Raw genomic sequence first — 57,671 nt, 5'->3', positions numbered from 1 at the left:
GCGACTTCGGCCACAGCGCCTCGATCAGAAGCGTGTACCAGACCTCCAGGCCCTTTCGGACCCAACTGCGGCCCTGCCACAGGAACAGGTTCTTGGCCACCTGTTGGCTGATGGTGCTGGCCCCGCGCAGGCGGCCACCCTTGGCATTGTGGTCGCGCGCCTTCTCGATGGCCTGCAGGTCGAACCCGTTGTGCACGGGGAAACGCTGATCCTCGGCGGCCACCAGCGAAATGGGCAGACTGGGTGCCATCTGGTCCAGGTCGCGCCACTGGTAGTGCAGCCGGTAGTCCCACTCGCCCTGGCCCAGCGCCTCGCCGTACCGCCACAGCATCACCGTGGACACCGGCGGGTCGATGAAACGCAGCACCAGTACCTGCAGCACGCTGAACGCGGCAAACAGCACCGGCAGCCACAGCAGACGTTTCCAGTGCCAGCGTCGCGGGCGCGGTGGTTCCAGGCCCGGTTCGGCCTTGAGGTTGCTGCGCTCTGCCCCCATTAGTGGTGCATCCTTTGCTTGCACGGTTGTCGGCGCATTATCCGGCAACTGCATCCCACTTCGCGCGCCCATAGAACCGATGACCGCCCAATCCGACACCCTTGTCCGTTTCCTGCTCCCCGATGCCGGCGTCCGCGGCGTGCATGTCCACCTCGATGCGACCTGGGCTGAAATCCTGTCGCACGCGGTCTATCCGCCGGCCGCCGCCGAGCTGCTGGGCGAAGCCGCCGTCGCCTCGGCCCTGTTCACCGGCCACACCAAGGTCGATGGCCGCCTGTCGATCCAGCTGCGCAGCAATACCTCCATGCGCACGCTGTTCGCCGAATGCACGGCCGCCGGCACCCTGCGCGGCATCGTGCAGCTGGCCGACGGCGGCGACGCCCCGCGTGACCTCACCACCCTTGGCGATGACGCGCTGCTGGCCATCACCATCGAAAACCCGGGCCTGGACCCGCGCGAACCGCAGCGCTACCAGAGCCTGGTCGGGCTGACCGCCGCCGGCCTGGACGAAGCGTTCGAGGACTACTTCCGGCAGTCCGAGCAGTTGCCCACGCGCCTGCTGCTGGCCGCCGACGGCACCCGGGCCGCCGGCCTGCTGCTGCAGAAGCTGCCCGGCGACGAAGGCGACAACGACGGCTGGTCACGCGCCAGCGCCTTGTTCGAAACCCTGGGCAAGCAGGAACTGCTGGACGTGGCGGGCAATGACCTGCTGCACCGCCTGTTCCATGAAGAGAAGCCGGAACTGCTCGGCGAGCGGGGCCTGCGCTTCGCATGTTCGTGCTCGCGCGAGCGGGTGGAAGGCATGCTGCAGTCGCTGGGCGAGGAGGAAGCCCGCGCGGCCGCCGAACCGACCGGTGCGGTGGAAGTGCGTTGCGAATTCTGCGGACAGGAGTATCACTTTCCGTTGACGGAGTTCGCCATACTGTTCAGCGACACCGGTGTTTCCTCACCGGCACCTGAACGGCTTCAGTAATTGCCGCACGAGTTTTGTTCTGGGGAGAACCAAGACTTGTTAAGAATTCATAAACGCCCTAGGATCAGTGTCCCGCTTCGGCGGGAACTTGTGCTCACCGCTGCTGTCTGAGAGTTCCCATGCGCTCCCTTCTGCGTCTACCGCTGGCCCTTGTGATCGCCCTCGCCGCGATGACGGGCGCGCATGCGCAGAACAAGCCGCGCCAGGACAGCACGGTCATTCCGGTGTGGAACAAGGGCAGCGGCAAGGTCGAGGCCCTGTTGTACCTGGAACCCACCGGCGAACAGGCCGTGGGCGCCCGCTGGCACTTCGGCCGCAGTTCGCTCGATGCCGCTTTCGGGTTGTCCTCGGGCGACTCGCTGGGCCTGCTCTGCAACAGCAGCCGCGGCACCAGCATCAGCGGGCTGGCCAGTCATTGCATGCTCGCCAGCCTGGGCGATGACGACGAGAACACCTCGTTGAGTCGCCGGGTCAGCGGTACCGCTGCGTTCAACCGTCCCGGCGGTCGCCTGGGCATCACCGCCGGCACCGGCCGTGACACCCTGCCGGCGTGGTTGGCCGGCCCGAACAAGTCACCGGCGTTGCGCGCCGAGCAGAACGACCTGACCGTGTTCGGCCAGAAGAACATCGGTCGCGAAGGCTTCGTCTCGATCGGTGGCACCTACGCCAAGGCACGCCTGGTGCCGCTGTCCGACGCCTCCCCGGCCATCGTGGACCGCTGGGACAGCAAGAGCCTCACCATCGGCGCCGGCTACGGCAACTTCAGCGGCAACATCATCGGCCGCGTGGTCGATGTGCCCGGCCAGCCCGGCAAGTGGGAAGGCCTCGGAGTCGGCCTGACCTGGCGCACGCCCTGGAGCGGCCAGCTCACCGTGGGTGCCGAGAACGTGATCACCCGTGGCAAGAATCCGTTCGCTCCGCGCAACGAGAGCACCGACGAAGGCACCGTGCCGTACGTCCGTTACGAACAGGATCTGTAATCGACGGGCGCCGAACGGCGCGGTCGATCTAGCCAGAAACGCGCCTGAAGGCGCGTTTTTTTATGCCCGCACTCCCTGCCTCCAAAGGATCCCGTCCGCGTGAGCCGGTGACGCGCCGCGCGTTGTATCGCCACTGCTGCACTTGTGTGCGGAAGCGATGTGCCGATACCTATGGATACATAACGTTACAAATCAAGTGCAACTATTTTCATCACAAATAATTAACCAATGAGACCAAAAGGCCGCAAGGGGGCGGAAAATCATTGATCCACAACGACTTTGCCGAATTTAACCCAGTTCACACCTTCTATTAACGTGACTTTAATTCTCTCCACTCGGCAGTTACTATCGAGTCAGCCTAGTGGTGCTTGGCGCTGATTTGGTGCCGCCGCAGGCAAACACCCCAGTGAATACCCAAGATTCCCTTGGAGAGAGAGAGCAATGAACTTCAAATCCAACAAACTGCGTGATGCCGTGGTCGTTGCGCTTGTCGCAACCGCCGCCACCGGCACCGCACAAGCCCAGGAATCGGCCAGCCCGACCAACCTGGACCGCATCGAAGTCACCGGTTCGCGCATCCGCCAGGTCGATACTGAAACGGCACAGCCGGTCCAGGTCATCAGCCGCGACCAGATCGAAAAGCAGGGCTTCAAGTCGGTTGCCGACATCCTGCAGAACATCCCGACCGCCGGTTCGCCGGCCATCAGCCGCACCTCGCCGCTGAGTTCCGGTGAAGCCGTGGGCGGCTACTACATCGACCTGCGCAACCTCGGTGCCAATCGCACCCTGGTGCTGGTCGACGGTCGTCGCCTGGGCATCACCAATGACGGCCTGCAGGACGTTGCCTCGATCCCGACCGCCATGGTCGAACGTATCGAAGTGCTGAAGGATGGCGCCTCCACCATCTATGGTTCGGACGCCATCGCCGGCGTGATCAACATCATCACCCGCAAGAACTTCGAAGGCGCCGAAGCCAACGTTTACCTGGGTCAGTACGACCAGGGCGATGGCCAGCGCGAGAGCTATGACTTCATCATGGGCTTCCGTGGTGAACGCGGCTCGCTGACCGCAGGCGTCGAGTATTCCAACGAAGACCCGGTGTGGGCCAAGGACCGCTGGTTCTCCAAGAACCGCTTCCCGACCGGTGAGAAGAGCGCGCCGCGTCCGGGCGGCCTGTCCGGCACCTCGCAGTGGGGCCGCTTCATCTACAACGGCACCGCCTACACCCTGCGCCGCGACGTACCCGGGCTGGACCCGAGCGACTTCGCCAGCTACCGCCCGACCAACAGCACCGACGTGTCCAACCCGGCGCTGGCGTCGACCGTCTATAGCGGCGTCAAGCGCAAGTCGGCGTTCTTGAACGGCACGTTCGACTTCACCGACAACGTGCGCTTCGACACCAGCGTCATGTACACCGACCGTGATTCGTTCGCGCAGAACGCGGGCTATCCGTTCTTCAGCGAGGACTATCCGCTCGCCGGCCCGCTGTCGGCCGACAGCATCTACAACCCGGTTGGCGAAGACGTCGATTACGTCCGCCGTGGCTGGGAAGTGCCGCGCGAAGTGCACAACAGCCTGACCACCACCCGCTTCACCGGTGTGTTCAGCGGCTCCTTCCAGACCGGTGAAAAGTACTGGGATTGGGATGCCGGCTACCTGTACAACCAGAACAAGGGTGTCCAGCTCAGCACGGGCAACCTGAACACCTACGCCGTCGGCCAGGCTACGGGTCCGTCGTTCATCAATGCCAGCGGCCAGGCGCAGTGCGGCACCCCTGACGCGGCCATCCCGCTGGGCTTCGGTCCGGGTTCGTGCACCCCCTGGAACCCGCTGATCCCGCAGGGCTACGACTCGCCCAACAGCCTGGGTGATCCGGACGTGCAGGCCTACCTGTACCAGCCGGGCCAGGCGATTTCGCGCACCACCACCAAGAATTACTTCGCCAACATCTCCGGCTCGATCTTGACCCTGCCTGCCGGTGACCTGGGCGTGGCATTGGGCGTGGAGCGTCGCGAGGAAAGTGGCTCGTTCTCGCCGGATGCGCTGGCCCAGACCGGCATTTCGACCGATCTGGCCGCCGGTCCGACCTCGGGCGGCTACAACCTCAATGAAATCTACGCCGAGTTGCAGATCCCGGTCCTGGCCGACCTGCCGTTCGCCAAGGAACTGACCCTCACCGCGGCCACCCGCTACTCCGACTACGACACCTTCGGTGACACCCTCAACAGCAAGTTCGGCCTGAAGTGGAAGCCGATCGACCAGCTGCTGGTCCGCGGCACCTGGTCCGAAGGTTTCCGTGCCCCGACCGTGGCCGATCTGTATGGCGGTATCTCGCAGACGTTCCCGACCTATACCGACCCGTGCGATACCAGCTTCGGTACGGCCGCCGGCAATGCCCGCTGCCTGCAGGACGTGCCGGCGGGCTTCCGCCAGCCCAACACCTCCAGCAGCGGTCCGGCCCAGGGCCCGGGTGAAGCCAGCGACACGCCGTTCGTCACCGGTTCGACCCCGACGCTGACCCCGGAAACCTCGACCTCCAAGACCTTGGGCGTGGTCTGGAGCCCCGAGTTCGTCAGCGGCCTGAACATGTCGCTGGACTGGTGGAACATCCGCATCGAGAACACCATCGTTGCCGACAGCCCGACCGACCTGCTGGACGACTGCTACCTGCGTGGCATCGAATCGCGCTGCACCGGGTTCACCCGCAACGCGAACGGCAACATCACCGACCTGTCCTTCGCACTGCGCAACGCGGGTTATGTTGAAACCGAAGGCTTCGATTTCGACGTGAACTATCGCTTCGAAACCGGCTTCGGCAACTTCACCACCTCGCTGCAGAACAGCTACGTGGTCAAGAACGAGATCAAGCAGGACAACACGGACAACCCGCCGAGCCAGAACAATGGGTTCGCTGGCAACTTCCGCCTGCGCTCGAACGCGACCATCAACTGGCAGCTGGAAAACCTGTCGGTCAGCTGGACGGCACGCTACTACTCCGGCACCAAGGAAGCCTGCTTCTTCGACGAGCGCTGCACGCTGCCGAACTACAGCGCGCCGGACACGGGTGGCCAGATCTCGCCGCAGAACGAACTGGGCTCCAACACCTTCCACGACCTGCAGGTGGCCTACAGCCTGCCGTGGAATGCAACGGTAGCCGTCGGTGCCAACAACGTGTTCGATCACCAGGCCGCACCTGCGTACTCCAATCCGAACTCGGGCTATGCGTACTATGGCGGCTTCGACATCGGTCGTTTCATGTACATGAAGTACCAGCAGAAGTTCTGATCGATCCATCGATCAGCACCTGATGCAGCAACGGCCCCGAAAGGGGCCGTTGTTTTTTGTGCGTCATCGGTGCTCTGGTACCGCACTCACGAAAAAGGCCGCGTCTCCGCGGCCTCTGCATCGTGATGTTGGCGATCTCAGCCGATCGGGATCAACGTCTCGATCACATGCTCCACGTAAGCCTCGAAATCCTCGCGGGCCTGCTTGGGCTGCTGCAGCTGCAGCGACAGCTGCAGGAAGCCCACGTACGCCGCATACGCCAGGCGCGCGCGGTGCTGCGCGTCGGTACGGCTCAGCCCGGCTTGGCGGAACGAGGCCACCAGATATTCCAGGCGGCGGTGCGAGACGCGGTCGATGACCGGGCGCACCATCGGGTGATCCAACGCCTTGAGCAGCTCGCTGTAGATGATGTGCGGCTGCACTTCATGGGCGACCACCTGGAACAGCTGGCGCAGGCGCGCACGCGGATCCGGCACGTCTTCGAGGCTGCCGAACACCTGCTCCTGCTCGAACAGTTCCCAGCGCTCCAGCGCGGCCTGCAGCAGTGCGTCACGCGACGGGAAATGCCAGTAGAAACTGCCCTTGGTGACCCCCAGGCGACGCGCCAGCGGCTCCACCGCCACGGCACCGACACCCTGTTCTGCAATCAGGTCCAGGGCGGCCTGGGCCCAGTCTTCCGCGCTCAGGCGGCTGTTGCGGCCGGCACGTGGCTCGCCGGCGGAAGCTTCAGGTTCATTCATGGCGTTGATTTAACCATACGCCGGGGTCCGTGTCCGCCAAAATGGCACGCTGTGACCCGCGCCAACGCCCGCACCGTGGCGGACTCGGCGCCCTTCCGACGCGCGGTGATGGGCTTCCATACCCCCAAGTATTGACATGCCCACGGGCAGGTCCATACTAGCGAGTATGGTCATTCCTTCTTCTACCCTGCCCCGCGTTGACGATGAGCGACTGACCGGCGCGCACGATGCCGTGCTGGCCGCCACCCGCTCCTCGCCCGGGCGCCGCGGCACCGTGCTGTTCGCCCATGGCTTCGGCCAGACCCGGCATGCCTGGACGTCCACCGCGCACTCCCTGGCGGCTGCCGGCTACCAGACCCTGGCCTACGATGCGCGCGGCCATGGCGACTCGGACTGGAACCCGGCCGACCTGCCCTACCACGGCGAACAGTTCGCCGATGACCTGATCGTCCTGGCCGGCGAACAGCCGCAGCCGCCGATCCTGGTTGCCGCCTCGATGGGCGGGCTGTTCGGGCTGCTCGCCGAATCGCGCTGGCCGGGCCTGTTCTCGGCCATGGTGCTGGTGGACATCACCCCGCGCTGGGACACCGCCGGGGTCGAAAAGATCCTGATGTTCATGACCGCCCATCCGGACGGCTTCGCCTCGCTGGCGCAGGCCGCCGATGTGATCTCGGCGTACATGCCGCATCGGCCACGCAAATCCGACGATTCGCTGCGCGCCCTGCTGCGCGACGATGGCCATGGTCGCTGGCGCTGGCACTGGGACCCGCGCCTGGTGGCCGAACTGGCGCGCGACAGCGAACAGCACCAGGACGCGCTCGCCGAGGCGGCGCGCCAGGTCAAATGCCCGTTGCTGCTGGTCAGCGGCGGGCGCAGCACGCTGGTCACCCCGCAGACGGTGGCCGAATTCCTCGCGTTGGTGCCGCATGCGCGCCATGTGCAGTTGCCGGAGGCCACCCATATGGTCGCCGGTGATGACAACAACGCCTTTACCGCTACTGTGTTGGACTATCTGGACGTGTTGCCCTCGGCCTCCGCCGTTGCACAGTCCGCCACTACCGAGCACGTCACCGGAGCACGCTCATGAGCATTGTCGTTCCCTTCCTGGCCATCCTGCTGGCGGGCGCCATCGTCGCCTACCACCGGATGCGGCTGATCACCTGGACGATCGTCAGCCTGGTGCTGCTGGCCGCCTGCTGGTTCATCCCGTACATCAACCAGACTGCCACCATCGTCGCTGCGGCCATCGTGGCGGTCATCGCCGTGCCGCTGCTGCTGCCCTTCATCCGCAAGCCGCTGCTGACCGCGCCGATGATGAAGGTGTTCCGCAAGGTGCTGCCGCCGCTGTCGCAGACCGAGCGCATCGCGCTGGAAACCGGCTCGGTCGGCTTTGAAGGCGAGCTGTTCACCGGCGACCCGGACTGGAACATCCTGCTGAACTATCCCAAGCCGCAGCTCACCGCCGAGGAACAGGCCTTCCTGGATGGCCCGGTCGAAGAGCTGTGCAAAATGGTCAACGACTGGGAAATCACCCACGTCTACGCCGACCTGCCGCCGGAACTGTGGAGCTTCATCAAGAAGAACAAGTTCTTCGGCATGATCATTCCGAAGGAATACGGCGGTCTGGGCTTCAGCGCGCTGGCCCACCACAAGGTGATCCAGAAGCTGGCCTCGGTGTCGAGCGTGGTCAGCTCCACCGTCGGCGTGCCCAACTCGCTCGGCCCGGGCGAACTGCTCAACCACTACGGCACCCAGGCGCAGAAGGACCAGTACCTGCCGCGCCTGGCCGATGGCCGCGAAGTGCCCTGCTTCGGCCTGACCGGTCCGTTTGCTGGTTCGGACGCCACCTCGATTCCCGATTACGGCATCGTCTGCAAGGGCGAGTGGAACGGCGAGCAGGTGCTTGGCGTCAAGCTCACCTTCGACAAGCGCTACATCACCCTGGCCCCGGTGGCCACGCTGATCGGCCTGGCCTTCCGCATGTACGATCCGGACGGCCTGATCGGCACCACCCGCGACATCGGCATCACCCTGGCGCTGCTGCCGCGTGACACCGCCGGCGTGGAAATCGGCCGCCGCCACTTCCCGCTCAACTCGACCTTCCAGAACGGCCCGATCCGCGGCAAGGATGTCTTCATCCCGCTGACCCAGCTGATCGGCGGCGCCGAGAAGGCCGGCAAGGGCTGGAACATGCTCAACGAGTGTCTGGCCGTGGGCCGCTCGATCACCCTGCCGTCCACCGCCAGTGGCGGTGCCAAGGCCGGTGCGGTGGTGACCGGTGCCTACGCGCGCATCCGCAAGCAGTTCGGCCTGTCGGTCGGCCGCTTCGAGGGCGTGGAAGAAGCGCTGGCGCGCATCGGCGGCAAGGCCTATGCGATCAGCGCGCTGTGCCAGGCCACGGCGGCTGCGGTGGATCGCGGCGACGTGCCGTCGGTGCCGTCGGCGATTGCCAAGTACCACTGCACCACCATGAGCCGTGAAGTGATCTCGGACATGATGGATGTGATCGGCGGCAAGGGCATCATCCTGGGGCCGCGCAACTTCGCCGGCCGCAGCTGGCAGGCCGCGCCGATCGCCATCACGGTGGAAGGTGCCAACATCATGACCCGCAGCCTGCTGATCTTCGGCCAGGGTGCGATCCTCTGCCACCCGTGGGTGCTGAAGGAAATGAAGGCCGCGCAGGATCCGGACACCCGTGCCGGCCTGCAGGAGTTCGACCGCAGCCTGTTCGGCCACATCCGCTTCGGCATCTCCAACGCCGTGCGTTCGTTCTGGTTCGGCCTGACCGGCGCGCGCTTCGGTGCCGCCCCGGGCGATGCCTACACCCGCCGCTACTTCCGCAAGCTGGACCGCTATTCGGCCAACCTGGCGCTGATGGCCGACATCTCGATGATGACCCTCGGCGGCAAGCTGAAGTTCAAGGAATCGCTGTCCGGCCGCCTGGGCGATGTGCTGAGCCACATCTACATGACCAGCGCCATGCTCAAGCGTTACCACGACGAAGGCGCGCCGGTGGCCGACCAGCCGCTGCTGGCCTGGGCCTTCCATGACAGCGTGCACACGATCGAAACGTCGCTGTCGGCGGCGTTGCGCAACTTCCCGATCCGTCCGATCGGCTGGCTGATGTGGCTGCTGATCTTCCCGTTCGGCCGCCGTGCCGAGGCCCCCGGCGACCGCCTGGGCCACCGCGTGGCCGCGCTGCTGATGGCCCCCAACGAAGCCCGCGACCGTCTGGCCAGCGGCGTGTTCCTGACCCCGTGCGAGAACAACCCGGGTGGCCGCATCAACAGCTACCTGTCCAAGGCGATCATGGCCGAGCCGGTCGAGCGCAAGTTCATCAAGGCGGTCAAGACCAAGGGCATCGAAGCCCTGGACTTCACCACCCAGCTGGATGAAGCGGTTGCCGAAGGCGTGATCACCCAGGACGAACGCACCCTGCTCGAAGAGCTGCGCGCGCTCACCCTGGAAACCATCACCGTGGACGATTTCGATCCGCGCGAACTGCGCTCGGCCGGTTACTACGACCGCGAGCGCAAGGACGCACAGGCCCAGGAAGCGGCGTGATCGACGCAGCAACGTAACCCACAACGGCGGACTTCGGTCCGCCGTTTTTTTGAGAGGCCTCCATGTCCGCTCCCCTGTTGAACCTGTATCGCCGCATGCAGCGCTGGCCTGCCGGCAACTGGCTGTTTTCGCGCGCGGTGTGTTTCAAGGCGCCCTACTTCGCCAGCATCGCCCCGCGCATCACCCTGCTCGAGCCCGGCCGTTGCGAAGGGCGCATCGCGCACCGGCGCAAGGTCACCAACCATATCGGCACCGTGCACGCGATCGCGCTGTGCAACCTCGCCGAGCTCACCGCCGGGCTCATGGTGGATGCCTCGCTGCCCAAAGGCATGCGCTGGATCCCCAAGGGCATGGAGGTGCAGTACCTGGCCAAGGCCACGGGCACGCAGCATGCCGTGGCCACGCCGGAGCAGCCGATCGTGGCCGCCGAGGCCGGCTACGCGCTGCCGGTGAATGTGCAGGTGTGCGACGACGCCGGCACGGCCGTGTTCGAGGCGCGCATCCAGATGTGGGTGTCACCGGTCAAGCGCTGATTGGTGCCGCGCAGCCACCCATGGGGTGGCTCTACCCCCCCGGGGTCAGGCGGGGACCATCCACCACGCGGCCACGGCCAGGATCGCCGGCACGGCCTGGATGAAGAAGATGCGCTTGTTGACGCTGTAGGCGCCGTAGCAGCCGGCCACGATCACGCAGCCCAGCATGAAGTTCACCAGCATCGGCAGGTGGTCGAACAGCCCCCAGAACAGCCCGGCGGCGAGGAAGCCGTTGTAGAGCCCCTGGTTGGCGGCCAGCACGCGGGTGGTTTCGGCCTTTTCCGGCGTATTGCGGAAGGTCTTCAACCCCAACGGCTTGGTCCACAGGAACATTTCCAGCACGAGGAAGTACACGTGCAGCAGGGCGACCAGCAGGGTCAGGGTCAGTGCGGTCCAGTACATGGGGAGGCCTTGAAGAGGGTCGATGAAGCTTACTCCGGGCGCTCGCCCGGCAGCTTCTTTTCTTCGTGCAGCAGGCCGATGGCCGCGGCCGTCATGCAGCCAGCGACCACCACGCCCCCGGCGAACACCGCGTGCGACCCGAACACCGACAGCCCCTTGTGCACCCAGGCGAAGGTCAGGTCGGCGCCGCGGTAGACCACCGTGTCGATCGCCGCGCCGGCCTTGTAGCGCCACTGGCGGTCCACCCGGGTGTAGATCGTTTCGCGCGCGGGCTTGGCCAGCGAGAACTCGCTGGCGCGGGTCATCACCTGCACGATCGCCACCATCAGCGCCAACGGCCAGGCCGCCAGCAGCAGGAAGCCGAAGATGATCGCCACGCCGGGAATCAACAGGGCCGGCGCGATGCCGTGGCGCGACAGCAGCCACCGGGTCAGGCCCAACTGCAGCACCAGCGTCAGCGCGTTCACCGCCAGGTCGATCTGCGAGTAGAACGCGGTCCGCGCCGCCTCGTCCGGATAGAACTGGCGGGCGATCGCGGCCTGCTCGTTGTACAGCAGCGTGCCCACCCCCACCCCGAACAGCACCAGCACGGCCAGCCAGCGCAGCAGCGGCTCACGCGCGATCAGCTTCAGGCCATCGAGTACGCTGCCGCCCATCGGGGTTTCACCGGAGGCCAGCTGCTGCTCCTGCTCGCGCGCCACCGCCCACAACCGCAGCCGCCAGATGCACACCAGGCAGGCCGTCAGGAAGCCGGCCGAAACCAGCATCAGATTGGCGATCCCGACCCGCTTGACCAGCGCCGCGGTGATGATCGGCCCCAGGAACGCGCCGAGGGTGCCGGCCGCGCCGATGTAGCCGTACACCTCGCGGGCCTGGGCGTTGGAGAACACGTCGGCCATGAAGCTCCAGAACACCGCCACCGCAAACAGGTTGAACACCGCGGCCCAGAAGAAGAACGCCATGCCGCGCCCCGGCACGCCGCTGTCGAACAGCACGTAGAAGCCCAGCAGGCAGACGATGAAGAAGCCATACACCGCCGGCAGGAATACCCGCCGCGCGTAGCGACTCACCACCGCGCCGTAGAGCGGCTGCAGCACCAGCATGATGAAGAACACGCCGGTGAACAGGAACTGCAGCACGAAGTCCTGCATCGCGATGCCGTGTGCGCTGAACCAGTCGATCAACACGGGCGGGAACACCGCCTGCGCGTCGGCCGAGGCGGCCATCGCCTCGCGCACCGGCCGCAGCACGTAGTAGCCGCTGAGCAGGCAGAAGAAGTACACGCACGCCCAGATCAGCGGCGGCGACTGCCGCAGCGCCCCGCGCAGGCCCGGCCGCACCGGGGCCGTTGCTGCAGCACTCATCGCACCCACTCCCGGTTCGGGCGGCGTGACAACGGCGGCATCGTGAAACTCCGGGCAGGAAAGCGCGCAAGGTAAACGATGCACCGCAACATCGCCAGTAGCAGCGCCCCTCATCCGCGCAACGCTGCGTAGCCGTGATCGCGTTGCCCCGCCGCGGGCCGCGCTGCCCTATGCTCGGGGCTACCTACCGAAGGGGCCGCCAGCCGTGGGGACGGACACGTACGACTACATCATCGTCGGTGCCGGGTCGGCCGGCTGCGTGCTGGCCAACCGGCTCAGCGCCGACCCGCGCTGCCGCGTGCTGCTGCTGGAAGCCGGTCCGCGCGACCGCAACCCGTTCATCCACATGCCGGCCGGCTTGGCGCGGCTGGTCAACAACCGCCGCATCAACTGGAACCTGGACACCGACGCCGAGCCGGCCCTGGCAGGCCGCCGGCTGTGGTGGCCGCGTGGCAAGGTGCTGGGCGGCTCCAGTGCGATCAATGCGATGTGCTACGTGCGCGGCGTGCCGGCCGACTACGACCGCTGGGCCGCCGACGGCGCCGACGGCTGGGGATGGGCGCAGGTGCTGCCGTGGTTCCTGCACAGCGAAGCCAACAGCCGCGGCGGCAGCGCCCTGCACGGCGACGCCGGCCCGTTGTCGGTCGCCGACCTGCGTCACCACAACCCGCTCTCCGACGCCTTCCTCGACGCTGCCGCGCAGGCTGGGCATGCGCGCAACGACGACTTCAACGGCGCCGAGCAGCTCGGGGTGGGTCTGTACCAGGTCACCCAGCGCGATGGCGCGCGGTGCTCCAGCGCGACCGCCTACCTGCACCCGGCCGGTGACCGGCGCAACCTCACCGTGCTCACCGGCGCACATGCCACCGCGCTGGGCTTCGATGGCGACACCGCCACAGGCGTGTACTTCCGCCACGGTGGCCGGCATCGGCATGCCGCGGCCAGCGCCGAGGTGATCCTCAGCGCCGGTGCGGTGCACTCGCCGCAGTTGCTGATGCTGTCGGGCATCGGTGCGGCCACCCCGCTGCGCGCGCACGGCATCGAGGTACGTGCCGACCTGCCGGGGGTCGGTGCCAACCTGCAGGACCACCTGGACATCTGCACGCTGGTGCATACCCATCCGGGCGTGAGCTACGACCGCAGCAACCAGGCGCGGATCGCCTTCGACTACTTCCTGCGCGGCCGCCGCGGCGCCGGCACCAGCAACATCGCCGAGGCCGGTGGCTTTGCCCGCTCACCGCTGGCCGGCGACGCACGCGCCGACGTGCAGTTCCACTTCGTGCCGGCGATGCTGGACAACCACGGCCGCCACCGCCTGCCGGGCGACGGCTACACGCTGCATGCGTGTGCCCTGCACCCGCGCAGCCGGGGCCGGATCAGCCTGCGCGATGCCAACCCCGCCTCGCCCCCACGGATCCAGGCCAATTACCTCAGTGATGCCGAGGGGGCGGATCTGGCGATGATGAAAGCGTGCGTGCGGATGTCGGCCGAGATCCTGCGCCAACCGGCGTTCGACCGCTGGCGCGGGGCGCCGATCTTCCCGCCGCGGCAGGACCTGGACGAGGCGGCACTGGAAACCTTCATCCGCGCCAAGGCCGAGACCATCTACCACCCGGTGGGCACCTGCGCGATGGGCACCCATGCCGACGCCGTGGTCGACCCGCAGCTGCGCGTACGCGGGGTGCGCCGCCTTCGCGTGGTGGATGCGTCGGTGATGCCCCGCCTGGTCAGTGGCAATACCAACGCGCCCACCATCATGCTGGCCGAACGCGCCGCGCAGTGGATCATCGAGGCGGCCGGGGCAAGCTGAACAGGGGTGCGCCGCCGGCGCTGGCACGGCGCACGCCACGGATGCAAAAACCGGGCCTTTTCAACCAGATACGCATTCATCTTCGCTTGGTTTGTGCAATCAGGAAAAGCAGCGCTAGAATCACCCACAGCAGTTGCGCACGGGTCCAGAACGATGAATCAGAACAGCAGGCGTCGCCCGATCCGTTCGGCGGCCACCGGGTTGCTGGGCATGTTGATGCCCATCGCCATGTCGTCTACTGCACAGACGCCCAGTGCTGCGCCGGGCGCCTTCCCGGTCAACATCGAAAACACCGCAACGATCGCGCACACCCAGCCGGCCGCCTATCGCACCACGCCGGCGAATGTGCAGGTGCTGCCGCCGGCACAGGGCTTCAACGTAGCCGCGATCGAAGCCATGGCCCAGCAGCTGACCTACGGCGAGCGTGTGCCTGGCATGGCCGTGGCCATCGTCCAGGGCGGCCGCGTGCTCAGCGCGCGTGGCTACGGCGTCACCGACGTCAACAACCCGCAGATGGTCGATGCGCATACCGTGTTCCGCCTGGCATCGCTGTCCAAGGCCTTCGCCGGCACCATGGCCGGCCTGCTGGTCAACGACGGCACGCTGCGCTGGGACAGCAAGGTCACCGACTACGTGCCCGGCTTCCAGCTGAGCTCGCCGGAGGCCACCGAACGCCTCACCGTGGCCGACCTGCTCAGCCACCGCGTCGGCCTGCCCTACAACGCGTACGACCGCGACGTGGAAGCCAACGCCGAGTACTACACGCTCACCCACAAGCTGGCCTCGACCTCACTCAAGTGCCTGCCGGGCGATTGCTATGCCTACCAGAACGTGGCCTTCAGCCTGATCGGTGACGTGGTCTACGCCGCCTCCGGCAGCTTCTACGAGCAGTCGGTGGAACGCCGCCTGTTCAAGCCACTGGGCATGGACGACGCGAGCCTCGGCCTGGCCGGCATCCAGGCCAGTTCGCGCTGGGCGCGACCGCACGTGCGCAGCCGCAACGGCTGGGTGTCGCTGAACCCCAAGCCCACCTACTACCGCCTGGCGCCTGCAGCCGGCGTCAACGCCAGCGCCAGCGACATGGCGCAGTGGCTGCTCGCCCACACCGGCCACCGCCCCGACGTGCTGCCTGCGCCGCTGCTGGCCACGCTGCACTCGACCCTGATCAACACCCCCGGCGAGATGCGCTCGGGCTGGCGCCGCGAGCGCCTGCACTCGGCCGGGTATGCACTGGGCTGGCGCAACTTCGACTACGCCGGGCATGAAGTGATTTTCCATGCCGGTGCCGTGCAGGGCTATCGCGGCCTGGTCGCGCTGGTGCCCGAACGCGACCTGGGCATCGCCATCATGTGGAACGGCGAAAGCAGCCTGCCCAGCGGCCTGCTGCCCACCGTACTGGACCAGGCCATGGGCCTGCCCACCCAACGCTGGCTGGACGTGGACACCGACTTCGGCAGCGACAACCTGATGGTGGAAGACGGCGCCCCGGCAACCAAGCGCAAGGGCGTGTCGTCCAACCGCGCGGTGGCGTCGCCGCGCTGATCGCAGCGCGGGATGGATCGAAAAGGCGGCCGGTTGGCCGCCTTTTTTTTTGGTTTGGGGTGCGGTGGGGAGCGTACCGACCAACGGTCGGTACCTACCGGGATGCGGGCGTACCGCCCAACGTCGGGCCGACGGAAAAGATGCGGTAGAGCCGACCGTTGGTCGGCTGCCGTGCAATCGCCGAAGGGCAGCCGACCAACGGTCGGCTCTACCGGGACATCGTGCGCCGCGATCCGCATACCGAATGCCCATAAAAAAACCCCCTCCCCGCTGGGCTGCCAGGGAAGGGGTTTCAGTTACGGCATCGGGAACTGCGTTAGATCAGCGGTGCCGGGGTTGCCGGCAGGGCGACCGGAGCGGCCTTCTTCTTGCGAACGGCCGGCTTGCGCTTTGCAACCTTCTTCACCGCTTTCTTGGCGGACGCCTTCTTGGCCGGAGCCTTGCGCGCGGTCGCCTTCTTCGCGGTGGCCTTCTTGGCTACCTTGCGTACGGCCTTCTTTGCGGTCTTCTTTGCAGCCTTCTTGGTCGCCTTCTTGGCCGTGGCCTTCTTGGCTACCTTGCGAACGGCTTTCTTGGCGGTCTTCTTGGCGGCGGCCTTCTTGGCGACCTTGCGGACTGCCTTCTTCGCCGTCTTCTTCACTGCCTTCTTCGCGGTCTTCTTGGCGGCGGCCTTCTTGGCAACCTTGCGGACTGCCTTCTTTGCCGTCTTCTTCACTGCCTTGCGGGCGGTCGCCTTCTTCGCTGCCTTCTTCACCGTCTTCTTGGCAGCCGCCTTCTTGGCTACCTTCTTCACGGCCTTCTTGGCGGCGGCTTTCTTGGCTACCTTCTTGACGGCCTTTTTGGCGGCCGGCTTTTTCTTCGCAGCTTTCTTGGTTGCCATGGGATGGCTCCTCGTCAGTGATCTATGGAGTGGAAACGCCCAGGTAAAGCAAACCCGCAGTGCGACATCGCGGGGACCGCCGTCGCGTCAAGCGCGTCGTGACGGATACGGGGATACCCACCGCAGGTGGCCAGGCGGGTATCGAATGGGAAGGGGCCTTGCGGTTCGCTGAGGGAAGCGAAGCCATCTCCACCGTCTTATGACGCGAGGTGGATGTCCAGGTTGTGCTTCGCGACTGGATGTCGATTCTGCTCACTCTGTTCGCAGCAAGGTCTGCTGTGGCGAAACCTAATCACGCTTTTTTTCACTGTCAACAACCGGGGCGAAAAATTTTCACACCGAACGCCCCCGCGACCCGACGTCGGCGCCCTCGGCGAACACCCTCAACGGCGTGCAATGCTGCCGCGCACGCAGCGACCAGACACGCAACGCATGCGGCAGGCGAAAAGAAAACCGCTTAAAAGAAGCACTTTCGTATTTTCAGTGCGCGCGCACCGCGCGTCTCCGGGCAACCGTGCACGCGCACCCGGCGGCGCCCCGGACGCTACCCACACCGCACCCAAACAGAGTCGAAAACTTTTCACATCTTCGATCGCGTTTTGCCACCGGATTTACGCAAATGCGCAAACTTTCAGGCGGTCGCCGCCTCCCCGATCGCACCGGTTCGACGTGCCACGACCGCCGCGCGCGACCCGGATGTGCACCGCGCACGCGCTCGGCGAGGACACCCGGCGCGCACGCCGACACCCCGACGCGCGCTCATGACCGGACACCGATGCGTACCCCACCGATGCGCATAAGCCACCGACGGCATCGCGATGGCGGACCGCAACGCGGGCGTTTTCGTCACGTACGGATAACGCCGACGCCGGCGGCCACCGCGCAGGMAAAAAAAACGGCCGCACCGGGCGGCCGTTCTTCGCGATCAGGCGACGATCAGTGCTCGTCGTCTTCCAGCAGCTCGGCGTACTCGTCCGGGCCCAGCAGATCGTTCAACTCGTCGTTGGCCGAGAACTCGACCACGTAGATCCAGCCTTCGCCGTAAGCATCTTCGTTGATGGTTTCCGGCTTGTCCGACAGCGCTTCGTTGACTTCGACAACGGTGCCGGTGACCGGGCTGTACACGTCCGAGGCGGCCTTGACCGACTCGACCACGGCGGCCTGCTGGCCCGCCTTCACTTCGTCGCCCACCGCCGGCAGTTCGACGTACACCAGGTCGCCAAGCAGGCCCTGGGCGTGGTCGGAAATACCGACGGTGACGCGGCCATTGCCTTCGACGCGTGCCCACTCATGGGACTTGAGGAATTTGAGGTCGCCGGGGATCTCGCTCATGGGACTGCTCCGAGGAATTTCAGGGGTCAAGAAACGGGGGTAGTGTAACCACCGGCGCCGACCACTGACAGGTCGGCGCCGGGAAAAAATCAGGCGTCGGCGAGCACGCCCGGCTGGGCCTGGCCCTCGCGCACGAACGGGAACTTCACCACGCGCACCGGCACCTGCTTGCCACGGATGTCCACGTGCACCTGGCCCAGTTCGCCGGCCGGCACCCGCGCGAACGCGATGCCCTTGCCCAGGGTCGGGGAGAACGTGCCGGACAGGATCTCGCCCTGGCCGCTGGCGGTGAGCACCGGCTGGCCGTGACGCAACACGCCCTTCTCGTCCATCACCAGGCCGATCAGCTGGCGCGCGTCGCCTGCCGCCTTCTGCGCTTCCAGCACGTCACGGCCGATGAACGGGCGGCCCTCGTCCAGCGCCACGGTCCAGGCCAGCGCGGCTTCGTAGGGGGTGATGTCTTCGTCCATGTCCTGGCCGTACAGGTTCATGCCGGCTTCTAGGCGCAGCGTATCGCGCGCGCCCAGCCCGGCCGGACGCACGCCCGCGGCGGCCAGCGCGTTCCAGAACGCCACCACGTCGGCCTGCGGCAGCAGGATCTCGAAACCGTCTTCACCGGTGTAGCCGGTACGCGCCACGAACAGCGGCGTGCCACTGGCAGCGGTGGCCTCCAGCGCGGCGAAGCGGCCCAGCTTCTCCAGCGCGGCACGGTCGCCGTCTGCGGCCAGGCCGATCACCCGCTCACGCGCGGTCGGGCCCTGCACGGCGATGATCGCCAGGTCGTCGCGCTCGGTGACGTCCACGTTGAACGCGGCAGCCTGCTCGCGGATCCAGGCCAGGTCCTTTTCGCGGGTGGAGGCGTTGACCACCATGCGGAAGAAGTCGTCGGCCAGGTAGTACACGATCAGGTCGTCGATGACCCCACCGCGCGGGTTGAGCATGCACGAATACAGTGCCTTGCCGGTGGCCTTCAGCTTGTCCACCGAGTTGGCCAGCAGCGTGCGCAGGAACGGCTTGACCTGCTCACCGCGCAGGTCGACCACGGTCATGTGGCTGACGTCGAACATGCCGGCATCGGCGCGCACCAGGTGGTGCTCGTCCAGCTGCGAACCGTAATGGATGGGCATGTCCCAGCCACCGAAATCGACCATCTTTGCGCCGAGCGCGCGGTGGGTGTCGTTGAGAAGCGTCTTCTGGGTCATGACCGTTTTTCCGGGGGAATGAAGGCAAGACCGGCATTATCCCAGAACCGTCTTCACAACGCCTGCGGCGTTGCGTCAGACCGGCTGCACCTGCAGTGTCATGCCCTCCACCGCCACCACGCGCACGCGGGTGCCGGCCGGCAGATCGGGCCCGGCCACCACCCAGAACGCGTCGTCGATCTTGGCCCGGCCCTTGCCCGCCACGATGTCCTGGTCGATCACCACCACCCGCCCCACCAGCTGCTCGGCGCGGCGGTTCAACAGCGGCGTATCGCTCTGCCGGTCGCGGCCCCGTCCCCAGTGCCGGTAGCACTGGATGGACACCACCGACAGCAGCACGAAGGCCACCACCTGCCACAGCAGGGGAATGTCGCTGAACACGGCCACCAGCACGAAGACCGCCGCCGCACCGATGCCGATCCACAGCATGAAGGCACCCGGCGCCAGCGCCTCGGCAGCGAACAGCACCAGCGCCAGCGCGCCCCACCCGACAACTTCCCAGCGCATCTCAGCCTCCTGCCCGCGGCGGAACGGCGCGCGGGGTTCGCTTGTCTTCCTGTTTGGCAAAGGCCTCGCGCGCCAGTTCGGCAACGCCGGCAATCGAGCCGATGACCCCGCTGGCCTCCATCGGCATCAACACCAGCTTCTGGTTGGGCGAGGTGGCCAGCTCCTTGAACGCCTCCACATACTTCTGCGCGATGAAGTAATTGATCGCCTGCACATCGCCCTGCGCAATGGCCTCGGACACCATCCGCGTCGCGTTGGCCTCGGCTTCGGCCGACCGCTCGCGTGCTTCGGCATCGCGGAACGCGGCCTCCTTGCGTCCTTCGGCCTCCAGCACGGCGGCCTGCTTCTCGCCTTCGGCGCGCAGGATCTCCGACTGCCGCGACCCTTCGGCCTCCAGGATCTGCGCACGCTTCTCGCGCTCGGCCTTCATCTGCCGCGCCATGGCGTCGAGCAGGTCGCGCGGCGGCTGGATGTCGCGGATCTCGATCCGGTTGACCTTCACTCCCCACGGGTTGGTCGCGTGATCGACCACGTTCAGCAGCTTGGCGTTGATCACCTCGCGCTGGCTGAGCGATTCATCCAGGTCCATCGAGCCGATCACGGTGCGGATGTTGGTCTGCACCAGCGCGATCATCGCCACTTCCAGCACCGACACCTCGTAGGCCGCCTTGGAGGCGTCCAGCACCTGGAAGAACACCACCCCGTCCACGCGCACCGCCGCGTTGTCCTTGGTGATCACCTCCTGGCCGGGGACGTCCAGCACCTGCTCCATCATGTTCACCTTGCGCCCTACCCCGTACACGATGGGGATCAGGAAGTGCAGGCCGGGCGACATGGTGTGGGTGTAGCGCCCGAAGCGCTCCACCGTCCATTCATACCCCTGCGGCACCATCCGCACCGCCTTGAACAGGATGACCACGGCCACGAAAGCCAGGACCAGCGAAAACAGGACGGTTGGAAACATCGAAGTACTCCTGTACCCCGGGGCGTGGCCCGGGCATGGCGACGCTGACGCTACAGCCGGATCCGGCCCCGGAGGATGTCCCAGAACATCACCCAGTCGCCGGCGAAGGAATAGAACGGATGCTGGAAGGTGGCGGGCCGGTTCTTCTCGAAGAAAAAATGGCCGACCCAGGCGAACCCATAGCCACAGCCGAGCGCGGCCAACAGCCAGCCCGGTTGGCCGCGCACGATCGCAACGGCCACCAGCAGCAGCACGCCGCAGCTGCCGATGAAATGCAGACGGCGCGACACCGGATGGCGGTGTTCGTCCAGATAGAACGGATAAAAGGCACGGAAGCTGGCGGGCCGGCTCTGCACAGACGCCGGGGAGCCGGCCAGCGGCCGGCACTACCGTGTGGGTGGATGGTTTCCGTGGTGGCCGCCGGCGATCGGCGGCGCCGGTTTACGCGGTGCGCGGGGCGAACATGATGACCATCATGCCGGCCAGGCACAGCCCGACCCCGAGCAGGTCCCAGCGGCTGGGACGGATGCCGTCCACCAGCCACAGCCACATCAACGCGGTGCCGATGTAGACCCCGCCATAGGCCGCATACACCCGCCCGCTGGCGGCCGGATGCAGGGTCAGCAGCCACGCGAACAGGGCCAGGCTGGCCGCCGCCGGCAGCAGCAGCCAGGCGCTGCCGTCCTTACGCAGCCACAGCCACGGCAGGTAGCAGCCGACGATTTCAGCCACGGCGGTGAGGATGAACAGCAGCAGCGTTTTCACGGGGTGGCTTCGTCGGCCTTGGCCTGCTGCCACAGCTGTTCCTGCGCCTCCAGGTCCAGCGCGGCCATCGACTGGCCGGCGGCCGCGGCCTGCGCTTCCATCGCCCGGAAGCGGCGTTCGAACTTGTGGTTGGCCTGGCGCAGCGCCGCGCCCACGTCCACCTTGGCGTGGCGGGCCAGGTTGGCGCAGACGAACAGCAGGTCGCCCAGTTCTTCCTGCAGGCGGGCGTGGTTGTCCTCCACCGCGCCCTGCGCGAACTCGGCGGCCACTTCGTCCAGTTCCTCGCGCACCTTGTCGATCACCGGTGCCGGGCCGGGCCAGTCGAACCCGACCCGCGCCGCGCGCGCCTGCAGCTTCATCGCCCGCTGCCACTCCGGCAGGCCGCGCGAAATGCCGGCCAGTGCGGAGGTGTCGGCATGGCCCTTGGCGGCACGCTCGGCACGCTTGATCGCGTCCCAGTTGGCGTTCACGTCCTCGGCGCCGTCGACCTGCACCTGGGCGAACACGTGCGGGTGGCGGCGCTGCATCTTGTCGCTGATCGAGCGGGCCACGTCGGCAAAGCCGAACGCGCCCTGCTCGCTGGCCATCTGCGCATGGAACACCACCTGCAGCAGCAGATCGCCCAGCTCGTCCTGCAGGTCGACCAGGTCACCGCGGTCGATTGCATCGGCCACTTCGTAGGCCTCTTCGATGGTGTAGGGGGCGATGCTGGAAAAGTCCTGCTGCAGGTCCCAGGGGCAGCCGTCCTGCGGGTCGCGCAGCCGCGCCATGATGCCCAGCAGGCGGTCCAGTTCAGCGGTGGCGGTCATGCAGTCCTCCTTCGACAGCGGGTCAGTCCGGCAGCCACGCGTGCCACGGCAGGCGGGTGTCGCCGAGGGCGATGAAATCGCCGTTCAACAGGCTTTCGCGGCGGTTGTAGCGGAACGGTTTGCCGGTGGCCGCCGACAGCACCGCGCCCCCGGCGGCGTGCAGCACGCACTGGCCAGCGGCGGTGTCCCATTCGGAGGTGGGGCCCAGCCGCGGGTACACGTCCAGCGTGCCTTCGGCAATGCGGCAGAATTTGAGCGAGGAGCCCTGTGCAACCACCTCGATCTCCCCCATGCGCGCCAGCAGGGCCTCGGTCTGCGCGCTGCGGTGCGAGCGGCTGGCCGCTACTTTCAGCGGCGGCGTGGCCGGTGCGCGCGCGCGCAGCACGGTGTCGTGCATGCCCAGGCGGCGGTAGGCCAGCTCCCCGCGCATGGCGTGCCAGGCGATCCCGCTGACCGGGGCCAGCACCACGCCGAAGGCCGGCGCGCCTTGGTAGATCAGGGCGATGTTGACGCTGAATTCGTCGTTGCGTTTGACGAACTCGCGGGTGCCATCGAGCGGGTCCACCAGCCAGTAGGCGCCCCAGTGCTGGCGCACCTCCCACGGCACCTGGGCCGACTCTTCGGACAGGATCGGCAGGTCCGGGGTGAGCTGCTGCAGACCGCGTTCGATCACCGCGTTGGCGGCCAGGTCGGCGGCGGTGACCGGGCTGTGGTCGGATTTGATCGTCACATCGAACGGCGTGGCATACACCGCCATGATGGCGGCGGCGGCGTCCTGGGCGATGGCGATGACGGTTTCGCGCAAATCGGTGGTGAGCTTGATCATTCCCCGCGTTCCAGCCACTGCCGGGCGATGAACAACGCCGCCAGTGATCGGCCCTCGGAAAAATCCTCACGCAGCATCAGCTGGTCCAGATCGGCCAGCTTCCAGGGCACTACTTCCAGTTCCTCGGGCTCGTCGCCGACCAGGCGTTCGGGATACAGGTCGCGTGCCACCACCAGCCACGACTGGTGGCTCATGTAGGTGGGGGCCAGGGTCATCGCCCGCAGCACGTCCAGGCGCCGGGCGCCGTAACCAGCCTCTTCCTTCAATTCACGGTCGGCGGCCTGCTCGGGGCTTTCGCCGGCATCGATGCGGCCCTTGACCAGGCCAAGCTCGTAGCGGTGCATGCCGGCGGCGTATTCACGCACCAGCAGCACCGTCTCGTCGTCCAGCATCGGCACCACCACCACCGCGCCGTGGCCATGGCTGACCAGCCGCTCGAAGCGGCGGCGCTCGCCATTGGAGAATTCCAGGTCAAGGTGCTGGCGCTGGAACGGCCCGCTCTGCTCGTCCGTGATCTTGTGGATGATGGGCAGGCGACGGCTCATGCGAGCATCTCTAGAATGGGAGCTGGTGAAAACGTCTTCATGAGCCTGAAATGCTAGCAGACCCAGCCCCCTTAACGCTGGCCGATCGGTGGCGGCAACGCGACCTGGCCGTGCTGTGGCATCCGTGCACGCAGATGCGCGAGCACCCCGACACCCTGCCGCTGGTGCCGATCGCGCGGGGCGAAGGCCCGTGGCTGATCGATCACGACGGCAAACGCTACCTGGACGCGGTCAGCAGCTGGTGGACCAATCTGTTCGGCCATGCGCACCCGCGGATCGGTGCGGCCATCGCGCAGCAGGCCACCCAGCTGGAACAGGTGATGCTGGCCGGCTTCAGCCATGAACCGGCGGTGGCGCTGGCCGAGCGCCTGCTGGCGATCGCCCCGCGCCAGGCTGGGCGCGACACGCTGGCAAAGGTGTTCTATGCCGACAACGGCTCGGCCGGGGTCGAGGTGGCCCTGAAGATGGCCTTCCACTACTTCCGCAACCGGGGCGAGCACCACCGCACCCGCTTCGTGGCGCTGGAGAACGGCTACCACGGCGAGACCCTGGGCGCGCTGTCGGTGGGCGACATCCCGCTGTACCGGCGAGTGTATGCGCCGCTGCTGACCGAGGCGCTGTTTGCCCCCTCGCCGGACGCCTACCTGGCCGAAGACGGGCAGACCGCCGCGCAGCGCGCGCACCAGGCGGCCGATGCGCTGGCCACGCTGTTCGACCAGCACCCCGGCGAGATCTGCGCGGTGATCCTGGAGCCGCGCCTGCAGTGCGCCGGCGGCATGCGCATGCACGACCCGGTGTACCTGCAGCGTGCGCGCGAACTGTGCGACGCCAACGGCGCGTTCCTGATCGCTGACGAGATCGCCACCGGCTTCGGGCGCACCGGCACGATGTTCGCCTGCGAACAGGCCGGGGTGATGCCCGACCTGCTGTGCCTGTCCAAGGGCCTGACCGGCGGCTTCCTGCCGCTGTCGGCGGTGCTGGCCACCCAGGCGTTGTATGACGCGTTCCTGGACGATTCGCGCGAGCGCGCGTTCCTGCACTCGCACAGCTATACCGGCAATCCGCTGGCCTGCGCCGCGGCCTTGGCCACGCTGGACATCTTCGCCGGCGAGGACGTGATCGTGCGCAACCGCAGCACCGCCGAGGTGATGCGCACGCTGGCCGCCCCGTTCACCGACCACCCGCACGTGGCCGACGTACGCCAGGCCGGGATGGTGGTGGCCTTCGAACTGACCCGCAACGGCGACAAGCGCACCCCGTTCCCGGCCGAGGCGCGGGTGGGTCTGCACGCCTACACCGCCGCGCTCAAGCGTGGCGTGGTGCTGCGCCCGCTGGGCAACGTGCTGTACTGGATGCCGCCGTACTGCGTGGACGACGACCACCTGGACCTGTTGGCCCAGACCACCCTGGCCGCGATCGAGGAGGCTGTTGCATGCGCTTGACCCGGTGCCATGTCGAGACTCCGCTGGCGGTGGGCCAGACCCTGTCGCTGCCCGAGGAAGCGGCCAATCACCTGGTCCGGGTGATGCGCCTGCGCGAGGGCGACGGCTGCGTGCTGTTCAACGGCGACGGCCACGATTACCGCGCCACCCTGGTGGTGGTGGGCAAGCGGGATGCGCAGGTGCGCATCGACGCCGCGCTGGCGGTGGCCAACGAATCGCCGCTGCACATCACCCTGCTGCAGGGCATCGCCCGCGGCGAGAAGATGGACCTGATCCTGCAGAAGGCCACCGAACTGGGGGTCAACGCGATCGTGCCGGTCAACGCCGAACGTACCGAAGTGAAACTGGATGCGGCGCGCGCGGAGAAGCGGCTGGCGCACTGGACCAGCGTGGTGGTGTCGGCCTGTGGCCAGTCCGGGCGTGCGCGGGTGCCGAGCGTTGCGGCGCCGCAATCGCTGCTGGACGCCGCGCGGCAGGTGCCGGCCGAGGCGCTCAAACTCACCCTGGACCCGCTGGGCGAGCATCGCCTGTCCACCCTGCAGCCGGCACGGGGTGGCGTGGTGATTGCGATTGGCCCGGAGGGCGGCTGGTCGCCACGGGATCGGCAGGCATTGGGCGAGGCGGGCTTCCAGGGGCTGCAGCTGGGTCCGCGCATCCTGCGCACCGAAACGGCCGGGCTGGCCGCCATCGCGGCGGTGCAGGCGCGTCTGGGCGACCTGGGCTGACCGATCACATTGCGGCGGGTGCCGACCGTTGGTCGTTACCGGCCGTGTGCGGATCGGTATTTGGCGCATGTGCCGACCAACGGTCGGCACCTACCATCGATCACGCACCCGATATGGTCGGTGCACAAATCAGTGCACGAACGGTCGGTGCGCGAATCGGCATCGCGTGGGCACGGACCGTGGGTCGGTGCACGAACGGTCGGTGCACAAATCGGCGTCACGGTAGGCACCGACCGTTGGTCGGTGCGTGAAACGTCCGGTGCGCGAATCGGCATCGTGTGGGCACGGACCGTGGGCCGGTGCACGAACGGTCGGTGCACAAATCGGCGTCACGGTAGGCACCGACCGTTGGTCGGTGCGTGAAAGGTCCGGTGCGAATCGGCGTCGCGGTAGGCACCGACCGTTGGTCGGTGCTCGAATGGTCGGTGCGCAACGCGTGTGCCGACCAACGGTCGGCACCTACCCCGCGACGGGGTAGGCCTCGTCCAGCGCGGCTTCCAGCGCATCCAGGTCGGGCAGCAGCGCGCTCTGCTCGCCCAGCAGCACGCGCATGTGCACGCCCTGCGGCAGGGTTTCCTCGGAGGCGTCGGCGAGCAGGCCGTCACGCGGCACCGAGATCAGCTGCGGGAAGGTCTGGGTGAGCAGCGCGAAATACGGGCGCTTCGCGTTGCCGCCCAGCGCCTTGAGCACCACCACCTTGTTGTTGCTGGTGACCAGTTCGTCGCCCAGCCCGGACAGCCGCGCGAACGACAGCAGCGGCACGTCCCAACCGTGCCAGGCAATCTGGCCGACCAGCCAGGCCGGTGCGTCCGGCACGCTCTGCACGGCCACCTTGGACATCATCTCGGCCACGGTGGCATTGGGCAGCAGCACGCGTTCGTGCCCGGCCTGGATCAATACCCCGCGGATTTCGTCGTTGCTGGCGTAACTCATGGCGTGATTCCTGAAAAGGGTACGGCGCGGCGATTACTCGCTCACACCCCAACGTTCGACGATGCTCTGGGCCAGCTGCGGCGGCTCGCCCGCGTCCATCCCGGCGGCCACCGCGGCGTTTGCCGCGGCCGGGTCGTAGCAGCCTTCGCCGACCTGTGCGCCCACCCAGGCGCCTGCGGCGGCCAGGGCCAGCACGTCCTCGACCTGGGCCGTGTCGGCGCCACTGAGCAGCACCACGGCACTGTGCGCCGGCGGCAGCGTGGCCACCTGGACGCCCTGTGCATCACCGTGGAAATACAGGCCGCGCTGACGTTCGGCCAGGCCGATGTCGTCAGGCAGGATGTAGGCGTTGCCGGCCTGGACCGGCTGGTCGGCTTCGGCCAGCAGCACCGGCAACGCGGACACGCGCGCCATCTGCTTGACCAGGTTGCCGTAGCGGCCGCCATCCAGGCGCATGTGCACCAGCACCGGCGTGGCCAGCCCCGCCGGCAGCGTGGCCAGCAGGCGGCGCAGCGCGTCCGGGCCGCCGATACCGGCCAGCACCAGCACCGCACCTGCGGCGGCGCCGTCGTTGGGGCGCTCGGCCTCCAGTTCGACCAGCGACAGCCGTTCGATATCGAACGCAGACAGCGGCGGCGGTGCCGCATCCGCACCGGCCGCCGCGCTTGCAGGCGCGGCGGCGGCGGTGTCGGCACTGTCATCCACCAGCGACCAGCTGCTGTGGTCGCCCAGCGGCGCGCGGGCAACGGCCGGCGGCGCCGACGGTGGCACCGGCGGCGGGACGGATGGTGCAGCGGCCGGCGAAGGCGGCTGCAGGGCGGCCAGCGCTTCTTCCAGCGACATCGGTTCGCTCAACGCATCCGGGGCCTGGTACAGGCCATCGGCCGGAACGTCCGCGGCGGCATCGAAGGCCTCGCGGACGTGGAAGTCCAGCGGGGCATCGGCATGCAGTTCGGCCGGCGTGGTCGGCATGCCGGGCTCGGGCTGGAGCAGGCTGTCCTGTTCCGACCCTGGCGGCAACACGTCGTGGTGGCCGTGCAGCTTGGCCACCAGGTGCCGTGCCCAGCGCTGCGCTTCCCAGCCTTCACGGCGGGCGGCCAGTTCGGCTTCGTCGAAGATCAGGGTCAGCGACGGCGAGCCCAGCACCGGGTCCAGGCGCTCCAACGCGTCTTCGATCGCCGGTTCCAGCGCGATCAGCACCGCGCCCGGCGCTGCGTCGCGCAGCACCTGCACGTCCAGCGTGTTGGGATCCTCTTCCAGCACCAGGGTGGCGCCGGCCTGGGCCAACGCGTCGCGCAGGCGCTCGCGGGCCTGCCCCGGGCGCGCCAGCAGCGCTACCGACAACAGCAAAGGCAGGTCATTCGCGGACACGGGCGATCCCCAGCAGGTCGTACACGTTTCGCATCAGGTCCAGTTCCTGGTAAGGCTTGCCCAGGTAACGCTGGACGCCAATTTCGAAGGCGCGCTGACGGTGCTTGTCGCCACTGCGCGAGGTGATCATCACGATCGGCACATCCTTGTAGCGCGGATCGGCGCGCATCGCCGTGGCCAGTTCATAGCCATCCATGCGCGGCATTTCGATATCCAGCAGCATCAGGTCGGGGACCCGCTCTTCCAGACGCTCCAGTGCTTCCACACCATCGCGGGCGACCGCCACTTCGAAGTTGTGGCGCTCCAGGATGCGGCCGGTGACCTTGCGCATGGTCAGCGAATCGTCGACCACCATCACCAGCGGTGCCTGGCGGTCGCTGACCTGGCTGGTCACGGCGATCGGCTTGTGCGGGTTGGCCTGGAAGCGGCGGACCAGCGGTGCGACGTCGAGGATGACCACCACGCGGCCATCGCCGGTGATGGTGGCGCCGTAGATACCCGGCACCGACGCGATCTGCAGGCCGACCGGCTTGACCACGATTTCGCGGTTGCCCAGCACCTGGTCGATCGCAACGGCCGCGCGCAGTTCACCGGCACGCACCAGCAGCAGCGGCACCTGTGCCTGGCCCTCGGCACGCGCCGGGCCTTGGCCCACCAGCGTACCCAGGTCGTGCAGGGCGAAGGCTTCGCCACCGTAGTGGTAGTCGCCATCGATGGTTTCAAAGCGCTCGCGCGAGATCCGGCCGATACCGCTGACCGAGGCCACCGGCACTGCGTAGGTGGTCTCGCCGATCTGCACGAACACCGCCTGGGTGACTGCCAGCGTCTGCGGCAGGCGCAGGGTGAAGGTGACGCCCTGGCCGCGCACCGAGTGGATATCCACCGAGCCGCCCAGCTGGCGCACTTCGTTGTGCACCACGTCCATGCCCACGCCACGGCCGGCCAGCTGGCTGACCTGGTCGGCGGTGCTGAAGCCTGGCGAGAAGATCATCGCGTCCAGTTCGGCGTCGCCGAGCACGGCATCGGCCTGCACCAGGCCACGCTGTTCGGCGCGGCGACGGATCGCCTCGCGGTCCAGCCCAGCGCCGTCGTCGGCCACTTCCAACACGATTTCCGAGCCTTCGCGGCGCAGACGGATGGCGATCTCGCCCTCTTCCGGCTTGCCGGCAGCACGGCGCTGTTCCGGCGTTTCCAGCCCGTGGGCAACCGAGTTGCGCAGCATGTGTTCCAGCGGCGCGACCATGCGGTCCAGGACGTTGCGGTCCAGTTCGCCGTGGGTCCCTTCCAGGATCACGTGGACCTGCTTGCCGGTGTCCTGGCCAGCCTGGCGGACCACGCGACGCAGGCGCGGCACCAGACCGTCGAACGGCACCATGCGCGCACGCATCAGGCCGTCCTGCAGTTCCGAGCTGACCCGCGACTGCTGTTGCAGCAGCACGTCGTACTGGCGCGACAGGTCGTCCAGCACGCCCTGCAGGCCGCCCAAGTCGGCGGCGGACTCGTTCAGCGCGCGGCTGAGCTGCTGCAGCGTGGAGAAGCGGTCCAGTTCCAGCGGATCGAACTTGTGGTCGGCCTGATCCTGCTCACGCTGGTAGCGAGCAACGATCTGCGCTTCGGTTTCCAGGTCCAGGCGCCGCAGCTGGTCGCGCAGACGCGCGTTGGTGCGATCCAGTTCGCCCATGGCGCCACGGAAGGCACCGAGCTGCTGTTCCAGGCGCGAGCGGTAGATCGCCACTTCACCGGCGTGGTTGACCAGGCGGTCGAGCAGGTCGGCGCGCACGCGTACCTGTTCCTGCTGCGGACGCGCCAGGGCATCGTCGTCGCTGCTGGTTTCCAGCGGCACCGGTGCCGAGAGCGGCGCCGCGGCGACGGCCGTATCGACCTCGACCGGTGCGCTGTCCTGCACGGTGTCGGCACTGGTATCGACGGCCACGTCGACCCGACCCAGCGTGCGCTGTTCGAACGCATGGATCAGGTCGTCGGGCATCGACACGCTGCGGTGCTGCCCGGTACGGGTCAGCAGCTGGTGCAGGCGATCGAAGCCACGTTCAAGCAGGTGCACGTCGCTGCGGTCGATGTCGGTGCGGTTGGCCGCAACGGCTTCCAGCAGCGATTCGATGCCATGGCCCAGGTCGCCGATCGGGTTGATCCCGGCCATGCGTGCGCCACCCTTGAGGGTGTGCAGGTCACGCTGCAGGCCGGCAATGACGTCGCGGTCGTTGGGCGCGGCGCGCAGTTCGCTGATCAGGCCATCGCAATGGTCGAGCAGGTCCTTGCCTTCTTCCACGAAGATGTCGACCAGCTCCTGATCGAGCACGCTGAAGTCCAGCGCGTCGGCGCTGTCCTCGTCGTCATCGGCATCGGTATCGAGCACGCTGTCGGTGGCAACGGTTGCCTCGGCCGGGGTGGCCGGGTCCTCGTGCGTGGACAGCACGGCAACCGATGCGCCGGCGGCGGCCACGGGCGCGTCTTCCAGTTCGAAGAACGGCGTCGGCGTGGTGGTGTCGGTGTCGGTGTCGGTGTCGGTCACATCCTCGGCAAAGGCGTCGGCCTCGTCGCGCTGTTCCTGCGCGTCGTGGATGGCATCCAGGCCCAGCACGCTGTCGGCCGCATCGTCGGCCTGCGGCGCGTCGATCACGGTCAGCCCGTCGTCCAGTGCCTGCTGTTCGTCGACCAGTTCGCCGAACGCCGGCGTCGGCGGCAGGGCCTCGTCCAGTGCGTCGCGCGTGTCCTGATCGTCTGCATCCAGCGCCTGTTCCGACGCCGCGGGTGCGGCATCGTCGGTTGCGTCGAGCGGCGCTTCCAACGAGGTGTTGGCGTCTGCGTCTGCTTCCACGGCGGTTTCAGCTTCAGCTTCAGCTTCAGCTTCAACTTCGGCTTCGACTTCGGCTTCGGCTTCGGCTTCGGCCGCGGTGTCCGGCGTCTCCACGGTGGCAACCGCCGATACGTCGTCCAGGACCACGTCGTTGATCGAGGTGTCGTCTGCGGCAGCGTCCGTAGCAGCAGCAACGTCGCCGCTCGCCTCGGCCACCGGCGGCGTCACATCGGCGTCGAGGAAGCGCGACAGGTCGTTGGCGCCGGTCAGTTCGACCGCCTCCAGACCGTCATGCGCGCCCTGCCCGTCCGCTGCAGCGTCGTGCGGTACCGCATCGAACGTGGCAGCGTCGGCAACGCCGGCCTCGGCACGGCCTGCATCAGGCTGTGCATCGTCCAGCGCGATCTCGTTGCTCGCGGTGGGCGCGGCATGCACCGGAAGATCGGCATCGAAGTACGCCGACAGGTCATCGCTGCCGGTCAGTTCGTCGACCACCAGCGCATCGGCGTCCAGCGCGTCACCGGTCTCCGTCTCAACCGCATCGGTCTCAACGGCGGTCGGCTCGACCACGGTCAGGGCGTCGGCGTCGATCTCGGCCAACTGCAGGTCGCTATCGGCACTGTCGTCCAGGCCGGCGTAACCGCCCTGCGCGTCTGCCTGCGGCAGTGTGGCCAGAGCGTCGTCGTCGTTCGCGGCGACGTCGTCGCCGGTCACCGGAGCGGCTGCATCAAGGGACGCGACGGCGTCCACGGCGTCCGGATCCACGGCCTGCGGTTCGACAGCGCCCGGCTCGACGGCATCGCCGTCCAGCGCGTCCTGCTCGAAGGCCAGGTCGTCTTCTTCATCGTCGGCCACCAGGGCCGGCCAGCGCGCTTCGGGCAGCGTGTCGGCCAGGGCCTGCAGGCGCGCGGCAAGCGCGGCCTGCACCGGAATCCGCGGTGCGTCGGCCTGCAGGGCCGTCATCGTGGCGGTGATCGCGTCGGCGGTGGCCGACAGCGCGTCCACGCCATCGGCGTCCGGGGCGGTATCGGCGGCCAGCGAGCGCTTGATGAAGCTCTCGGCGCCCCCGGTGACGGCGGTGATTTCGGGCACGTCGGTCATCGCGAACGCACCGTTCATGGTGTGCACCGCGCGCAGCAGGGTGTCGGTGACCGGCTGCGGGGCCACGCTGGCCTCGCGCAACCAGGCCTGCAACGTGGCCTGATGGGTATCCACCTCGGCTTCGAGGATTTCGCGCAGCACTTCGTCGATGTTGGCCGGGGTACCGGCGGCTTCGACGACGTCGACGACGGCGGTGGCTTCGGTGGCGTCCACCACTTCCACCGGCGCGGCCACGACGGGCGCGGCCCGCTGCAGCGGCACATGGAAGGTTTCTTCGCCCGCTGCCACGCGATCGGCAATGGCCTGCATGGCCTGCAGGTCGGCCGTCACGCGGCCTTCGCCGCGCAGCGCTGCGTTGAGCTGCGGCAGCACCTCATACGCCTGGGTGACCATGGCCACCACGGCCGGGGTAGCCGGCCGGGTACCGTCGAGCACGCGGTTGAGCATGCCTTCGATTTTCCAGCTGAACTCGCCCAGGGTGCGTGCGCCGACCAGCCGGCCGCTGCCCTTGAGGGTGTGGAAAACGCGGCGGATCGGACGCAGACGGTCCAGGTTGTCCGGCGCGGCGCGCCAGACCGGCAGCAGGTTGCCGAGGTTGACCAGTTCCTCGTCGAACTCTTCGATGAAGACCTCGCGGATGTCCTGGTCGATGTTCTCGCCATCGTCCTCGAAGCCGGCTTCGATGCTGTCGGTCTCACTGACCGCATTGGCCGGCGATACCGCGGCCAGGGCATCGGGGGTGACCGCAGGCGCGGTGCTGAACTGCGCGGCGGCCGCATCCAGCTCGGCCAGGAAGCGCGCGGATTCGTCGTCCAGCTCGATCTTGCCAATCACCGCGGCATGCACGCCGGTGCTGCTGTGGGTCACGACCGGGGTCGGATCCTGCGCAGCCACGTCGTCGGCGTGGGTCTGGTCGTCGGTGTCGGTCGGCACTGCCGCATCGACGGATGCGTCTGCGACCGCGCTGTCATCTGCGACCAAGGTCGGCTCGGCAGCCTCGACCGGTTCGGCAATGACCGCGTCGATGTGCGCAATGGCGTCGTCAACGGCAACGGCATCGGTCGCCTGCAGGAACGACGGCAACTGGGCCACGTCCAGGTCCGGCGCGGCATCGGCAACCGGGGCCACGGTGGGCGCGACGGTATCGTCGATCTGCAGCGACAGCACGTCGCCGGCATTGTGCAGCGGCGCATCGAAGGTGAATTCGATGGGCTCGTCGCTGAACTCCAGCGCGTCATGCTCGGCGGCAACGGGGTCGAACCCACCGCTGAAGGACACCTCTTCCTGCGCATGCGCGTCGGCCTGCGCGGACACCGTGTCGGTGGCGTCCAGCGTCTCCAGGGCCACATGCATCGGCGGCAGCGCGTCCCAGCGCACCGCGGGGCTGTCCTCGGCGATCACCGGGTCGAAACGGGCGAAGCTGGGTTCGGCGTGGTCGGCGGCCGCATCGGCCTCGGCGGACAGCGTCCACTGCGGTGCCTCCGGCGCGGGCGCGGTCGATGCGTCGAACACCAGCGACGCACCGGCTGCCACGGCGGTGGCCAGGGCGGCGTCCGGCAGCGGGTCGAAGGTGAATTCCGGGAACGACGGCGGCACGCTGCCCGGCGGCGGTGCGCTCGGGGTGACGGGCACGGCGATCGGCTCGACCGACGGCGCATCCCACGGCGTCAATTCGATCGGCTCGGCGGCCACCGGCAGGGCTTCTGCGGTGGCGTCCGGCTGGACGGCATTGGCGTCCGGCAGCGGCCAGTAACGCAGCGTTTCCAGGCTGGTGCGGGTGATATCGAGGATTTCCTCGCGGCCCGGGCGGCGTTCGCGCAGGGCTTCGAGGTAGTACTCCAGGCTGGCCATGGCATCGGCCAGGGTGTCCAGCTGGCGCCCGCTCGGCACGCGCTGGCGGCCGATCAGTTCCACCGTGATGTACTGGCGCACACCCTGCAGGTAGTCGGCCGGCGTGGCCAGGTCGAGCATGCGCAACGCACCGGACACCTCGCCCAGCAGGCGCGGCACTTCCGCCAGCTGCTGGTGGTTCCAGTTGGTTTCGATGAAGGCGACGAAGTGCTCGCGCGCGGCGGCGAAATTGGCGATGGCTTCATGCGCCAGCACCTCCACCGTGCGCCGGTTCTCCACCGCGCTCGGATCGTCCTCGCCACTGCCGCCGGCGCCCAGATGGGCGACCTGGTCGTCCAGCGAGGCGTCCACGTACAGCAGCGCACCGGCGATATCCAGCAGCAGGCTTTCGTCGATCTGCTGCTCGCCCTGGACGACGCTGCGCAGCGCATCGCGCTGTTGCACGACCACGCCGCGGGCCACGCCCAGGCCCATCATGCCCAGGGTATCGGCAACCGCGCCCAGTTCGTTGACCTGGGTCTGCAGCTGCACCGGATCGCCGCCGGTGCGCAGGTGCAGGTCCAGTGCGTCCTTGATCCGCAGCAGCTCTTCCTTGACCGCATTGCCCACGGTATCGAGCAGTTCGCGGTTGCGCCCGCTCAGGCTGCCACGGGCATGGTCGAGCTCGGCCTCGGTGGCGGTGACGCTGTCCGGGGCGAACGCGAACAGCACGCTCTCGTTGATACCCGGCGCGGCGCGTGCCGAGCGGATGTCGTTGAGCAGCGGCAGCAGCACGATGGGAATGTCGCGGTGACCGTTCTGCAGGCGCTCCAGGTAGTCGGGCAGCAGCACGCTGCCGCGCATCAGGGTGGCGCAGGCTTCGTCACGGTCGGGCACCTCGCCGGCGCCGATGGCATTGGCCAGCTGCTCCAGCTCTTCGGCCACCATCGCCGGGGCGTACAACTCCACCATGCGCAGGGTGCCCTGCACCTGGTGCAGGTAGCCGGCGCAGAAGCGCATGCGGCCGGCGTCGGAGGGGTCTTCGGCGTAGTACTCCACCTCGTTGCGCACCTGGCGCAGGGTTTCGTCCAGTTCCGGCTTGACCCAGCCCAGGGCGGCGTGGCTCATGGCATCGCGCAGCGTGCTCATGCCAGGTCTCCCGGCAGGGGCGCGCGCGTGTCGTGCTGTGGTTTATCGCGATGCATCATCTGCTGATTCCTTCCCTCTCCGCCCTGCCCGCGGCTCACGCCGGCAGCTTGAAGTCGGCAACCGAGCGGCGCAGGTCGGCCGCCAGCTGTGCCAAATGACCGATCGACTCGGCGGTCTGTCCCGCACCCTGCGAGGTCTGGCCGGTAATCTGACGGATCACGCCCATGGTGCGGGTGATGTCCGAGGCGGCCGACGACTGCTGCTGGGCGGCGATCGAGATGTTCTTGATGAGGTTGTTGAGCGCGTTGGACACGCGTTCGATTTCAGTCAGCGCGGTACCGGCGTCTTCGGCCAGGCGCGCACCGGACACCACTTCGGCGGTGGTCTGCTCCATCGAGCTGACCGCTTCGTTGGTATCGGCCTGAATGGCCTGGACCAGGCCTTCAATGCGTCGGGTCGCGCCGGAGGTGCGTTCTGCCAGGCGCTGCACTTCGTCGGCCACCACGGCGAAACCACGGCCGGCCTCACCGGCCGAGGCCGCCTGCACCGCGGCGTTCAACGCCAGGATGTTGGTCTGTTCGGAAATGTCGTTGATCAGTTCCACGATCGAGCCGATCTCCTGCGAGGATTCGCCCAGGCGCTTGATGCGCTTGGAGGTTTCCTGGATCTGGTCGCGGATCTGGTCCATGCCCTGGATGGTCTCGCGGACCACGCCGGCACCTTCGGCGGCGATCACCACCGAGCGCTGTGCCACGTCGGCCGACTCGGCCGAGTTGCGCGACACCTGTTCGATGCTCGAGGCGATTTCGCCGATGCGGTCCGATGCCGAGGTGATCTGGTTGGCCTGGTGGCCGGCCGCTTCGGCCAGCTGCATGGCCGTGGCCTGGGTTTCCTGGGTGGACAGCGCGACCTTGGCCGAGGTGTCGTTGATGGTGGTCACCAGGTGGCGCAGTTCGTCCACGGCGTAGTTGATGGCGTCTGCGATCGCGCCGGTCATGTCCTCGGTCACCGAGGCCTTCACCGTCAGGTCGCCTTCACCCAGCGAGCTGATTTCGTCCAGCAGCCGCATGATGGCCTGCTGGTTGCGGCTGTTGAATTCCACCTGGGTCTGGTAACGCAGGTCCTGCTCGCGCGACCGGCTGCGCACGGTGCTGCTGACGAAGCCGATGATGGCGATCAGCGACAGCGCGCCGGAAATCACGCCCAGCCAGAAGTTCGGGAACAGGCGCGTGTCGCGCACCGAACCGAACGAGGAGAAGGCTTCAAACAGCTTCTTGCTGTCGTCCAGCATGCGGGTGGCACCGCCGGTCAGCGCGGCGGCCGAGGACTGCGCCGAGAACAGCTGGCGCGAGCTGGCCAGGATCGCGTCGGCGTCCTTCTTCATGGTGTCCCACTGCTTCTGGGACTGCTCCAGCGCAGCCAACGCGCCGGCATTGCGCACCGGGGTGATGCCCAGTTCTTCGTTGCCGTTGCGCAGGGCTTCCAACACCTGGGTGAACACCACCGAGTCGCGGGCGAGCGCGTCGCCCGCCGCGGCGGCATTGGCACCGCCGGCGCGCATTTCGGTGACCCGGCGGGCCATCGAGCCCACCACCACCACCTGCTGCAGCGCGTTGTACACCTGCGAGGCCGGCGCACCGCCGGCGGACATCGCGCGCACCACTTCGTTCAGCTGTGCCTGCAGTGCCGGCACGCCGTTGACGAAGTTGTTGGCGTTGCCGGCCAGGGCCAGTACCGCCGGCTCACTGGCCACCAGCTGGGCGGCGCTCTTGCCGAGCGGCTCCCAGGTCTGGCTGAGCTGGGTGAGCGGGCCGGACACGTTGGCCTCGGAGCCGTAGCGGCCCTGCAGGCTGCTCACCGTGCTCTCGATGCGGGTCTTGGTGTCCTTGAACGCGGTGAACGCCTGGGCGTTGCCCGAGACCGCTTCACGGCCCTGGTTGGCCAGCTGCTGGGACAACACCTGCAGATCGGCCGCGCCGGTACTGGCGCCGGCCAGGCGACTGCCCTGCCAGGTGGCGACGCCGGTGTTGACGCCGAACACGATCATCGACAGGGCCAGCAGGCCGAGCCAGAAATTGGTTCCCACCGACCCGAGCTTGCCGGCCTTGGCGGATTCCGAAGTAGTACTCATCGTTCAACCTCGATCATCAAATACGGTGAGACAGGCGGCAGCGATCAGGCTGCGGCCTGCCTGAATTCGGGAGTGCGCGACAGCAGCGACAGCGAGAACACGCCCCAATCGTGGCCATCGCCGTGGAAGGCACGGTCGATGAAGTGGGCGTAGCGGCCACTGGCGAGGTCGCCAATGGCGATGTCCTGGCCCTCGTCGAAGCTGCGCTGGCCAAACAGTTCATCGATGGTGAGCGCGACGTCGCCGCCGGCCTGGCGCATGATCAACACGCGCTGGCCTTCCTGGTGCACGGTGCGCTCGCCTTCCAGGAAGTACTTCAGGTCCACCACCGGGAACAGGTTGCCGCGCAGGTTGCCCACGCCGAGCAGCCACGGCTGTGCGCCGGGCACCGGGGTGATCGGCGGCATCGGCACGATTTCAACCACTTCGCGGAAATCCGACACCAGGTGGCGCTTGCCCACGCGGTAACCGACGCCACGCCACAGGTCCTGCGCGAACTGACGCTCGGGCAGCTGCACGGCATGGGCCAGGCTGCGCCGCTCGTAGGCCTCGAGGATGTCGAAAGGAGAACGCATCAGACCACCAACTGGTTGATCCGCGCGATCAGTTCCTCCTCGCGCGGCGGCTTGACGATGTAGTCGGCCGCCCCCTGGCGCAGCCCCCACGCCTTGTCGGTCTCCATCGCCTTGGTGCTGACGATGACGACCGGAATATGTTTGATGGCCGCATCACGCGCCATCGCACGGGTGGCCTGGAAGCCACTCATGCCCGGCAGGACCACGTCCATCAGTACCAGCTGCGGGACATGCTCGCGCACGAGCACCAGCCCGTCCTCGGCGTTGTCCGCTTCCAGTACTTCGTGCCCGGCCTTGGTCAACCACTGCGTGAACACCGCGCGGTCGGTCGGTGAATCCTCGATCAGAACGATTCGAGCCATTGTGCCTTTCCCCCTGGTCAGGCGTTGACGTATGTGCGGATGGCACCCAGCAGTTCTTCACGCGTGAATGGCTTGGTCAGGTACTGCTCCGAGCCGACGATGCGCCCGCGCGCCTTGTCGAACAGGCCGTCCTTGGAGGACAGCATGATCACCGGGGTCGACTTGAACAGCTGGTTGCCCTTGATCAGCGCACAGGTCTGATAGCCATCCAGCCGCGGCATCATGATGTCCACGAAGATGATCTGCGGCTGTTGGTCGGCGATCTTGGCCAACGCCTCGAAACCATCGGTCGCGGTCACCACCTCGCAGCCTTCGCGCTTGAGCAGTGTTTCGGCGGTCCTGCGAATGGTCTTCGAATCGTCGATGACCATGACCCTAAGCCCTGCGAGTTCCCCACCCGCAGCCATGTTTTCAGTCATTACCTTTCCCCGGGCGCGCGACGCTTCTGCTTGGTCCGGCGTCGCTGCGAAAGCGTATCTATATCGCACTTCCCGCGCAGGCTACAAGCGCGGCCACTTCAGCCAAGGCGCAGACGGGTCGGACCGGGCCGGATCGGCCGGTTTTGCGCAAACCCGGGGCCGGGCGGACGCAGCGTTGCACCCCGCCGGGCAGGCAACCGGCCCCGGTTGCGGCTACCATCATCGCCCTGCCCGCCAGGTTGCGACCATGCCGTTGAATGTCATCGTGGTGATGGACCCCATCGCCCATATCAAGATTGCCAAGGACACCACCTTCGCGATGCTGCTGGAAGCCCAGCGCCGCGGCCACGCCCTGCACTACGTCAGCCCCGGCGGGCTGGCCCTGCGCGACGGCCAGGCGGTTGCCCGCACCGCGCCGCTGCAGGTCCGCGAGGACAAGGCTGACTGGTTCACCCTGGGCGAATTCAGCCAGACCGTGTTCGGCCCCGGCCAGGTCGTGCTGATGCGCAAGGACCCGCCGGTGGATGCCGAATTCATCTACGACACCCATGTGCTCAGCGTGGCCCAGCAGGCCGGCGCGCTGGTGGTCAACGACCCCCAGGGGCTGCGCGATTTCAACGAAAAGCTGGCCGCGCTGCTGTTCCCGCAGTGCTGCCCGCCCACCCTGGTGAGCCGCCGCAACGCCGACCTGAAGGCCTTCGTGCTCGAACACGGCCAGGCCGTGCTCAAGCCGCTGGACGGCATGGGCGGGCGCTCGATCTTCCGCAGTGGCACCGGCGACCCCAACCTCAACGTGATCCTGGAAACCCTGACCGATGGCGAGCGCACGCTGGCCCTGGCGCAGAAGTTCATTCCGGACATCACCGCCGGCGACAAACGCATCCTGCTGGTCGACGGCGAGCCGGTGGATTACTGCCTGGCGCGGATCCCGCAGGGCGACGAATTCCGCGGCAACCTGGCCGCCGGTGGCCGCGGCGAAGGCCGCCCGCTGAGCGACCGCGACCGCTGGATCGCCGCCCAGGTCGGGCCGGAAATGAAGCGCCGCGGCATGCGCTTTGTCGGCCTGGACGTAATCGGCGACTACCTCACCGAAGTGAACGTCACCAGCCCCACCTGCGTGCGCGAGCTGGATGCCCAGTTCGGGCTGAACATCGCCGGCACGCTGTTTGACGCCATCGAGGCCAGCCTGCCGCGATGAGTGCGACGGTTGCACCGCTGACGCCGCTGCAGGCGCGCGAATCGCAGCGCCTGGGCGCGACCCTGGCGCTGTCGCTGCTGGTGCATGCGCTGTTGATCCTGGGGGTGGGCTTTGCGGTGACCGACAAGGCCGCGCTGGTGCCCACGCTGGAGGTGATCTTCAGCCAGACCCAGACCGCGCTGACGCCCAAGCAGGCCGATTTCCTGGCCCAGGCCAACCAGCAGGGCGGCGGCGACCACGACAAGGCCCAGCGCCCGCGCGACAACCAGGCCGGGATCGTGCCGCAGCCGCAGGCCGGGCTGTCGCCGGTGCCGCAGCAGCGCCAGGACGCGGCCAGCCCACCGCCCCCGCAGACGCGGGTGGTGTCCAGCCGCAACAGCACCGAGCAGGTCGCCAGCGCGCAGCCGCAGCCGTTGCCCGAGCACCCGCAGCCGGAGGCCCCGCTGAACGCGCGCGAGCAGCGCGACGCCGAAATGGCGCGGCTGGCCGCCGAGGTGCACCTGCGCTCGGCGCAGTACGCCAAGCGCCCGAACCGCAAGTTCGTGTCGGCCAGCACCAAGGAATACGCCTACGCCAACTACCTGCGGGCGTGGGTGGACCGCGCCGAGCGCGTGGGCAACCTCAATTACCCCGACGAAGCCCGCCAGCGCCGCCTCGGTGGGCAGGTGGTGATCACCGTCGGCGTGCGCCGCGACGGCAGCGTGGAGAGTGCGCGGATCCTGCGCAGCAGCGGCACCCCGTTGCTGGATGAGGCTGCCCTGCGCGTGGTCCGCCTGGCCCAGCCGTTCCCGCCGTTGCCCAAGACCGAGGACGGCGTGGAGATCCTGCAGGTGACCCGGACCTGGGCCTTCCTGCCCGGCGGTACGTTGCGCGACGATCGGTGACGGTGGGGGCGGCTGACTGACGGTCGGATATGCGGGGGATCAGCCGACCAACGGTCGGCTCTACCGGTATTGCGGGGCAGCCGACCAACGGTCGGCTCTACCGGTATTGCGGGGCAGCCGACCAACGGTCGGCTCTACCGGTGTTGCGGGCAGCCGACCGACGGTCGGCTCTACCGGGCGGCCTTGGCGGCGCGGGCGGCTTGCTGTTCCACCAGCGTCAGCGCCACGTTGTTGCGCAGGTAGGCCGGTTCGACACGTTCCGGGGCCACGCCCTCGCCGCGCGCGAACGCCGGCACTGCCAGGGTCAGCAGGTCCGATGCACGCGGCAGCGCCTGCGCGTCCACGCCGTCGAGCTGATCGGCCAGGCGCGTGGCCAGCAGACCGTCGGCAGCGCCGAAGCCGGTGCCGACGCCGAACCAGCGGCTGCCCGCGGGCAGGACCACCGCCTCGGGCGCGCACACGATCTCGTCGCCCTGCAGTTGCCACTGGCCGTCCACGCGCACCTGGCGCGCCACGTACACCTCGCCCATGCGCGCATCGATGCTGCTGAGCACCTGGTCGGCGCCGGCCGGCGCACGCAGCGCCAGTACCTGCAGCGTGGACACCGGCACCAGCGGGCGGTCCAGCGCCAAGGCGATGCCCTGCGCGATGGCAATGGCCAGGCGTACGCCCGTGAACGCGCCGGGGCCGCGCCCGAGCGCGATGGCATCCAGCTGCGAACGCGCGATGCCGGCGTCGGCCAGCAGTTCCTCGGCCCACGGCAGGCTTAGCTCGGCGTGGCGGCGCGGGGCGATCTCGAACCGCTCACGCACCTGCCCATCCACATACAGGGCGACGGAACAGGCTTCGGTGGCGGTTTCAAAGGCGAGCAGTTTCATGGCGGTCAGAACAGGGAAGTGGGGAAGTCATCGGGTGCCGCGGGTGACACAGGGGCTGGAGCGGGCGCCGCCGCTGCAGCGGGTGGCGCGGGCAGCGCGTCAGGCGGCCATTGTGGCGCAAAGAAGCCGCGTACATCGTCCAGCGCGCGGGTGCGCCGGAACGGTGGCAGCGAATCCAGGAAGATCCGCCCGTAGCCGCGGCTGAGCAGCCGCGGGTCGCACAGCACCAGCACGCCACGGTCGGTCTCGCTGCGGATCAGCCGCCCGACGCCCTGCTTGAGCGCGATCACCGCCTGCGGCAGCTGCTCGTCGCGGAACGGATTGCCGCCGTCGCGCCGGATCGCATCCAGCCGCGCCTCGAACACCGGATCATCCGGCGCGGCGAACGGCAGCTTGTCGATCACCACCACGCTCAGCGCATCGCCCACCACGTCCACGCCCTCGCGGAAACTGGCCGAGCCCAGCAGCACGCCGTTGCCCGACTCGCGGAAGCGCTGCAACAGGGTCGCGCGCGGCGCCTCGCCCTGCACGAAAAGGGGCCACGGTGCATCACGCAGCGCTTCGGCCGCTTCACGCAGCGCGCGGTGCGAGGCAAACAGCAGGAACGCCCTGCCCTGCGATGCCTCCAGCACCGGGGTGAGTGCACGGATCAAGGCGGTACCGAACCCGCGCGCCGCCGGATCGGGCAGATCGGCGGGCAGGTAGCACAGCGCCTGCGTCGCCCAGTCGAACGGGCTGGGCTGCAGCAGGGTGACCGGATCGTCCAGCCCCAGCCGCTGCGAAATATGCGCAAACCCACCGTCCACGGTCAGCGTGGCCGAGGTGAATACCCAGGCCGCCATCGAGCGCTGCCGATGCTCGCGCAGCGGCCCGGATACGTCCATCGGGGTGCGCTGGCAGCGGAAGCCGCGCGGGGTCAGTTCGTACCACAGCACGTCCGCCGGGGGTGCGGCCAGTTCCGGGTCGGCGTCGAAATCGAGCATCGGGGCGTCTTCGCCGAGCCAGCGCGACAACCGCGCTACGGCTTCCAGCGCCCGCGCGTGGCAGGCGTCCAGGCCGGGCGATGCCTCGCGCACGCCCACCAGCGCGTCGCGCAGGGACACCAGGGCCGACATCGCCGCATCGAAGCCATCGCGCACCTGCGGCACCGCCAGCGCGCGCCATTGGGTGCCGCGCGGTGGCAGCCCGTCCATGGCGGTGCGCAGGTCGCGCAGGGTCTGTTCCAGCGCGGCAGCGGGCACCTGCAGGGCGGCCTGCGCACCGGCCACGCTGCGGCTTTCGGCCAGGCAGTCGCGCGCCAGTTCCTGCCACGGCCGCATGCCGAACCCTTCGCCGAAGAAATTGGCGGCCAGTTCCGGCAGCTGGTGCGCCTCGTCGATCACGAAGGCCTGCGCGCCGGGCAGGATCTCGCCGAAGCCTTCCTGCTTGAGCGCCAGGTCGGCCAGCAGCAGGTGGTGGTTGACCACCACCACGTCGGCCGCCTGCGCACGCTGGCGCGCCTGCACCACGAAGCAGTCGTCCCAGAACGGGCACTCGTTGCCCAGGCAGTTGTCGACGGTGGAGGTGACCATCGGGTACAGCGGCGAGTCTTCCGGCAGCGCTTCCAGCTCGGCCATGTCGCCGAAGCGGCTGCGTCCGGACCAGGCCAGGATGCGCTGGAACTGCGCCACCTGCTCGGGCGAACTGAAGCGGGGTTCGCCACGGGCCTGCTGCAGGCGGTAGCGGCACAGATAGTTCGCACGGCCCTTGAGCAGCGCACTGCTGTGGCCCACCCCGAGCGCGGCGCGCACCCGCGGCAGGTCGCGGTGGTACAGCTGGTCCTGCAGCGCGCGGGTGCCGGTGGAAATGATGATCTTCAGCCCCGACAACAACGCGGGCACCAGGTACGCATAGGTCTTGCCGGTGCCGGTGCCGGCCTCGGCCAGCAGCACGTCGCGCTGGTCGAAGGCCTCGGCGATGGCAACGGTCAGGCGCAGCTGCGCCGGGCGAGCAACGAAGGCATCCAACTGGCTGGCAAGCGTCCCGCCCTCGCTGAGGGCTTCGCTGCTGGCATGGGCAAGGCGTGACATGCGCCCATGATAAAGGGTGCCAACCGCCTGATGGATCGCGCGCGCGTCCGGAACGCAAAACCCACATGGACTGCGCGCACGCGCCGAACGCTAACCCCACATGGACTGCGCGCACGCGGAACGTAACCCCCGCATGGACTGCGCGCGCGGAACGCAAACGCCACGTAGAGCGGGGCTCTGCCCCGCTGCACCGAGTGCAGGGCAGCGGGGCAGAGCCCCGCTCTACGTGGGGGATGGCATTGCGTGCAGCGGGGCAGAGCCCCGCTCTACGTTGGGATGGCATTGCGGGCAGCGGGGCAGAGCCCCGCTCTACGTTGGGATGGCATTGCGGGCAGCGGGGCAGAGCCCCGCTCTACGGGGGGATGGCATTGCGCGCAGCGGGGCAGAGCCCCGCTCTACGGGGCATGCCTGCGGTCAGTACCGCTTGATGCCCGGCACCGTGCAGCCTTCCAGCTGGGCGTGCGCGGAGGCGGCGTTTTCCTTCTGGCCCCGCGCCAGGCGCGACTGCTCGATGGTGGCCCAGTGGCGACGGCACAGCGGGCCGGTCTTCGAGCCCAGGTCGACGGCCTTGCGCGCCAGCGATTCGGCACGCGGCCAGTCGCCCTGCAGCAAGGCGATTTCGGCGCGTTCCTGCAGGATCGACGGATCGCCTTCGGAGATCAGCAGCGCCTGGTTCAACGCTTCTGCAGCGGCGGGCAGGTCGTTGGCCTGGCGGCGCACCTGCGCGGTCATGCGCAGGTCTTCGATCTCGGCGTCGCGCAGCGGCTGCACGGCCAGTTCCTTGTCATCGGCCCCCACGGCCACCGCTTCCACGGCCGCCATCCGCTGGGCCGGGGTGGTGGTGTCCACGGGCGCCTTCACCGGCGGTGCCGGGGTGACGCACGCAGTGAGTGCCAGGCCCAGGCTGAGCAGGCAGGCGGAACGGATCAGGGTTCGGGTAGTCATGCGGGCCGGCCTCGCTCCGGAATCATCGCGCTGGGGGAGTGGTGGCAGGTGCCGGCGCCGGCTCGGCGGCCGGCTCCGGCTTCTTGCCCATGCCGAACCAGCTGCGCCAGCCACCGCCTTCGGTGCTGCCTTCGCCACCCTCTTCTTCAGGCAGGGCGGCCGGCGGCGGAGCGCACGGCGCATACGCCGGTGCGTAGCCCACCACGAACGGGAAGCGCCGGGCGCCCGGGCAACTTTCATCGGTGCTGGACGTGCCGCTGGCTTCCACGTACTGCCAGTCCAGGCCCTTGCTGCTGACCTTCAACGGCGCGCTCGGCAGGCGCTGGAAAATGCTCGACCACACGCGCATCGAACCGGTGGCGCCGTACAGCCCGGCCTGCTCGTTCTGGTCGTTGCCCATCCAGATCACGGCCAGGTGGTCGCCGGTGTAGCCGGCATACCAGCTGTCGCGGCCATCGTTGGTGGTGCCGGTCTTGCCGGCCGGCTGCAGGCGGCCCAGGCCGTCGGCATTCAAGCGTTGCGCGGTGCCGCTGGCCACCACCTGCTGCAGGCCGATGCTGATCAGGTTGGCGGCGATCGAGTCACCTTCCTGGGCCGGTGCGGGCGACTTGTCGTAGCGCTTCATCAGCTTGCCCTGCGGGTCCAGCACGCCACGCACGGCATGCAGCGGCTGGATCTCACCGCCGGAGGCGAGGAACTGATACAGCTGGGCCATCGCATACGGGCTCTGGTCGGTGGAGCCGAGGATGACCGCCGGATTGGGCTCGGCCTTGATCCCGGCCAGCACGTGGATCAGCTGGGTCACGCGCTCCGGGCCGACCTGCATGCCTACCCGGACCGTGGCCTGGTTGTAGGAATGGGCCAGCGCGTCGATCAGGCGCACGGTGCCATGGCTGCGGTTGTCAGCGTTGCCGGGCGACCAGTTGCGGCCACGCGACAGCTGCACCGTCACCGGCGAGTCGTCCACCCAGCTGGCCAGCGAGTAGCGATCGGGCTGGGCCAGTGCCAGCAGGTACACGAACGGCTTGAGCAGCGAGCCAACCGGGCGCTGCGCCTCGATGGCACGGTTGAAGCCCGGCTCGGCGAAATCGCGGCTGCCCACCACCGCCAGCACGTCACCGTTGTGCACGTCGGTCAGCACCATGCCGGCCTGCAGCTCGGGGCGCTTTTTGCTTTCCAGCGACTTGATCGTCTTGGTGACCGCGCCTTCGGCGTAGGCCTGGGCCGACGGCGCCATGCCGGTCATCACGCTCAGGCCGGCACCTTGCAGCACCGATTCGGGGTAGTCGTGGCCCAGCTGGCGACGCACCAGGTCCACGTAGGCCGGGAACCGGTTGGCCGCGATCAGGCCCGGGGTCTTGGGCACGCCGAGCGGCGCCTTCAGCGCACGCTGGTATTCGGCGTCGTCGATCAACTGGCTTTCGTGCAGCTTGCCCAGCACGAAGTTGCGGCGGTCCAGCGCGCGTTCGGGATTGCGGCGCGGGTCGTAGTAGGACGGGCCCTTGACCAGGCCGATCAGCAGCGCGACATGTTCGGTGCTGAGCGAGGACAGGTCGCGGCCAAACCAGAACTCGGCACCGGACGACATGCCGTGGATGGCCTGGCTGCCACGCTGGCCCAGGTACACCTGGTTGAGATAGGCCTCCAGGATGGTGCGCTTGTCGTAACGCGCTTCCATGATCAGCGCGTACAGCACTTCATTGAATTTGCGGGTGACGGTCTGTTCCTTGCCGATGCCCAGCAGGCCGCTGCGGGCCAGCTGCTGGGTCAGCGTGGACGCGCCCTGGCGGCTCTGGCCACCGGAACGCACGGTCACCCAGATCGCGCGGGCAATGCCGCTCAGGTCGATGCCGTGGTGACGGTTGAAATCCTTGTCTTCCACCGCCTGCAGGCCGGTGACCAGCAGTTCGGGAGTTTCCTCGATCCGCACCAGCCGGCGTTCTTCCTGCTTCTGTCCGTACAGGGTGGCGATACGCGCCGGATCCAGGCGCGCGGCCTTGAGTGCCTTGCGGCTGTCGGCATCGCGCAGCGAGGCGATCTGCCCGCCGGACAGGCTCAGCTCGACGCGGCGCGGGGCCACCGGGCCATCGACATCGCTGTAGCCGCGGCTGGCAATGACGAAGCGACCGCCTTCCTGCTGGTAGGTGGCCGCCGATTTGCCGGTGCCGTCATCGCGGTAGGCCGCGGCGGCCAGCTCGGTCTTGAGGGTGGACGCATCCATCGCCACGCCCGGCGCCAAGGCCAGAGGGCGGGCATACACCCGGGTCGGGATCTGCCAGCGCAGCTCACCGAAACGCTGGGTGACCTGCTTGTTCAGATAGACCGTATAGGGAATCAGGAAGCCCAGGGACAGCGCGACTGCGGCCATCCCCCAGGTGATCAGCCGACGCCGCCACAGCGGGCCGCGGCTGTCGGTGTCGTCGTCGAACTCGTCGGTGTCGTCGGTATCGTAGCGTCGGGGCACGGGCATCGGGAAACAGTGGGCTCGGCGCAGTCTAACGCAGCACACCAGCGCCGGCGGCATCGCCGTGGCGCCCGTTCCGGCGCACTACAGCAAGCGTCAGGGCGTTGGCATGGGACCGCTGCGACCGCGCACGCCGTCCCACAGCCCCCGGCACATGAACCGCAGCCGAATCCAGCGGGGCGCGATGAACAGCCCATTGCCGATCAGCTTGAGCACCAGCCGCGGCAGGTCCTGGGCCACCCACACCCGCGGCGTGCTGGCGCGCGGGTACAGCAGCACCCGGTTGCGCATGATGTAGTACAGCCGGAACGGCTTGTGCACCACCACCCCATCGCGCTTGACCCGCGAGGCACGCAGCTGTTCGCCGATGCGATGGTGCATCTGCGCGTCGCACACGCCATACAGGGCCAGCCCGGCCGCCTTGGCCCGGAAGCACCAGTCCATGTCGATGTTGTCGATGAACAGCGCTTCGTCCATGCCACCGACCCGGTCCAGCATCGTCAGCGGAATCAGCGAGCCGGAGGTGATCAGGAAATCGCAGGAGACGGTCTGCCCCGGGCCGCCGTAGTCCTTGTCGTTGAGCGGAAAGCCCATCCGCACGAAGGGCGCCGGCCGGCCGCTGCGCGCATCCACGAACTGCGGCCCCACGGCTGCCACCGGCCCCTGCTGCGACAGCGTGGCCAGGGCCTGCGCCAGGGTGGCCACCATGCCCGCATCGAGCACGCTGTCCTGGTCCATCAACAGCACGTGGCCGAAACCCAGTGCGCGTGCGCGTTCGATCGCACGGTTCAGCGCCGCCGCCAGCCCCACGTTGGATACCGAGGCGACCACGCTGACCGCCTCCCTCCCCGACAGGCCGGCAACGACATCCATGCCGGGGCTGCCGTTGTCGAACACCACCACATGGCCCACCTGGGGCTGCACGCTGTCCAGCACCTGGGTCAGCAGGTCCGGTTCGGGCGCATAGGTGACGATCACCGCACAGATGTCGGCAGCGGCGATGGCAGAGCGCCCGCTGGCCGATGGAAGGGTGCGGGTGGCAGCGGATTCTGGAGGGGTCATACCAAGGACAAGGCAGGCAAAAACGCGCCCGCACTATAGCCGACCCACCCGACCACGGTGGTGCGCTGCGTTCAGCGTTCCAGCGTGGCCGCGTCGCGCAGCCGCGCCTGCAGCGGTTCCAGTTCGCTGGCCGGCACACCCAACGCTCCCGCCTGCTGCAGCGCCTCGCGGGCATAGCGCGCGTCCCCTGCCCCCAGCCGCTCGCTGCCAATGGCCAGCCAGCGCCGCCCCAGCCGGCGTCGCGCCTCGCCCAGTTCGTTGTCGCGTGCGGCCAGCGCCTGCCAGGCCTGCAGGCAATCGCCCGCCGCGCGGACCCGGTTGCGCCGCAGTTCGTCGTCAAAGCACGTCACCAGCACCGGCAACAGTTGACGCGCGGCCGCGAGCACGGCCGGGTCGCTGGGGGCCAGCGCCTGTGCGGCGCGCAGGGCATCGAATGCGCTGCGGCCCGGCGGCAGCAGCCAGTCGCCGCGTGCCTGCGCCTGTTCGAAACGCTCCAGCAGCACCCGCAGTTCGCCCTTGCTGCGGGTCGACGGCGGCGCGCGCAACGCCTGCTGGGCATGCCGGGCCTGCTCGATGGCGGTGCRCGCGGCGGCCAGTGACGGGGCCTGCGGATCGATCGCCATCGCTTTATCCAAGGCCTGGCTGGCCTGCGCAAAGCGGAAATCACCGGCCAGGCGCGTGGCGTGGCGGGCCTGGCGATCGGCCAGTTCGCGCAGCCCGGCCTGGGCGCGCGGATGGCCGGGCACGGCGGACGCTACCGCGCGGTAACCTGCCCACGCCGCGTCCACGCGGCCACGCGCCAGATCCCGGTCGGCGCGGCCGAGTGCCTGTTCCAGCGCTGCATTGAACTGCGCCTCGGTCTGCGGCAGGTCCACATGCCCGGGGTCGTAGCGGCGGGCGCTGCCAAGCAGGGTCGCGGCCATGGCCAGGTCACCGCTGGCGCAGGCACTGCGCGCCTGCAGCAGCAGGTCGGACAATGCATCTTCGCGTCCCTCCAGCGCACGCAGCTGGTTGGGTGCCACCGCCAGCACCTGCTGGAACAACGGCAGCGCACTGTCCGGGCCGTCATCCAGGCGCTGCGCCTGCAGTGCCGCTTCGGCGCGCCCCAGCAACACCGCAATGCCGGCGTGGGCGCTGCCACGTTGCCGCAGCTGCTGCGCCAGTTGATCAGCATCGCGCTGCGGCACCTGCAGGTCGCGCGCCAGCGCCAACGCATGCCGTGCGGCGTCCAGGTCGCCGGCGTCGAGCGCATCGCGTGCCTGCTGCAGCGCCGCCTGCGCCGTGCGGGCCAGGCCAGTGCGGGCCTGGCTGCGATCGCCGTCCAACGCCAGTGCGGCCTGGTACCACTCACGTGCGCCGCTGCCATCGGCTGCGCTCAGGCGACCGGCGGCCAGCGCGCGGTCGCCCTGGTCCAGCAGCTGTTCGATCTGGGGTTCGTTCCAGAACCAGTTGGCCAAGGGACGCCGCAGTAGCACCAGTGCCACGAACAGCAGCACCGCCACCAGCAGCGCCCAGCGCCACACGCGGCGTGCATGCCGCGCCTGCAGCCACCACCAACGCCCTTCGCGGCGCACCCGGCGCAGCGCGGGGTGGACGGCGTCCTCGCGGTCGGAATGACGGCTCATCCGCTGAGCCTAGCCGCTGTCACGTGATGTCAGCCTAGACGCCGGGCATCGCTGACGCCGGGCAGCGCATCCAGTTTGCCCAGCAGCGTGGACAGCTGGCCGTAGTCGCTGACCTTCAGGCGCAGGCGCAGATGCGCGCGCCCGCTGTTGCGCACGTTGTCGCTGTGGATATCCAGCACGTATGCATCTTCCTGCGCGATCAGGTTGGTGATGTCCTTGAGCAGCCAGCGGCGGTCGACCGCGTCGACCACCACGTCCACTTCATAGCCACCGCCGGCCTGGCCCCACTCCACCGGCAGGATCCGCTGCGGGCTGGCCGCCGACAACCGCGCCAGCGCGGCGCAGTCGGTGCGGTGCACGGTGACGCCGCGGGTGCGGGTGAGGTAGCCGACGATCGGTTCGCCGGCCACCGGCTGGCAGCAGCGTGCCAGCTGCACCAGCAGGTTGCCCACGCCCTGCACGGTGAATTTGGATTTGCCCAGGCTGTCGCGGCGCGCGGTCGGGCGCGGCAATGCCGGGGCAGCGGGCTGGCTGGCGGCGCGCTCGGCTTCCAGCAGCGCACGGCTGACCTGGTTGGGGCCGGTGTCGCCCAGCGCCACCTGGATGTACAGGTCGTCCACGCTGTCGGCATGGAATTTCTTCGCCGCCACGGCGAGGTCGGCATGCTGCAGGCCCAGCCGCTTCAGTTCGCGGTCGAGCAGGTCGCGACCGGCCTGCACGTTGCGGGCGCGATCGAGCTTGTGGAACCAGCCGCGCACCTTGTCGCGCGAGCGGTTGCTGGCCAGGAATCCGTTGGACGCCAGCAGCCAGTCGCGGCGCGGGTCGGCTTCCTTGGAGGTCAGGATTTCCACGCGGTCGCCGCTGCGCAACCGGTAGGTCAGCGGCACGATGCGGCCGTTGACCTTGGCCCCGCGGCAGCGGTGCCCGACCATGGTGTGCACGTGGTACGCGAAATCCAGCGGGGTGGCGCCCTGCGGCAGATCCATCACCTCGCCTTTGGGGCTCAGCGCATACACCCGATCTTCGGTGAGCTCGGCATCCAGGGCACCGGCCAGTTCACCGGCGGGGCTGTCCTGGGCGTGTTCCAGCAGCTGCCGCATCCAGGTGATCTTGCGGTCGAACGCCTTTTCCGCGCCCTTGCTGCCTTCCTTGTAGCGCCAGTGCGCGGCCACGCCCAGTTCGGCCTGGGCATGCATGTCGTGGCTGCGGATCTGCACTTCGATGGTGCGCCCGTCCGGCCCGATCACCGCCGTATGCAGCGAGCGGTAGTCATTGGCCTTGGGCCGGGCAATGTAATCGTCGAACTCGCTCGGCACCGGCGCCCACAGCGAATGCACCACGCCCAGCGCGGCGTAGCAGGCGGCCACGTCCTGCACCATCACGCGCACCGCGCGGATGTCGTAGAGCTGCTCGAAGGCGAGCTTCTTCTTCTGCATCTTCCGCCAGATGCTGTAGATGTGCTTCGGGCGGCCACTGACCTCCGCGTTGATGCCCTGGGCGAGCAGTTCGCGCGACAGCACCTTCTTGACCGTCTCGACGTAGCGTTCGCGCGCCAGCCGGGTCTCGTCCACTTCGCGCGCGATGCGGCGGTAGGTGTCCGGTTCCAGGTGGCGGAAGGCCAGGTCTTCCAGTTCCCACTTGAGCTGCCAGATGCCCAACCGGTTGGCCAACGGGGCATGGATGTCGCGGGTCAGCTGGGCCAGTGCGCGGCGCTCTTCCTCGGGCAGGCGGTCGGCACCGCGCATGCGCGCCAGTTGCCGCGCGAGCAGGATGGGCACTACCCGCAGGTCCTGGATGATCGACAACAGCAGCCGGCGCAGGCCTTCGCTGTTGCGCCCGGCATCGCGCCCGGCGTGCAGTGCCCAGACCTGGTCAGCCGCATCCTGGCCGTCCAGCAGGCCGGCCACGGCCGGCTTCAGCGTCCCCAGCGGCAGGGTATCCAGGCCGGCGCGCAACCAGGGCAGGTCGAACAACAGCGTGGCCAGCAACGCGCTTTCATCGGCCGACAGCAGCGCCAGCGAATCCAGCGTATCTGCCAGCACCGGCCAGCTGGAGTGCATCTGCCCGTCGGCATCGGGCAGCTGCCAGCGCTGCAGCAGCGCCTCGCGCAGGGCGGGCGGCAGCGAGGCCGCCGAGGGTCGGTTCAACAAGGCATCCAGGCCGGGGACAGAAGCGCGGTTCACAGCATCGTGCAGGCAAGACAGAGACCCCTACACTAGCGCCGAGGCCGGTCGCGGACAATCAAAACCACCGCATTAGCCCGCATGTCTTCATGCCCGGCCCGCGCCAACACCACCCCGCTGGCCCTACACTGCGGCAAACCCAAGGAGATCTGCCATGCGCTTTTCGCGTCTTCGCCTGCTGGCCAGTGCGGCCGTCCTGTTGAGCCTGGCCAGCCCGGCACTTGCCCAGCGCGTGGTCGAGGGTGACCTGCAGCAGCAGATGTCGCCGGCCGAGTTCAAGGCCGCCGGCCTGGACAAGCTCAGCCCGGCCGAACTGACCGCGCTCAACGGCTGGCTGCAGGGCAAGGTGGCGGCGGTGGCCGCCGATACGCGCGAGCAGGTCCGCGAACAGGCGCGTGAGGAAGGCCGTCAGGAAGTCATCGTCAAGAACCGCGGCTTCTTCGACTTCGGCAGCAACGAGCCGATCACCAGCACCCTGCAGGGCGAGTTCCGTGGCTTTGGCAAGGCGCGCAAATTCCTCCTGGCCAATGGTCAGGAATGGGAACAGAGCGATGACACCGTGCTCTCCGGCGTGCGCAAGACCAATCCGACGGTGTCCATCAGCCCCGGCCTGCTGGGCGTCTGGTACCTCCGCGTGGACGGGGTGAACACCCGCGCCAAGGTCCGCCGCACCAAGTAGGCGGGGCGTCGACCCGGGCGCGGGGGCGTGCTCAAAGCTGGCGCAATGCGTCCATTCGCTGCGCCAGCTTCTTGGCCGAAATGCCGGTCTTGGCCCCCAGTTCCTGTGCGAACAACGACACCCGCAGTTCCTCCAGGTCCCAACGCAGCGCCTGCCATTGCGGGCGTTGGCGCAGGCCGCGGCGATCGGCATCGGCCAACGCGTCGATGAACGGCCGCAGTTCCAGCATGCGTGCCTGGTCACGCGGTGGATCGCGCTTGGCCCGTTCGCTGCGCAGGATCATCGCGCGCAGGTAGCGCGGGTACTGGGCCAGTGCATCGGCCGGGGTATCGCGCAGGAACCCCGGGTGGACCAACCCGGCCAGCTGCTGTTCCAGGTCGTCCAGGTTGCCGCGCGCCCAGCCCATCAGCGTGGACTGCAGCGACGGCTTGAGCTCGGCAACGTGGGCCAGGATGTTCTCGGCCAGCTTCAGGCGCGCCATCGCCTCGGCGAACAACCCCTTGCCGGCCGCATCGCGGCGCTGCGCAAAGGCCGCCGGGTCGCGGATATCGCCCAGGCCGTCGGCCAGCACCGCGTTCAAGGCGGCATCCACCAGGTCGCCGCGCAGGCGCTCCTGCGATTCGATGGCGGCGTACAGCAGCCCGGTCTTGGGCGGCACGGGCAGCTGCTTGCGGGCCTGCTTGGCCTTGTCGGCCAGGGCAATGTCGAACAGGCGACGGACGCCGTGCGTGTGCTGCTCGGCCGCTTCGTTGCGGTCGGCGAAGATCCGCAGCGCCGCACTTTCGCCGGTATCCACCAGCGCCGGGTAGGCGGGAACGCCGGCTTCGCCCGGCACCTGCAACGGGATCGGCGTGGCCGGGAAATCGCGCAGGCCTTCCACCGCCAGCGCGCGCCCGGCGCGGGCGGCAAACGCCTCGCCGGCCTGCCCGCCAAAGCGTGCGCGCAGTGCATCCAGGTCGCGTGCACTGGCCAGCAACTTGCCCTGCGCGTCGAACAGCCGCAGGTTCATGTGCAGGTGGGTGTCCAGCGCGGTCAGGTCGAAATCGGTGGCCGCCACCTGTGCACCGGTGGCCCGCGACAGGAACCGCGCCAGCTCGCCACGGATGTCGTCGGCGCTCGGGTCGCCGAACGCTTCGGCAAACGCGCGCCCGAAATCCGGGGCCGGCACGTAGTTGCGGCGCATTGCCTTGGGCAGGCTGCGGATCAACGCCGATGCCTTGTCGGCGACGAAGCCCGGGGCCAGCCACGACAGGCGCGCGGCATCGAGCGCGTTGAGCAGGTGCAGCGGCACGTCCAGGCTGACGCCATCGTCGTCGCTGCCCGGCTCGAAGCGATAGTGCAGCGCCAGGCGTGCGTCGCCCAGCGGCAGGTACTTGGGATAGCGTTCGGCATCGCTGCCTTCGCCGGGCAACAGGTCGGCCAGCGACCAGGCCAGGCCATGCCGCTTCTCCGGGGTCAGGCCCTTCCACCAGGTATCCAGCGCGGTGGCCGAGTGGATCTCCGACGGCACCCGGTCCAGGTACCAGCGCGCCTGCCAGGTTTCGTCGGCAACGATACCGGCCCGGCGCAGCTTGGCCTCTTCCTCGCGCGCCTGTTCCAGCACGGTGAGGTTGTCGGCGATGACGCTGGCGCGGGTGTTGATCTCGCCGGTCACCAAGCCCTGGCGGACGAAGATGTCGTGCGCCTCGCCGGGCGCGATGCGGCCGTAGTGCACCGGCTTCTTCGGTGCCAGTACCAGCCCGAACAGGCTGATCTGCTCCGACGCCAGCACCTGGCCCTGCGCACGCGACCAGTGCGGGTCGAAGTGTTTGCGCAGCAGCAGGTGCGGCAACTCGGCGATCACCCAGTCCGGCTCGATCGCCGCGTTGGTGAGGCCCCAGATCTTCTGCGTGTCCAGCAGGGTGGCGGTAAGCAGCCACGGCGGCGGCCGCTTGGCCAGCACCGAGCCGGGGAACGGCAGGAAGCGGCGCTGGCGCGGCGCGAGGAAATCGCCCTTGTCGCTGCGATGGCCGATCTGCGTGGGCAGCCCGGCAATCAGCGCACGGTGCAGGGTCTGGTAGGCAGCGGCACGCACCTTCTCGCTGAAGGCACTGCGCGCATCGCGGCCCTCCACGACCGGCGCAGTGGCTGGCGCCGGGGCGGCCGGCTCGCTCTTGCCCTCGCGGGCCAGGCGCGCGGCGCGGTGCTGCTGGCCGCGCGTCACCTTGGCCTTGGCTTCGTCATCGCGCACCGGGGCAGGCGCCGACGAACCGGCCAGCAACGGCTCCAGCGCACTGGCCGCCGGTTCTTCGGTCCAGCCCAGTTCCTCGCACAGCACGCGCAACTGGCGATGCAGTTCGCGCCATTCGCGCATGCGCAGGAAGCCCAGGAAATGCCGCTCGCACCAGCCCCGCAGCTTGGACTGGGTGAGGTCCTCGTGGGCCTGCCGGTAGCCATCCCACAGGCGCAGCACGCCCACGAATTCCGACCGCCCATCGGCGAACAGCGCGTGCGCGGTATCGGCCGCGCCACGGGCTTCGGGCGGGCGCTCGCGCGGGTCCTGGATGCCCAGGAACGAAGCGATCACCAGCATCGGCCGCAGGCAGCCCTGGGCCTGCGCGGCCACCAGCATCCGCGCCAGCTTGACGTCCACCGGCAACCGCGCCATCTGCCGCCCGACCGGGGTCAGCCGGCGCTGGTCGTCCACCGCGCCCAGTTCGCCCAGCTGCTGCCAGCCGTCGGCGATGGCGCGCTCATCGGGCGCCTCCAGGAACGGGAAATCCTCGATCCGGCCCAGGCCCAGCTGCAGCATCCGCAGGATTACCCCGGACAGGCTGGACCGGCGGATTTCCGGATCGGTGAATGCATCGCGCGACTGGAAATCGGCTTCCGAGTACAGCCGGTAGCAGATACCTTCGGACACGCGCCCGCAACGGCCCTTGCGCTGGTTGGCGCTGGCCTGGGACACCGGTTCGATATGCAGCCGGTCCAGTTTCTGGCGCGGGCTGTAGCGCTTCACCCGCGCCAGGCCAGGATCGACCACGTAGCGGATACGCGGCACCGTCAGCGAGGTTTCGGCCACGTTGGTGGCCAGCACGATGCGGCGCTTGCTGCCGGGGTTGAAGACTTCGTCCTGGTCCTTCACCGACAGCCGCGCATACAGCGGCAGCACCTCGGTTTCGCGGTACTTGCGCCGCTCCAGCGCCTGGTGCGCGTCGCGGATCTCGCGTTCGCCGGGGAAGAACATCAGGATGTCGCCACGCGGATCGATGCGGGTGATCTCGTCCACCGCGGCCACGATGGCCTCGTTGACGGTGCGCTCGCCATCGCGCCCGCCCTCCTTGTCACCCCCGCCCTCGCCTTCCAGCGGACGGTAGCGCACCTCCACCGGGAAGGTGCGGCCTTCGACGCTGATCACCGGCGCATCGTTGAAATGCTCGGCGAAACGCGAGGTGTCGATGGTCGCCGAGGTGACGATCAGCTTCAGGTCCGGGCGCTTGTGCAGCAGCTGCTTGAGGTAGCCCAGCAGGAAGTCGATGTTGAGGCTGCGTTCGTGTGCCTCGTCGACAATGATGGTGTCGTACTGGGACAGATAGCGGTCGCTGCTGATTTCAGCCAGCAGGATGCCGTCGGTCATGAACTTGATGCGGGTGTCGTCGCCGACGCGGTCGGTGAAGCGCACCTGGTAGCCCACCACCGTGCCCAGTTCGGATTTGAGCTCCTGCGCGACGCGGGTGGCCACCGCACGTGCGGCAATCCGTCGCGGCTGGGTGCAGCCGATCATGCCGGCCACGCCGCGACCGGCGGCCAGGCACAGCTTGGGCAGCTGGGTGGTCTTGCCCGAGCCGGTTTCACCGGCGATCACCACGACCTGGTGGTCGCGGATCAGGGCGGTGATGCGTTCGGCTTCACGCGCAATCGGCAGGCTGTCGTCCAGACTGATTGATGGCAGGTGGCGGGCGCGGCTTTCGCGCCGCTGCACCGAGGCCTGCAGGGCCTGTTCGAACGCGGCGGCCACGCCGGCATCGTTGGGCTTGGACTGGCAACGCGAGAGCAGGCCGAGCAGGCGACCACGGTCACGGCTCATGCCAGCGTCGATCGCGGCGCGTTGTTGGCGCAGGCGGGAAGCAGATTGTTTGTCGATAGTGCTCATCAATCGAATCGGTTAGAACTTTGATTACTACTGAAAGGTTAGTCTGATCTATTGTGAAGGCCATCCATTCCACAAGGAGAATCACCCCCATGGCGAAGACCAAGACACCGGTGAAGAAGACCCAGACCGGTAAGCAGAAGCTGGCGTCGGCCGCCCCTTCGGCCCCGAATATCGATATCGGGATCAAGGAAGGCGATCGCAAGAAGATTGCCGATGGGCTGGCATCGTTCCAGGCCGATGCGTTCACGCTCTACCTGAAGACGCACAACTTCCATTGGAATGTCACCGGGTCGATGTTCAACTCGCTGCACACCATGTTCGAGACCCAGTACACCGAGCAGTGGGCAGCCCTGGACGACGTCGCTGAACGTATCCGCGCATTGGGCTTCAATGCCCCGGGCTCCTACCGCGAGTTCGCGGCCCTGACCTCGATCGCCGAGGAGCCGGGCCTGACCGACAGTGCGGACTGGCGTGAGATGGTACGCCAGTTGGTGGCCGCCAACGAGGCGGTGTGCCGGACGGCGCGCAAGGTGCTGGACGTGGCCGACGACGCCGACGACGCCCCCACCGAAGATCTGATGACCCAGCGCCTGCAGACGCACGAGAAGTACGCCTGGATGTTGCGGTCCTTGCTGCAGTAACAGCAAAGCGTTTGCGCTTCTGTTATCTGCGCGCGGCGAGGGTTCCAGCCCCTTGCCGGGACACGCCGTAAATCCATCCTTGGAGGCTCGTGGGCGCCATCCATGGCGCCCAACGGTCCCGGCAAGGGGCTGGAACCCTCGCCCAGATGGATTTGTGCATCCGGCGGTTGGGAAGAGATGGAAGCATGCAGAACAGGCGCCCGGTGGCGCCTGTTCTGCGTTTTGGGCCCCTTTTCCAGCGATTGGGGAAAGAAATCCGGCTCTGGCTCTGGCTTCTGCTCTGCCTTTGCCTTTGCCTCTGCCTTTTGCCCTTGCCTCTGCCTCTGCCTCTGCCTTTGCCATTGGCTCTGCCTTTGCCATTGGCTCAGCCTCTGCCCTCGGCTCCGCCTTTGCCTTCAGCTCTACCCCCCATACGCGCCGGAAGACTGTCGGGGCGTGGGGTGGGTGGGTTGGCGGGACCGTTGGGCGCCATGGATGGCGCCCACGAGCCTCCAGGGATGGATTTACGGCGTGTCCCGGCAAGGGGCTGGAACCCTCGC

43 protein-coding genes (1 of these 43 running past the window's edge) are annotated in these 57,671 nt (G+C 68.1%); 14 read left to right on the top strand and 29 right to left on the bottom strand.

Annotated features, from left to right (window positions below; genetic code table 11):
* Nucleotides 1-496, bottom strand: partial view of a monofunctional biosynthetic peptidoglycan transglycosylase gene (gene mtgA / locus AC1DCJ_RS19055; RefSeq protein ID WP_137191639.1) — the 5' portion only. It extends 254 nt beyond the left edge of the window; 496 of the gene's 750 nt are visible here — the first part of the coding sequence; the start codon lies at nt 494-496; its stop codon lies beyond the left edge, outside the window.
* 79 nt (nt 497-575) lie between these two features.
* Here mtgA and hslO point away from each other — a divergent pair, with 79 nt between their 5' ends.
* The 3 genes from hslO to AC1DCJ_RS19040 all read left to right on the top strand — a co-directional run bounded on the left by hslO (nt 576) and on the right by AC1DCJ_RS19040 (nt 5,734).
* Nucleotides 576-1,469 carry an Hsp33 family molecular chaperone HslO gene (gene hslO / locus AC1DCJ_RS19050; RefSeq protein ID WP_478071681.1) on the top strand — a complete coding sequence of 298 codons (894 nt, stop codon included), beginning with the start codon at nt 576-578 and terminating at the stop codon, nt 1,467-1,469.
* A 119-nt stretch (nt 1,470-1,588) separates the two neighbouring features.
* Nucleotides 1,589-2,449 (top strand): XOO1806 family protein, encoded by an 861-nt coding sequence (locus AC1DCJ_RS19045; RefSeq protein ID WP_137191641.1) that lies wholly within the window; start codon nt 1,589-1,591, stop codon nt 2,447-2,449.
* 441 nt (nt 2,450-2,890) lie between these two features.
* Complete coding sequence (locus tag AC1DCJ_RS19040) at nt 2,891-5,734, top strand: TonB-dependent receptor (RefSeq protein ID WP_478071680.1); 2,844 nt, start codon at nt 2,891-2,893, stop codon at nt 5,732-5,734.
* 137 nt (nt 5,735-5,871) lie between these two features.
* On the opposite strand, the gene AC1DCJ_RS19035 is transcribed toward AC1DCJ_RS19040, so the two are convergent.
* The gene (locus AC1DCJ_RS19035) at nt 5,872-6,474 is read right to left on the bottom strand and encodes a TetR/AcrR family transcriptional regulator (protein WP_125357883.1); all 603 of its coding nucleotides are present in this window, start codon (nt 6,472-6,474) and stop codon (nt 5,872-5,874) included.
* Between the two features lie 166 nt (nt 6,475-6,640).
* Between AC1DCJ_RS19035 and AC1DCJ_RS19030 the strand changes: the two genes are divergently transcribed.
* The 3 genes from AC1DCJ_RS19030 to AC1DCJ_RS19020 all read left to right on the top strand — a co-directional run bounded on the left by AC1DCJ_RS19030 (nt 6,641) and on the right by AC1DCJ_RS19020 (nt 10,571).
* The gene (locus AC1DCJ_RS19030; protein ID WP_137191643.1) at nt 6,641-7,561 is read left to right on the top strand and encodes an alpha/beta fold hydrolase; all 921 of its coding nucleotides are present in this window, start codon (nt 6,641-6,643) and stop codon (nt 7,559-7,561) included.
* Nucleotides 7,558-10,038 (top strand): acyl-CoA dehydrogenase, encoded by a 2,481-nt coding sequence (locus AC1DCJ_RS19025; protein WP_448136339.1) that lies wholly within the window; start codon nt 7,558-7,560, stop codon nt 10,036-10,038. Before AC1DCJ_RS19030 ends, AC1DCJ_RS19025 begins: the two co-directional genes overlap by 4 nt.
* A gap of 62 nt (nt 10,039-10,100) precedes the next feature.
* Nucleotides 10,101-10,571: a hotdog fold domain-containing protein gene (locus tag AC1DCJ_RS19020; RefSeq protein WP_478071679.1), complete on the top strand. Its 471-nt coding sequence runs from the start codon at nt 10,101-10,103 to the stop codon at nt 10,569-10,571.
* Nucleotides 10,572-10,616: 45 nt separating this feature from the next.
* Here AC1DCJ_RS19020 and AC1DCJ_RS19015 read toward each other — a convergent pair whose 3' ends face one another.
* Complete coding sequence (locus AC1DCJ_RS19015) at nt 10,617-10,973, bottom strand: DUF1304 domain-containing protein (protein ID WP_038686823.1); 357 nt, start codon at nt 10,971-10,973, stop codon at nt 10,617-10,619.
* Nucleotides 10,974-11,002: 29 nt separating this feature from the next.
* Nucleotides 11,003-12,337: an NTP/NDP exchange transporter gene (locus AC1DCJ_RS19010; protein WP_478071678.1), complete on the bottom strand. Its 1,335-nt coding sequence runs from the start codon at nt 12,335-12,337 to the stop codon at nt 11,003-11,005.
* Between the two features lie 205 nt (nt 12,338-12,542).
* On the opposite strand from AC1DCJ_RS19010, the gene AC1DCJ_RS19005 reads away from it, so the two are divergent.
* Together AC1DCJ_RS19005 and AC1DCJ_RS19000 are read left to right on the top strand one after the other, a co-directional pair.
* A complete protein-coding gene (locus AC1DCJ_RS19005; RefSeq protein WP_478071677.1) occupies nt 12,543-14,147 on the top strand; it encodes a GMC family oxidoreductase in 1,605 nt (534 codons plus the stop codon).
* A gap of 153 nt (nt 14,148-14,300) precedes the next feature.
* Nucleotides 14,301-15,689, top strand: a complete 1,389-nt coding sequence (locus tag AC1DCJ_RS19000; protein ID WP_137191648.1) for a serine hydrolase domain-containing protein — start codon at nt 14,301-14,303, stop codon at nt 15,687-15,689.
* Between the two features lie 316 nt (nt 15,690-16,005).
* On the opposite strand, the gene AC1DCJ_RS18995 is transcribed toward AC1DCJ_RS19000, so the two are convergent.
* The 10 genes from AC1DCJ_RS18995 to nudE all read right to left on the bottom strand — a co-directional run bounded on the left by AC1DCJ_RS18995 (nt 16,006) and on the right by nudE (nt 23,519).
* Nucleotides 16,006-16,569 (bottom strand): hypothetical protein, encoded by a 564-nt coding sequence (locus tag AC1DCJ_RS18995; RefSeq protein ID WP_038686815.1) that lies wholly within the window; start codon nt 16,567-16,569, stop codon nt 16,006-16,008.
* A 936-nt stretch (nt 16,570-17,505) separates the two neighbouring features.
* Nucleotides 17,506-17,901, bottom strand: coding sequence for a glycine cleavage system protein GcvH (gcvH, locus tag AC1DCJ_RS18990; protein ID WP_038686813.1), 396 nt, complete (start codon nt 17,899-17,901; stop codon nt 17,506-17,508).
* Nucleotides 17,902-17,990: 89 nt separating this feature from the next.
* Complete coding sequence (gene gcvT, locus AC1DCJ_RS18985; RefSeq protein ID WP_463601485.1) at nt 17,991-19,103, bottom strand: glycine cleavage system aminomethyltransferase GcvT; 1,113 nt, start codon at nt 19,101-19,103, stop codon at nt 17,991-17,993.
* A 75-nt stretch (nt 19,104-19,178) separates the two neighbouring features.
* Nucleotides 19,179-19,610, bottom strand: a complete 432-nt coding sequence (locus tag AC1DCJ_RS18980) for an NfeD family protein (RefSeq protein WP_038686809.1) — start codon at nt 19,608-19,610, stop codon at nt 19,179-19,181.
* Between the two features lies 1 nt (nt 19,611).
* Nucleotides 19,612-20,574 (bottom strand): SPFH domain-containing protein, encoded by a 963-nt coding sequence (locus AC1DCJ_RS18975; protein ID WP_038686807.1) that lies wholly within the window; start codon nt 20,572-20,574, stop codon nt 19,612-19,614.
* A 50-nt stretch (nt 20,575-20,624) separates the two neighbouring features.
* Nucleotides 20,625-20,930: an Mpo1-like protein gene (locus AC1DCJ_RS18970; protein ID WP_478071676.1), complete on the bottom strand. Its 306-nt coding sequence runs from the start codon at nt 20,928-20,930 to the stop codon at nt 20,625-20,627.
* Between the two features lie 85 nt (nt 20,931-21,015).
* The gene (locus AC1DCJ_RS18965; protein ID WP_038686803.1) at nt 21,016-21,339 is read right to left on the bottom strand and encodes a YnfA family protein; all 324 of its coding nucleotides are present in this window, start codon (nt 21,337-21,339) and stop codon (nt 21,016-21,018) included.
* Nucleotides 21,336-22,148 (bottom strand): nucleoside triphosphate pyrophosphohydrolase, encoded by an 813-nt coding sequence (gene mazG / locus AC1DCJ_RS18960; protein ID WP_478071675.1) that lies wholly within the window; start codon nt 22,146-22,148, stop codon nt 21,336-21,338. Before mazG ends, AC1DCJ_RS18965 begins: the two co-directional genes overlap by 4 nt.
* Nucleotides 22,149-22,170: 22 nt before the next feature.
* Entirely contained in the window at nt 22,171-22,974 is an 804-nt protein-coding gene (gene cysQ / locus AC1DCJ_RS18955; protein ID WP_478071674.1) for a 3'(2'),5'-bisphosphate nucleotidase CysQ, read from the bottom strand.
* Nucleotides 22,971-23,519, bottom strand: a complete 549-nt coding sequence (nudE, locus tag AC1DCJ_RS18950) for an ADP compounds hydrolase NudE (protein ID WP_137191654.1) — start codon at nt 23,517-23,519, stop codon at nt 22,971-22,973. The genes cysQ and nudE overlap by 4 nt, the downstream gene beginning before the upstream one ends.
* 50 nt (nt 23,520-23,569) lie before the next feature.
* On the opposite strand from nudE, the gene bioA reads away from it, so the two are divergent.
* Nucleotides 23,570-24,961: an adenosylmethionine--8-amino-7-oxononanoate transaminase gene (bioA, locus tag AC1DCJ_RS18945; protein ID WP_478071673.1), complete on the top strand. Its 1,392-nt coding sequence runs from the start codon at nt 23,570-23,572 to the stop codon at nt 24,959-24,961.
* Nucleotides 24,952-25,686 carry a 16S rRNA (uracil(1498)-N(3))-methyltransferase gene (locus AC1DCJ_RS18940; protein ID WP_478071672.1) on the top strand — a complete coding sequence of 245 codons (735 nt, stop codon included), beginning with the start codon at nt 24,952-24,954 and terminating at the stop codon, nt 25,684-25,686. The genes bioA and AC1DCJ_RS18940 overlap by 10 nt, the downstream gene beginning before the upstream one ends.
* A gap of 459 nt (nt 25,687-26,145) precedes the next feature.
* On the opposite strand, the gene AC1DCJ_RS18935 is transcribed toward AC1DCJ_RS18940, so the two are convergent.
* The 7 genes from AC1DCJ_RS18935 to pilG all read right to left on the bottom strand — a co-directional run bounded on the left by AC1DCJ_RS18935 (nt 26,146) and on the right by pilG (nt 38,372).
* Nucleotides 26,146-26,619 (bottom strand): chemotaxis protein CheW, encoded by a 474-nt coding sequence (locus AC1DCJ_RS18935; protein WP_137191657.1) that lies wholly within the window; start codon nt 26,617-26,619, stop codon nt 26,146-26,148.
* A gap of 33 nt (nt 26,620-26,652) precedes the next feature.
* Nucleotides 26,653-27,990, bottom strand: a complete 1,338-nt coding sequence (locus AC1DCJ_RS18930) for a chemotaxis protein CheB (protein WP_478071671.1) — start codon at nt 27,988-27,990, stop codon at nt 26,653-26,655.
* Complete coding sequence (locus tag AC1DCJ_RS18925) at nt 27,977-34,885, bottom strand: hybrid sensor histidine kinase/response regulator (RefSeq protein WP_478071670.1); 6,909 nt, start codon at nt 34,883-34,885, stop codon at nt 27,977-27,979. Before AC1DCJ_RS18925 ends, AC1DCJ_RS18930 begins: the two co-directional genes overlap by 14 nt.
* A 94-nt stretch (nt 34,886-34,979) precedes the next feature.
* Entirely contained in the window at nt 34,980-37,016 is a 2,037-nt protein-coding gene (locus AC1DCJ_RS18920) for a methyl-accepting chemotaxis protein (RefSeq protein ID WP_137191660.1), read from the bottom strand.
* 44 nt (nt 37,017-37,060) lie between these two features.
* Nucleotides 37,061-37,591 carry a chemotaxis protein CheW gene (locus tag AC1DCJ_RS18915; RefSeq protein ID WP_137191661.1) on the bottom strand — a complete coding sequence of 177 codons (531 nt, stop codon included), beginning with the start codon at nt 37,589-37,591 and terminating at the stop codon, nt 37,061-37,063.
* Nucleotides 37,591-37,953: a response regulator gene (locus tag AC1DCJ_RS18910; protein ID WP_141057568.1), complete on the bottom strand. Its 363-nt coding sequence runs from the start codon at nt 37,951-37,953 to the stop codon at nt 37,591-37,593. Before AC1DCJ_RS18910 ends, AC1DCJ_RS18915 begins: the two co-directional genes overlap by 1 nt.
* Before the next feature lie 17 nt (nt 37,954-37,970).
* Nucleotides 37,971-38,372 (bottom strand): twitching motility response regulator PilG, encoded by a 402-nt coding sequence (pilG, locus tag AC1DCJ_RS18905; protein WP_017356958.1) that lies wholly within the window; start codon nt 38,370-38,372, stop codon nt 37,971-37,973.
* A 247-nt stretch (nt 38,373-38,619) separates the two neighbouring features.
* On the opposite strand from pilG, the gene gshB reads away from it, so the two are divergent.
* Together gshB and AC1DCJ_RS18895 are read left to right on the top strand one after the other, a co-directional pair.
* Entirely contained in the window at nt 38,620-39,570 is a 951-nt protein-coding gene (gene gshB, locus AC1DCJ_RS18900) for a glutathione synthase (protein WP_038686781.1), read from the top strand.
* Nucleotides 39,567-40,454, top strand: coding sequence for a TonB family protein (locus AC1DCJ_RS18895; protein ID WP_313423012.1), 888 nt, complete (start codon nt 39,567-39,569; stop codon nt 40,452-40,454). Before gshB ends, AC1DCJ_RS18895 begins: the two co-directional genes overlap by 4 nt.
* Nucleotides 40,455-40,624: 170 nt before the next feature.
* Here AC1DCJ_RS18895 and tsaB read toward each other — a convergent pair whose 3' ends face one another.
* From tsaB to AC1DCJ_RS18860, 7 genes are all read right to left on the bottom strand, one after another.
* Entirely contained in the window at nt 40,625-41,332 is a 708-nt protein-coding gene (gene tsaB, locus AC1DCJ_RS18890; RefSeq protein WP_478071668.1) for a tRNA (adenosine(37)-N6)-threonylcarbamoyltransferase complex dimerization subunit type 1 TsaB, read from the bottom strand.
* 5 nt (nt 41,333-41,337) lie between these two features.
* Nucleotides 41,338-43,401 carry an ATP-dependent DNA helicase gene (locus AC1DCJ_RS18885; protein ID WP_478071667.1) on the bottom strand — a complete coding sequence of 688 codons (2,064 nt, stop codon included), beginning with the start codon at nt 43,399-43,401 and terminating at the stop codon, nt 41,338-41,340.
* Nucleotides 43,402-43,815: 414 nt separating this feature from the next.
* Nucleotides 43,816-44,346 carry a tetratricopeptide repeat protein gene (locus AC1DCJ_RS18880; protein WP_038686773.1) on the bottom strand — a complete coding sequence of 177 codons (531 nt, stop codon included), beginning with the start codon at nt 44,344-44,346 and terminating at the stop codon, nt 43,816-43,818.
* Between the two features lie 22 nt (nt 44,347-44,368).
* The gene (mrcB, locus tag AC1DCJ_RS18875; protein ID WP_478071666.1) at nt 44,369-46,810 is read right to left on the bottom strand and encodes a penicillin-binding protein 1B; all 2,442 of its coding nucleotides are present in this window, start codon (nt 46,808-46,810) and stop codon (nt 44,369-44,371) included.
* Between the two features lie 96 nt (nt 46,811-46,906).
* Complete coding sequence (locus AC1DCJ_RS18870) at nt 46,907-47,872, bottom strand: glycosyltransferase family 2 protein (RefSeq protein ID WP_478071665.1); 966 nt, start codon at nt 47,870-47,872, stop codon at nt 46,907-46,909.
* 71 nt (nt 47,873-47,943) lie between these two features.
* Complete coding sequence (locus AC1DCJ_RS18865; RefSeq protein WP_478071664.1) at nt 47,944-49,497, bottom strand: hypothetical protein; 1,554 nt, start codon at nt 49,495-49,497, stop codon at nt 47,944-47,946.
* Nucleotides 49,498-49,526: 29 nt separating this feature from the next.
* A complete protein-coding gene (locus tag AC1DCJ_RS18860; RefSeq protein WP_141057561.1) occupies nt 49,527-51,680 on the bottom strand; it encodes a RelA/SpoT family protein in 2,154 nt (717 codons plus the stop codon).
* Nucleotides 51,681-51,834: 154 nt separating this feature from the next.
* Between AC1DCJ_RS18860 and AC1DCJ_RS18855 the strand changes: the two genes are divergently transcribed.
* A complete protein-coding gene (locus tag AC1DCJ_RS18855) occupies nt 51,835-52,359 on the top strand; it encodes a hypothetical protein (RefSeq protein WP_478071663.1) in 525 nt (174 codons plus the stop codon).
* Between the two features lie 31 nt (nt 52,360-52,390).
* Here the strand turns inward: AC1DCJ_RS18855 and hrpA are convergent, their stop codons facing one another.
* Complete coding sequence (gene hrpA, locus AC1DCJ_RS18850; RefSeq protein WP_478071662.1) at nt 52,391-56,491, bottom strand: ATP-dependent RNA helicase HrpA; 4,101 nt, start codon at nt 56,489-56,491, stop codon at nt 52,391-52,393.
* An 89-nt stretch (nt 56,492-56,580) separates the two neighbouring features.
* Between hrpA and AC1DCJ_RS18845 the strand changes: the two genes are divergently transcribed.
* The gene (locus AC1DCJ_RS18845) at nt 56,581-57,132 is read left to right on the top strand and encodes a Dps family protein (protein WP_038686762.1); all 552 of its coding nucleotides are present in this window, start codon (nt 56,581-56,583) and stop codon (nt 57,130-57,132) included.
* Nucleotides 57,133-57,671: the final 539 nt, after the last annotated feature.

The sequence above is a fragment of the Stenotrophomonas sp. 10N36 genome, assembly GCF_056395005.1.
The sequence above is the reverse complement of the archived record's forward strand: the minus strand, read 5'-3'. Positions and strand labels throughout refer to the sequence as shown.

What these genes read in the sequence shown, in the direction of transcription:
- AC1DCJ_RS19030 (WP_137191643.1), top strand. Translation starts at nt 6,641, where the DNA reads ATGGTCATTCCTTCTTCTACCCTGCCCCGCGTTGACGATGAGCGACTG.
- gcvH (WP_038686813.1), bottom strand. Translation starts at nt 17,901, where the DNA reads ATGAGCGAGATCCCCGGCGACCTCAAATTCCTCAAGTCCCATGAGTGG.
- AC1DCJ_RS19015 (WP_038686823.1), bottom strand. Translation starts at nt 10,973, where the DNA reads ATGTACTGGACCGCACTGACCCTGACCCTGCTGGTCGCCCTGCTGCAC.
- mazG (WP_478071675.1), bottom strand. Translation starts at nt 22,148, where the DNA reads ATGACCGCCACCGCTGAACTGGACCGCCTGCTGGGCATCATGGCGCGG.
- AC1DCJ_RS19010 (WP_478071678.1), bottom strand. Translation starts at nt 12,337, where the DNA reads ATGAGTGCTGCAGCAACGGCCCCGGTGCGGCCGGGCCTGCGCGGGGCG.
- AC1DCJ_RS18995 (WP_038686815.1), bottom strand. Translation starts at nt 16,569, where the DNA reads ATGGCAACCAAGAAAGCTGCGAAGAAAAAGCCGGCCGCCAAAAAGGCC.
- AC1DCJ_RS19000 (WP_137191648.1), top strand. Translation starts at nt 14,301, where the DNA reads ATGAATCAGAACAGCAGGCGTCGCCCGATCCGTTCGGCGGCCACCGGG.
- AC1DCJ_RS18845 (WP_038686762.1), top strand. Translation starts at nt 56,581, where the DNA reads ATGGCGAAGACCAAGACACCGGTGAAGAAGACCCAGACCGGTAAGCAG.
- AC1DCJ_RS18940 (WP_478071672.1), top strand. Translation starts at nt 24,952, where the DNA reads ATGCGCTTGACCCGGTGCCATGTCGAGACTCCGCTGGCGGTGGGCCAG.
- AC1DCJ_RS18855 (WP_478071663.1), top strand. Translation starts at nt 51,835, where the DNA reads ATGCGCTTTTCGCGTCTTCGCCTGCTGGCCAGTGCGGCCGTCCTGTTG.
- AC1DCJ_RS19045 (WP_137191641.1), top strand. Translation starts at nt 1,589, where the DNA reads ATGCGCTCCCTTCTGCGTCTACCGCTGGCCCTTGTGATCGCCCTCGCC.
- AC1DCJ_RS18980 (WP_038686809.1), bottom strand. Translation starts at nt 19,610, where the DNA reads ATGCGCTGGGAAGTTGTCGGGTGGGGCGCGCTGGCGCTGGTGCTGTTC.
- AC1DCJ_RS19035 (WP_125357883.1), bottom strand. Translation starts at nt 6,474, where the DNA reads ATGAATGAACCTGAAGCTTCCGCCGGCGAGCCACGTGCCGGCCGCAAC.
- gshB (WP_038686781.1), top strand. Translation starts at nt 38,620, where the DNA reads ATGCCGTTGAATGTCATCGTGGTGATGGACCCCATCGCCCATATCAAG.
- AC1DCJ_RS18870 (WP_478071665.1), bottom strand. Translation starts at nt 47,872, where the DNA reads ATGACCCCTCCAGAATCCGCTGCCACCCGCACCCTTCCATCGGCCAGC.
- AC1DCJ_RS18975 (WP_038686807.1), bottom strand. Translation starts at nt 20,574, where the DNA reads ATGTTTCCAACCGTCCTGTTTTCGCTGGTCCTGGCTTTCGTGGCCGTG.
- AC1DCJ_RS18895 (WP_313423012.1), top strand. Translation starts at nt 39,567, where the DNA reads ATGAGTGCGACGGTTGCACCGCTGACGCCGCTGCAGGCGCGCGAATCG.
- AC1DCJ_RS18925 (WP_478071670.1), bottom strand. Translation starts at nt 34,885, where the DNA reads ATGAGCACGCTGCGCGATGCCATGAGCCACGCCGCCCTGGGCTGGGTC.
- AC1DCJ_RS18935 (WP_137191657.1), bottom strand. Translation starts at nt 26,619, where the DNA reads ATGAGTTACGCCAGCAACGACGAAATCCGCGGGGTATTGATCCAGGCC.
- hrpA (WP_478071662.1), bottom strand. Translation starts at nt 56,491, where the DNA reads ATGAGCACTATCGACAAACAATCTGCTTCCCGCCTGCGCCAACAACGC.
- tsaB (WP_478071668.1), bottom strand. Translation starts at nt 41,332, where the DNA reads ATGAAACTGCTCGCCTTTGAAACCGCCACCGAAGCCTGTTCCGTCGCC.
- hslO (WP_478071681.1), top strand. Translation starts at nt 576, where the DNA reads ATGACCGCCCAATCCGACACCCTTGTCCGTTTCCTGCTCCCCGATGCC.
- cysQ (WP_478071674.1), bottom strand. Translation starts at nt 22,974, where the DNA reads ATGATCAAGCTCACCACCGATTTGCGCGAAACCGTCATCGCCATCGCC.
- AC1DCJ_RS18880 (WP_038686773.1), bottom strand. Translation starts at nt 44,346, where the DNA reads ATGACTACCCGAACCCTGATCCGTTCCGCCTGCCTGCTCAGCCTGGGC.
- nudE (WP_137191654.1), bottom strand. Translation starts at nt 23,519, where the DNA reads ATGAGCCGTCGCCTGCCCATCATCCACAAGATCACGGACGAGCAGAGC.
- AC1DCJ_RS19040 (WP_478071680.1), top strand. Translation starts at nt 2,891, where the DNA reads ATGAACTTCAAATCCAACAAACTGCGTGATGCCGTGGTCGTTGCGCTT.
- AC1DCJ_RS19025 (WP_448136339.1), top strand. Translation starts at nt 7,558, where the DNA reads ATGAGCATTGTCGTTCCCTTCCTGGCCATCCTGCTGGCGGGCGCCATC.
- AC1DCJ_RS18885 (WP_478071667.1), bottom strand. Translation starts at nt 43,401, where the DNA reads ATGTCACGCCTTGCCCATGCCAGCAGCGAAGCCCTCAGCGAGGGCGGG.
- bioA (WP_478071673.1), top strand. Translation starts at nt 23,570, where the DNA reads ATGCTAGCAGACCCAGCCCCCTTAACGCTGGCCGATCGGTGGCGGCAA.
- pilG (WP_017356958.1), bottom strand. Translation starts at nt 38,372, where the DNA reads ATGACTGAAAACATGGCTGCGGGTGGGGAACTCGCAGGGCTTAGGGTC.
- AC1DCJ_RS18915 (WP_137191661.1), bottom strand. Translation starts at nt 37,591, where the DNA reads ATGCGTTCTCCTTTCGACATCCTCGAGGCCTACGAGCGGCGCAGCCTG.
- gcvT (WP_463601485.1), bottom strand. Translation starts at nt 19,103, where the DNA reads ATGACCCAGAAGACGCTTCTCAACGACACCCACCGCGCGCTCGGCGCA.
- AC1DCJ_RS19020 (WP_478071679.1), top strand. Translation starts at nt 10,101, where the DNA reads ATGTCCGCTCCCCTGTTGAACCTGTATCGCCGCATGCAGCGCTGGCCT.
- AC1DCJ_RS18920 (WP_137191660.1), bottom strand. Translation starts at nt 37,016, where the DNA reads ATGAGTACTACTTCGGAATCCGCCAAGGCCGGCAAGCTCGGGTCGGTG.
- AC1DCJ_RS18910 (WP_141057568.1), bottom strand. Translation starts at nt 37,953, where the DNA reads ATGGCTCGAATCGTTCTGATCGAGGATTCACCGACCGACCGCGCGGTG.